This window comes from Stenotrophomonas sp. STEN083 (assembly GCF_056759195.1).
This window is the reverse complement of record NZ_JBRRCU010000026.1, coordinates 1-51,187: the sequence shown is the minus strand read 5'-3', so window position 1 is coordinate 51,187 and position 51,187 is coordinate 1. Positions and strand designations below refer to the sequence as shown.

Sequence of the window (51,187 nt, the reverse complement as noted above, 5' to 3'; positions counted from 1 at the left end):
ATGCTCGGCAGAGGCTTTACCGGGAACTCTCCTGCCGAGCATGGCTCGGCACTACGGGAGACCCCTGCCGAGCATGGCTCGGCACTACAGGTGAAGCCGCCTGTTCAGGGAACCTGCCTGGGGAACTGCAGCTCGCCGCGTGCGCTGCCCATGCGGAACGGAATCGAGCGCAGCGCCAGTCCGCTATTGGTCTGAACCACGAAATGCAGGTGCGGTCCGCTGCTGTGGCCGGTATTGCCGGACAGGGCGATCGTCTGCCCGGCAGCCACGCTCTGCCCGGGGCGGACATTGGCACTGCCAGCCTGCAGGTGCGCGTACAGGGCCATGCTGCCGTCGCTGTGCAGGATGCGCAGCAGGCTGCCCTGTTCGCGGCTGTCGACCACCTGCATCACTCGGCCGGAACGCGCGGCCAGCACCGGGGTGGCTTCGGGCACCGGGAAATCCACCGCGTACAGGTTCTGCGCATCGGTGTGGCTGTAGTGGCCGGCGAAGGCTTGGCTGACCCGAACGGCCGCATTACGCAGCGGTAATAAATAGAGGTGATCCTCGGGTTGAGCTGCCGGGTCGCCAGGAAACGCGTCCAGGGCCAAGCGCAGTGGATTGCCATCATCTGCCAGCCATAACAGGCTGCGCTTCTCTCCTGCGGCCAGTACGGTGGCGGCCGCTACCCGACTGTCGCCGTGCAGGCGGACCTGTACCGGACCTGCGGTCAGGTTGCGGGCGACGGCGTTGCGTCCACCTGCACGGACCTGCAGCTGCAGGCTGGCGAAGGCGTCCGAGCTGGACGCCGCAACGGCAGGCGTCGACGCAGTGGGGAGCCCCCAGGCTTCGCGCCAGCGGCTGCTTGGATTGGTTTCGGCATCGCTGGCGCCTAGCAGCGTCAGTGAAAGCAGTACAGGAATAGTGCGGGGCACAGTGGGTGTCCTCGGGGCAGGGCCTGATTGTGCATGCTTGGTTGCCTTGGAAACTTATCTATCTCTTTATGCGAATAAAGCGATTGACAGTCGGGGAAGGGGCTGGCAATGTAGCGTCACCATCGAGACCGGCAGAGGGACAGGCCCTTTGAAGCCGGGGCAACCAGCGGACGCGCAAGCATCTGCGTTTGGTGCCAAATCCTGCGGAGGCCTCCGTGTCTGCCGAAAAGATGGTTCGTTCCGTACCGCGTGTACGGCGAACACGAGCTTCGCGAAAGCTCGATGGCCGCTCCTTATCGGATACCGCCATGAGTTTCGCCACCGCAACCGCAGTCCAGCTTGCCCCCATCGCTCTCATCGACCGTGCCGACAGCAGCAGTGCCACTGTGCGTGGCGAGATCGAGGTGCAGCTGCGCATGCGTCACGCAGGTCAGCGTGCGCTGCGCCTGCGTTATGAGCTGGTCGGCGCGGCGGGTGCGCCGGTGGTGCTGGTGGCCGGTGGTATTTCCGCGCACCGGCATCTCGCTGCAAATGCGGGCTACGCCGAAAAGGGCTGGGCCGAAGGTCTGGTCGGCGCTGGCCGCGCGCTGGATCCGGCGTGTCGTCGCTTGCTTGGATTTGATTTCATCGGCGCCGATGGTGAGCTGGATGCGCCCATCGATACCGCCGATCAGGCCGATGCCATCGCTGCCTTGCTCGATGCACTGCATATTGAGCAGTTGCACGGCTTCGTCGGCTACTCCTATGGCGCCTTGGTCGGTCTGCAGCTTTCCATCCGCCATCCGCGCCGCCTGCACAAGCTGATCGCGGTCAGCGGCGCGCATCGCCCGCATCCGTACGCATCGGCCTGGCGTGCACTGCAGCGTCGTGCGGTTGCACTGGGGCAACTGCAGTGTGCGGAGAGCCACGGTCTGGCGCTGGCGCGTCAGTTCGCCATGCTCAGCTATCGCACCCCGGAAGAATTTGGTGAGCGCTTCGATGCGCCACCGGAAGTCGTCAATGGCCGCGTGCGTGTCGCCGCCGAGGATTACCTCGACGCCGCCGGCGCGCAGTACGTGGCCCGCACCCGCGTCAACGCCTACCTGCGCCTGTCCGAATCCATCGATCTGCACCGGGTTGATCCGGCTGCCGTCAGCGTGCCGACCCTGGTGGTCGCGGTTGAAGGCGACCGGCTGGTGCCGCTGTCGGACCTGGTTGCGCTGGTCGAAGGTCTGGGTCAGCGCGGCAGCCTGCGTGTGCTGCGCTCGCCCTACGGCCACGACGCCTTCCTCAAAGAAACCGATCGCATTGACGCGATCCTCGCCACTGCCCTACGCCTGCCCGGAGAAACCGCATGAGCCTGTCCCACACTTCCGATATCTCCTGCAGCCGGGCCACCGCCGCTGTGCGTGCGGGCATCGACCGCGATACCGCCTACGGTGCGGTGACGCCGCCAATCGTGCTGTCGTCGAATTTCAGCTTCGATGGCTTCGGCAACAAGCGCCAGTACGACTACACCCGCAGCGGCAATCCGACCCGTGACCTGCTTGGCGAAGCATTGGCCGAGTTGGAAGGTGGCGCTGGCGGGGTGATCACCGCCACCGGCATGGGCGCGATCAACCTGGTGTTGAATGCCTTGCTGGAGCCGGGCGATCATCTGGTGGTGCCGCATGATGCCTACGGCGGCAGCTGGCGCCTGTTCAACGCATTGGCCAAGAAGGGTCACTTCGAGCTGATCACCGCCGACTTGACCGATCCGCGCTCGCTGGCCGATGCGCTGGCGCAGTCGCCGAAGCTGGTGCTGATCGAAACCCCGTCCAACCCGCTGCTGCGCATCACCGACCTGCGCTTCGTCATCGAGGCCGCGCACAAGGCCGGTGCCAAGGTTGTCGTCGACAACACCTTCCTGTCGCCGGCTTTGCAAACGCCGATCGCCTTCGGTGCCGACGTGGTGCTGCATTCGACCACCAAGTACGTCAACGGTCACAGTGACGTGGTCGGTGGTGCGGTGATCGCGCGTGATGCCGAAGTGCACCAGCAGTTGGTGTGGTGGGCCAATGCGTTGGGCCTGACCGGTTCGCCATTCGATGCTTTCCTGACATTGCGCGGCCTGCGCACCTTGGATGCACGTCTGCGCGTGCACCAGGAAAACACCAGCGCCGTGGTTGAACTGCTGGCTGCCAGCGATGCGGTGTCCAATGTGTACTACCCGGGTTTGGAATCGCACCCGGGCCACGCGGTGGCGGCTCGCCAACAGAAGGGTTTCGGCGCGATGCTGTCATTCGAACTGGCGGCCTGCGAGGGTGAAGATCCGTATGCAGCGGTACGCGCTTTCCTGGATGGCTTGCATTACTTCACCCTGGCCGAGTCGCTGGGCGGCGTGGAAAGTCTGGTCGCGCATCCGGCGACCATGACCCACGCTGCAATGAGCGCCGATGCGCGTGCAGCGGCCGGCATCAGTGAGTGCCTGCTGCGCCTGTCGGTGGGTATCGAGTCCAGCGAGGACCTGGTCGCCGACCTGCAGGCCGGTCTTGAGCGTGCTGCCAAGGTGATTGCCGAAGCGCAGCTGAGCGCTGGCACCTGTAAAAAAACGGTGGATGCATGAGCGCGGTCCTGCGTCCGCTGGAACAGCCGCAGGCGCGGCTGGTGTTGTTGGGAACCGGTACGGTCGGCTCGGCCTTTGTTGCGCGCTACCAGGCCTTGCAGCAACGCCAGTTGAGCCTGCCAACGCTGCATGTGGTGGCCAACTCGCGTATTGCCTTGGCCTGTGATGATGCGCCGGAAGCAGCGCTGTCGCGTGCGCGTGATGCGCAGCGGCAAGGTGATGAGCCGGTGCATCGCGAGGAAGCAGGGCGCCTGCGTGTTGGGGATATCGTGGTTGATGCCACGGCCAGTGAGGCCGTCGCCGCCGACCATGCGCTGTGGTTGGCGCAAGGCATCCATGTAGTGACGGCCAACAAGCTTGGTAATGGGACGGGCCTGGCCCGCGCGCAACAGATTGGTGCGTTGGTTGCGGACGGCAACGCCTGCTATGGCGATGCGGCAACGGTGGGTGCGGGCTTGCCGCTGTTGCGCAGCATCCGCGCACTGGTTGCAGGTGGTGACCACGTGCATGCCATTGAAGGCGTGCTGTCCGGGTCGCTGGCTTGGTTGTTTGATCGTTACGACGGCAGCCAGCCGTTCTCGGCCTGCGTGCGCGAAGCCGCGGCTGTTGGTTATACCGAGCCGGACCCGCGCATCGATCTGTCCGGCGAGGATGTGCGTCGCAAGCTGCTGATACTTGCACGTGCTGCGGGTGTGCCGTTGGAAGCTGATCAGATCAAGGTTGATTCGTTGGTGCCGGCGGCATTGGCTGCGCTGTCCGCCGAGGAGGTGGACGGAGCACTTTCGCTGTTGGACGCGCCGCTGGCTGAACAGTTGCAGCAGGCACGTGCACAAGGTTTGAAGCTGTGCTTCATTGGCCGTCTGGATGCGCAGGGGGCACACGTTGGCCTGCGTGCGTTGCCGCAAGGCCATGCCCTGGCCGGTGGCAGCGGCACCGATAACCGCGTGGCGATCCACAGTGACCGCTACAGCAGCCAGCCGCTGTTGATCCAGGGGCCGGGCGCGGGTGCCGAGGTCACTGCGGCAGCGTTGCTGGATGACGTGCTGAACATCGTCAATCGCTGAGTGCCGATGCAGCACCAATGGTGTGCTGCATCGCGGGTTCATTGCCGATCCAAGCTGGGAGCTGCGGGGCCCGGTATTGGCGCGCACTCGCGGAGATACCGAGCGGACGGGATGCCTGCCATCCGGTGGTAGTGGTGCAACTTTCTGGCTTTATGATATCCGGGTGCTGGCGTCATAAAGCCTGCGTTGCCATTGCGCGAAGGTCACACGCAGCTGCTTTCTTTCTCTGACAGGTGTGCTGTGTCCAAAGGTATTCTGGTTTCGCTCGCAGCCTCCCTGCTGTTCGGCTTGATGTATTACGCCAGCCCGCAACTGGCGCCGTTGCAAGGCACCGAGATCTTTGGCTGGCGGGTGTTGTTCGCGGTGCCGCTGATTGCGCTGATGCTGCATGTGAGCGGTGAGAAGACCCTCATCGCCGATACCTTGCGACGCGTGCGGGTTGAGCGCCGGTTGTGGTGGGCGTTGCCGTTGTGCGCGGGCATGGTCGGAGTGCAGTTGTGGCTGTTCCTGTGGGCGCCACTGCATGGCCGCGCACTACAGGTGTCGATGGGTTACTTCCTGCTGCCTTTGGTGATGGTGCTGCTGGGCCGCGTGGTCTACGGCGAACGCCTGTCCGCCCTGCAGAAGCTGGCCGTGGCCAGTGCCGCGTTCGGCGTGGGTTGGGCCTTGATGGGTAATCACGGCCTGTCGTGGGAAATGCTGCTGGTAGCGCTGGGCTATCCGGCCTATTTCCTGCTGCGCAGGCACCTGCGCATCGGCCATCTTGGCGGCTTCTGGGTCGAGCTGGTGCTGTTGCTGCCGGTAGCTTTCTGGGCGGCGATTGGTGACGGCCAGCAGCTGCTGGCAGCGTTGGCGCAGAAGCCGGCCTTGTACGCGTTGATTCCACTGCTCGGGGCGATCAGCGCGGTGGCACTGATGTGCTACATGCTGGCCTCTAAGATGCTGTCATTCAGCCTGTTTGGCCTGCTCACCTATGTGGAACCGGTGCTACTGATGCTGGCGGCCTTGCTGCTCGGTGAGAGCGTCGGCCACGGGCAGTGGCCGACCTATATGGCGATCTGGCTGGCGGTGGCGTTGTTGGCCCTGGAGGGCGTACTGAAGCTGGGCAGGCGCGGCGGCTGAGTGCTCAGCCGCGCTTTGCTCTGGCGGCGAGATGCTGCAGGACTGCTTCACGGCTCATGCGCGCGCCGTTGCTGTCGACGGCGCTGAAGTCCACCCCGTTTTCCCAGAGCTGCGGGGCGAGCAGCACCGCCATGTCTTCGGAGGCGGTCTGTGTCTGCAGGTTCAACAAACGCTGGTTGAAGCCTGCCGCGCGCAGCCAGGCGTTGTAGCTGGAGTTGTGCTCGGTAGCGAACTGGACCTGGTAGTGGCACTCCTTGCGCTCGGCCTCTTCCGGGCGTGCATCACACTGCGGATTCCATTGGTGCAGGCCGATCACCGCGTCCGCTTCCATCTGCCGATGGCCGGCGGCGGCCCAAAGTGCCACGCACATGCTGGCGCAGTGCGAGCGAACCCGCACGGTTAGGTTGTTGCGGTTGATCAGGCGTGCTGCTTCCAGGCCCGGATTGGCGTAGCCACCGCCGCTGGTGATATCGATGCGACGCACGCTTGGATGGGCATCGAGCTGTGCCTTCAAGTCAGTGGCGAAGTTCCTGCCGACGCTGCCTTCGATGCGCAATACGCTGCCGCCCTCCTGCACCGACATCTGCGCCTCCGCGATGTTCGCCATCGTCGTGGACTTCTCGCCCCGGATGACCATTGCATCAGCGCCAGAGCCGGGTGCTGTAGCGGCGGGCGCTGTGACATCTGATGCTGTTGCGGCGGTGTCGGCAGCTGGCGGTGCAGGCTTTCGATTGCCAAAGTAGTACGCCAGCAACAGCAGTACCACTGCGGCAAGTACCAGCTTGATCAGGGTTGCCATGCCGTTGCCGGGTGCTGCGGTGCGTGCGGCCGTGCGCGGACGTCGTACCGGTGCCTGCCCGCCAGATTCCTTTTCGCCGTGCATCCGCTCCCCCTGAAGCTGCGTTGTGATGGGCGATTCTGGTGTAACGGGCAGAGGCATTGCAATACGCGTGTGCTGCGGGTCGAAAGTGCTCGTTTTGAACTTGGCTGTGCCTGCTTGCGGCTAGTGAGGACGGCTGCGTTGGCGCGACAGCGCGTGGACCAGTAGCGCCAGCAACAGGACGATGCCCAAGGGCAGGACCAGCAGCATGTTGAGCAGCCCAGTTCACCAGGCCAGATCAAGCTGCCAGCTGTTCCATGCCTTGCCATTGGCAGCTCTGATTGCCAAGGCCATATCCATGCCGGTGGTTGCTGGCGGTGGTGCGATCAGCTGGCCTGTCAGCCGGTAGCGCCCGGGTGGGACTGAGGGCAGGGGCTGAGCGCAGCTGACGGTGTGGCTCGACCAGCTGTCGACGCGATGGAAAAGACTGGTGGCGGCGACAAGCTGTTGCCCGTCGTTCGCCAGTAATCGCCACTGCAGCGTGACTGCACCTGTGTCTGGCGTTGCTTGTTTCCACGGAGCGGTGCGGCGCGCGAATTCCTCCTCGCTCAAGCTGCCTGGATGGAAATCCAGATTCAACGCCCAGTGTTCCCGCAGGCGGATGCTGATGGGAATGTCAAAGCTGCCATCGGTGGCGATGGCGCCTTGTCCGGGTGCGGCGCTCCAATAACTGCTCCACAGCCAGCTTGCGCCCAGCCAGAACAACAGGAAAATCAGCAGGCGCCAGCCCCAACGGGGCCAGCGCCGGTTCACTCGCGGATCAGCACTCGATGACGTTGACGGCAAGGCCGCCACGGCTGGTTTCCTTGTACTTGTCCTGCATGTCGCGGCCGGTGTCGCGCATGGTCTTGATCACCTTGTCCAGCGATACCTTGTGCTTGCCGTCGCCGCGCATGGCCATGCGGCTGGCGTTGATCGCCTTCACCGAGCCCATCGCGTTGCGCTCGATGCAGGGGATCTGTACCAGCCCGCCGATCGGGTCGCAGGTCAGGCCCAGGTTGTGTTCCATGCCGATTTCGGCAGCGTTCTCGATCTGCCCCGGGTTGCCGCCCAGTGCCGCCATCAAGCCACCGGCCGCCATCGAACAGGCCACGCCCACTTCGCCCTGGCAGCCGACCTCGGCGCCGCTGATCGAAGCGTTTTCCTTGTACAGGATGCCGATGGCGGCAGCGGTGAGCAGGAAGTTGAACACGCCCTGTTCGTTGCTGCCCGGGCAGAAGCGGTCGTAGTAGTGCAGCACCGAGGGGATGATGCCGGCCGCGCCATTGGTAGGCGCGGTGACCACGCGACCGCCGGCGGCGTTCTCTTCATTGACTGCCAATGCGTACAGATTGACCCAGTCCAGAGTGGTCAATGGATCACGCATTGCGGCTTCGGGGCGCGAGGATAGCTCGCGGTACAGTGCAGGTGCACGACGGCTGACATTGAGTCCACCGGGCAGGGTGCCTTCAGAGCGGATGCCGCGGGTCACGCAGGACTGCATCGCGTCCCAGATCTCTCGCAGTCCGGCGCGGATATCTTCCTCGCTGCGCCAGCACTTTTCGTTCTCGTACATCATCTGGGCGATGCTCAGGCCGCTGCGTGCAGCCTGTGCCAGCAACTCGTCACCACTTTTGAACGGGTAGGGGATCGGTGTCTGGTCGGGCACGATGCGGTCATCGGCCGCGTCATCTTCATTGACCACGAAGCCGCCGCCGACCGAGTAGTAATCGCGGGTGGCGATGATCTGGTCGTCGGCGTCGTAGGCGGTGAAGCGCATGCCATTGGTGTGGTACGGCAGCTTCTGGCGTTTGTTCATGGCCAGGTCGCGCTTCTCGTCGAAGGCGATCTCGCGCTGGCCCATCAGGTTGATGCGCTTGCTGCTGCGGATGCGCTCCAGCGTGGCCGGGATGATGTCCGGGTCGATTTCGTTGGGGCGGTGGCCTTCCAGGCCCAGCAGCACTGCCTTGTCGGTGCCATGGCCGCGCCCGGTCAGGGCCAGCGAGCCGAATACCTCGGCGCGGATGCGTACCGTGTTGTGCAATTGGCCCGGGTCCAGCAGCCAGCGGTGGACGAAGCGCTCGGCCGCGCGCATCGGGCCGACGGTGTGTGACGAACTCGGGCCGATGCCGATCTTGAACAGGTCGAACGTACTGACGGACATGCTGATTCTGCGTACTGCGTTGAGATGGTCGCTATTCTACGGGTTCATTGCTGCAGGCCATGTCTGCAGCGCAGCATTCCTTGCATGGGCGCGGAAATGGGATTGACCCTGTATCAACGTGATGATTGCCATCTGTGCGACCTGGCGCTTGCGGTGCTGGCGCAGGCACGGGTGCCGGAATTCGAGAGTGTGTTCATCGATGACGATGCGGCGCTGGAGGCGGCGTATGGCGTGCGCGTGCCGGTGTTGCGGGATGCGGCAGGCAGGGAGCTGGAATGGCCGTTCGATGCGGCGGTGTTGACCGGCTGGTTGCCGCTACACCTGTAGTGCCAAGCCATGCTCGGCTGGGGCGCTACCGGTAAAGCTTCTGCCGAGCATGGCTCGGCACTACATTCCCCTCTCCCGCGTGCGAGAGAGGGGTTGGGGTGAGGGCAGCTTTTTACTTGGCGTTTAGCTTGACGATGGTGCTGATCGCGGTTTCGTTGGGGATGGTCTTGGTGTCGGCCCAGTCGCCGCCGCCCACGCCGAAGTCCAGACGCTTGACCGTGGCCTTGCCAGTCAGCACCGGCTGCGCGCCGGCTGCCCAGGTGAAGGTCAGCGTGACCGGCTTGCTGACACCGCGCAGCTCCAGCGTGCCATCGGCAGCAAACTGGTTGTTGCCCAATGCGCGGAAGCCGTTGGCGGTGTAACGGGCCTGGGCGAACTGGGCGACGTTGAAGAAATCCGCGCCCTGCAGGGTAGAGTCGCGGTCGGTATTGCCGCTCTTGGCGCCGACCAGGGGGATGGTCACGTCCAGCTTGCCCGCAGCCGGATTGGCCGGGTCAAAGCTGACCTGGGTCTGGAAGCCGGGGAAGCTGCCGGTGAACACTTCACCGTCATACTTGGTGGCAAACACCAGGATGGAGCCGGGGCCGGGTGCCTGCTGGTAGTCGGCGGCCATTGCCGGGGCGACGGCGAGCATGCCGGCCAGGGCGGCGGCAACAGCGGCGGGGGAGCTGAGCTTGATGTTCATGCGGAATCCTTTTGCGGAAGGTTGAGCCAGCCTTGCGGCAGCATGCGTGCCAGCGTGGCATCGCGTAGATGAATGTGGTGATAGAGCGCCGCGCCGGCATGCGCAAGCACCAGCAGGATCAACGCCCAGAAGCCCCACTCGTGAATGGCGTGGGAGAGCTGGCTGGCCTGCTCGCTGGGGGCAACCAGCTTTGGCATCTCCACCAGCCCGAACAGCTTGAACGGACGCAGGCCACTGGCCGAGTCGTACAGCCAGCCCGACAGCGGGATGGCGAACATCAGCACGTACAGCAGCCAATGCGTGGCCGAGGCAATCCGTTCCTGCCAGCTCGGGGTGCCGGGCACCGGCTCCGGCGCGCCGGCATACAGGCGCCACACCAGACGCACCACCACCAGCACCAGTACGGTGATGCCGATCGACTTGTGCATCGTGTAGATCCAGAAGTATTTGGGCGTCTTCGGGAACTCGCCCATGACCAGGCCGACGATGCCCAGGGCCAGAATCAGCAGGGCGATCAGCCAGTGCAGGCTTTTGCTGAGGCTGCCCCAGCGTTGCGCGGTGTTTTTCAGGCTCATGGGTGTTTTTCCGTTTCTGTTGCTGATTTCAGGGCCGCATCGGCGGCGTCTTCGAGACTGGTGGCAGGCTCGGGTGTCGGTTCGGTGCTGGCAGGCGGTGCTTCGGCACCGGCATCACGCACGGCTTCGGCCTCGATGCGCAGCTCGACCTTGTCACCGATCACCGACGGCCAGGCGCTGATGCCAAAGTCGGCGCGACTGAGCGTGGTGGTCGCCGAGAACCCGGCGGTACGCCGGAACGGCGGCAGCGGGTGGCGTTTGAGTGCGTTGAGGGTGACCTCCAGTGCGACTTCGCGGCTGACCCCGCGCAGGGTCAATACGCCGAAGACGCGGGCGTGGCTGGGATCAATCGGCTCGATGCGGTTGGAAACAAAGCGTGCCTGCGGGAAGCGCTCGCCATCGAGCAGGTTGCGCGCCAGCGTGGCCTGATTCCATTTGTCATCACCCAAGTCCAGCCGGGTGATGGGCACCGCCACCTCCAGCCGTGCCGTAGCCCAGTCTTCTGGATCGAAATCCAGCACGCCTTCGCTGCCGGATACCGTACCCAGTGCATGCGAGAAGCCGGCATGCTCGATGGCGAACAGCACCCGGGTATGCACCGGGTCGAGCCGGTAGCGTTCGTTGGCAGCATTGGCGGCAAAGGACAGCAGGCCGCAGAGCAGCAGTAGCAGGCGTGGCAGCAAGGTCCGGCTCCGGGTCGGGATAGGGGATTCTAGGCGGATGCAGGTGATGGTTTGTGCGCATATTGCGCAACGGTTTGTTACGTAGTCGGTTCGGGTGGCTTTGCCCGGGACCGGACGCGGCGCTAAAGTCGCGACGGTTGGCGGTTGATGCAAGTGGGTTGCGACGGGGAGTTTGGGGCGTTGATGAAAGGGATTTTTCGAGAGGTACAGCTGGCCATGCTGGCGCTGCTGCTGTTGTGGCCGTGCTGGGCGGCAGCGCTGGATCTGGCCGAGACACCGCGCATGCGGCGGCTGGGTGTGGCCGAAGGATTGCCGTCGCGGACCGTGCTTGCGCTAGGGCAGGATCGCCACGGTTACGTCTGGGCTGCCACCGATGACGGCCTTGCGCGCTACGACGGCACCCAACTGCGGGTATGGCGGCACGACCCGCAGGTCTCCGGCTCGTTGCCGGGCAACACCTTGGAAACCCTGCTGATCGATGCGCAGGACAGGGTATGGGTCGGTGCCAACGGCGCCGGACTGGCGATGTTGGATGCCAATCGCCAGCGTTTCACCCGCTTCGCCGAGCTGGAGGCAATCTGCAAGCATCAGGTCTGGGCGCTGGCCATGCAGGGCAGTGACCTGTGGGTGGGAACCAGCGGCAGTGGCATCTGCCTGTTGCACGGCGACGGCCGGATCAGCCGGTACCACAATCAGCCTGACGACCCGCGCAGCCTGCCGGACGACACCATCTACGCCATGCTGCCTGGCAAGGACGGCAGCATGTGGGTGGGCACAACCAGTGGCCTTGTGCGCTGGCGGCCTGGGTCCGGCTTTACGGCCGTGCGTTCGCCACTGCTCGAAGACAAGGATGTAATCCGCCTCAGCGGCGACCGCGATGGTGGCATCTGGGCAGGCACCGATACCGGTCTGTACCGGGTACTCGATGATGGAACTGTGTCGGCTGCGCCATGGCCGCAGGCGGCGCAGGCGCGCGCGGCGATGGTCCTGCACGACCGCGATGGGCGTTATTGGATGGGCAGCTCCGCCGGCCTGTATCGCGGCGATGCGCACAGTCTGCAGTTGCTGGACGGTGATGGCGGCAGCGGCTTCCTGACCGCCAGCAGCGGTGTGCTGGATCTGTTGCAGGATCACGAAGGCGGCATCTGGACCGCCATGCTGACCCAGGGCATGGCCTATCTGCGTCCGGACTGGTCGCGGTTCTCCAGCCACTATCAGCTCGACGGAAAATCGCTGGAGAGCCTGTACCTGATCAACTCCGCCGCCGACGGCAACGGCTTTCTGGTGGTCGGTGGCCATGGCCTGTACCAATTGGATGCAGCCGGCAAGCTGTCACAGCTGGCCAACGACACCCGCCTGGGCCAGGGCAGCATCTGGTCGGTGCAGCGCGGCAGTGATGGGGTGATCTGGCTGGGCCGTGCTGGCGGGATCACGCTCTATCGGCCCTCGGATGGACAGGTGCGGCGGATTGATCTTGGGATCGGCGACGACCCCACCAATCGCGCGGATCTGATGCGGCTGGCGGCCGATGGCAGCATGTGGCTGTCCATCATCAATTACGGTTTGCAGCACCGTGCGGCCGATGGACGCCTGTTGGCAGCCTACCCGCAGGGCACGGCTTCCGGCTTGCCGGACAAGCTGGTGGAGCAGCTGCGGCAGGGCACCGATGGCAGCCTATGGCTGGTTGGCGGCGCCGGCGTGCAGCGCTTCGACGGCCAGCGTTTCGTCAGCGTGCCAGGTGTATCGGCAGGGATGGTCTATGACCTGGTGTTCCTTGCCGATGGCAGTGCCTGGTTGGCGCGTGATGGCGCGCTGGAACACTACGGTCATGACGCGAATGGATTTTCCCTGCTGCAGCGGCTGAGCGCCGATGAAGGGGTGCCGGCGGTAGCGATGGGCGGGCTGGTAGTTGGCTGCAGTGGCCAGCTATGGGCAACCACGACGCGTGGACTGCTGTGGTGGCAACCGGGTACGACACGCGTGCGGGTGTTGGAAGAAGGCGATGGCCTGAGTGATACCGAGTTCACCGCCCGGCCGCCATCGCATGCTGGCTGCGGTCGCGCGTTGGCGGTGTCTGCCACCGGCCTGCTCAGTTTCAATCCCGATGCCAAGATCGCCGCCCCGGTAGGCTCGCAGCTGGTGATCGAGTCGATAGGCGTACGTCGCGACGATGCTGCACGCGAGCAGCGGTTGAAAGGGGCGTTGATTCACCTGGGTCCACAGGATCGCGATCTGCGGGTGACTGGACGTCTGCTGTCCTATGTCGATCCTGCGCGGCATCGTTTCCGTGTCCAGATCGAAGGTTACGACCAGAACTGGGTGGATCTGGGCAGCGATGGTGAACGCTTGGTATCGCGTCTACCCGCCGGTAGCTATCGCATGCAGGTACAGGGTGCAGCGGCTGATGGTCCATGGACTGCACCGCAGACATTGCAGATCGAAGTTGCACCACCGTGGTGGCGCAGCAACTGGGCACTGGCGGCATGGGCGCTGTTGCTCGGGTTGCTTGCAGCGGCAGCGGTGCTTGCTTACCAGCGGCGTGAGCGGCGCCGCAACGAATGGCAGTTGGCGCTGCACAAGCAGGAATTGGCCGAACAGGCCTCACAGGCAAAAACCCGCTTCCTGGCAACCTTGGGTCACGAAGTCCGCACGCCGCTGACCGGTGTCTTGGGCATGAGCGAGTTGTTGCTGAGCACCGATCTTGATGAGCGGCAACAGCGATTTGCAGGCGCGATCCAGCAGGCTGGTACGCATCTGCTGGCCCTGGTCAATGACGCACTGGACCTGGCGCGTATCGAGGCCGGCAAGCTGGAGCTCGATAACCGCCCGTTCGACCTCGGGCGCCTGCTGCAGGAAGTCAGTGTCTTGATGGCACCGATGGCCGAGCGGCGCGGGCTGGTGTTCGAGGCTCCCGCGCCATTTGCAACGCCGGTGATGGTGGTGGGTGATGCCATGCGTCTGCGGCAGATACTGATGAACCTGTTGGGCAATGCGATCAAGTTCACCGAGCGCGGCAAGGTCGCGATAAGCGCGCAGCTGCTGCCGGGGCATGGCGGTATCTGCCTGAGCGTCAGCGATACCGGACCGGGCATCAGTGCCGAGCAGCAGAGTCGTTTGTTCCAGCGTTTTGAGCAGGCTGACGGTAACCGTACTGCATCGCGCTACGGCGGTAGTGGTCTGGGCCTGGCGATCTGCCAGGAACTGGCAATTGCAATGGGCGGCAGCATCCGCGTCGAGAGTCGCCTGGGTGAAGGCGCGCGCTTCGTGCTCGAAGTGCCGTTGCCATGGGAGCATTCGATCAGCACCGGGGCTGCGGCTGCAGAGCCAGCGATGGCACTGCGGCCACTGAAAATACTGCTGGTTGAAGATGATCCGACGGTGGCCCAGGTGATCAGCGGCCTGCTGGCGGCGCGCGGACACCAAGTGGTGCATGCCGCGCACGGCCTGGCCGCATTGGCCGAGGTGGGCGAGCAGATTTTCGATGTGGGTCTGCTCGACCTGGATCTGCCAGCGTTGGATGGCATTGCGCTGGCCAATCAGCTGCGTGGCTCCGGTCACCGCTTCCCGTTGATCGCGGTTACCGCACGTGCCGACGTGCAGGCTGAACAGCTGGCGAGCGCGGCCGGCATGGTTGGCTTCCTGCGTAAGCCAGTGACCGGACAGATGCTGGTCGATGCGATCGCTGATGCGCTGGCACAGGGACAGGCACAATAGGCGCCATCACAAATGCGCCGGGCGGCGTGGCAGGAGGCTGGGTTTGATGAAATGGCTCGCAGGGATGTTGCTGAGCGCACTGCTGCTGGTGTCACCGCTGGCGCTGGCCGAAGTGCCTGCAACGCCGCAACCACGGCAGTTGACCGTGGCCGATGGCCTGCCTTCCAGCAACATCAATGCCTTTGCCGAAGACCTCACCGGTTACCTGTGGCTGGCCAGCCGTGATGGTCTTGCCCGCTACGACGGCCGCACTTATCGCATCTGGCGTGCGGAGAATGGGTTGCGCGACAACGTGGTGTGGAGCCTGCACGCGGATAAGAGCAATCGGCTGTGGATCGGCACGCAGAACGCCGGGCTGGTGATGCTGTCGCCAGACCGGCTCAAGTTCAAATTCTTTGATCAGCAGACCTATCCGCAGATTGGCAGCAATACGATCTGGGCCATCGCCTCCACGCCCGATGGCAGCGTCTGGTTTGGTACCGCCACCGGTGGCCTGCACCGGCTGGACCCGGACGGCAATATCCGCCGCTTCATGCCGATAGATGGTGACGAACACAGCTTGCCGGCGGCGGCGGTGACCTACATGACCGTCACACCGGATGGCAGCCTGTGGGTCGGCACCAAGGGCGGGCTTGCGCGCTGGAATGGCGCAGGCTTCGACCGGGTCAGCAATGCGCTGTTGCCTTCACCACGTATCAATGGTTTGAAGGTGGATAAACAGGGCCGGCTATGGGTGGCCACCAACGAAGGCGTGGTCCAGCGCCATACCGACGGCCGCTTCGAGGCAGCCACCTGGGCAGGTGCCGCACCCGGTGACGTGTTCAATATGCTGCAGTATTCGGCCGATGGCAGCTATTGGCTGGATACCCGTTCAGGGCTGGGTCGCATCCGCAGCAGCGTGGTGCGCAATGTGCCCTTGTACAGCTCACAGGAGCGCGGGATCGTAAAACCAAATTGGTCCAGCGCCTATGAAGACCGCGAAGGCGGGCTGTGGTTCGCCAGCACCAATGCCGGGCTATGGCATCTGCCGCCAAGCTGGCGGCAGTTTTCGGTGTTGTCGCGGCATCTGGATGATCCATCGTCGCTGCGCAATCCATATGCGTTGGCCTTGGCGCCATCGGCGTCCGGTGGCATCTGGGTGGTGGGTACGCGCGGTGCCTTGGACCGGCTTGACCCCGGCACCGGTGAAGTGCAACACCATCTGGAGGCGATAGACGGCAAGAACTGGCCGCAGTCGCTGGTTGAGGACGCGCACGGCAAGGTCTGGATCGGCAGCCTGGATGCCCTGGTACGCTACGACCCAAGCGACCGCAGCGTGCAACGTTGGCATAGCGAGGATGGCAGGGACGCAGCGATGCTCGGTGATGCCGACATCGTGCGCAGTTGCGATGGTGGCCGGATCTGGATCTATTCCGAAGATGGTGGCATGCAGCAGCGTGATGCCGATGGTCATGTGCTGTTGCAGATGAAGCCGGGCCAGGCGGGTGTACCGGAAGCATTGATCGAAGACATGCAGTGCGGGCCGGGTGATCAGCTGTGGTTGGCGACCGGCACCGGCCTGCATGCCTGGCAGTCGCAGCAGGGGCGCTTCTCACCGGTGCCGGGCGGGCCGACCGGGCGCGTCTCCACCTTCCATGTCAGCGATACCGGTGTGGCTTGGGTTGCCGGCCTCGGGCGCATGGATCGCTACCTCTGGGATGGGCAGCGCATGGCCTTGCTTGATCGCGTTGGTGTCGAGCAGGGCTTCCCGATGCTGGCTGCGACCGGCTTGCTGGTGGACGCTGAAGGCGTGGCTTGGGCGATCAGTGCGCGCGGTCTGATCCGCATTGATCCGGCCAATCGTTCGGTGCGCATGTATGGGGTGCACGATGGTCTGCCGGGGCAGGAGTTCCGCCGCCGCTCGCTCGTGCAGGCGCGCACCGGTCAGCTGGCTGGTGGCACGCCCGATGGTGTGGTGTTGTTCGATCCCGCCCGGGTGAAACCCTCGACCCGGCGACCACCGCTGATCATCGAGCGGGTCAGCGTGCGTCGTGGCGACAAGGAGCGTGACATCACGCTGGAGTCGCCCTTGCAGATTCTCGACGGCGACCGTGACCTGCGCATCGCTGCACGGCTGCTGTCCTTCGCCGACTCGGCGACCAATACCTACCGCTTCCGCCTGGCCGGCTATGATCCGGACTGGGTGGACGTGGGCGCGTCTGGCGATCGCGTGTTCTCGCGGCTGCCACCGGGGCGCTATCAATTGGAAATACAGGCCGCCACCTCGGACAACGTCTGGTCGCCGGTGCAGACCCTGGCCTTCCGCGTGCAGCCGCCGTGGGCACGCAGCCCGGCTGGGGTGATGACCTTCATCGTGCTAACAGTTGCGCTGATCCTGGGCGGCGCGTGGTTGTACCAGCGGCGTCTGCGCCGCCGTAACGAATGGCAGCTGGCGCGCCACAAGCAGGAGTTGGCCGAACAGGCGTCTCTGGCAAAGACCCGTTTCCTGGCCACGTTGGGCCACGAAGTTCGCACGCCGATGACCGGTGTATTGGGCATGAGTGAATTGTTGCTGGCGACACCGCTTGATGAGCGCCAGCGTGGCTATACGCAATCGATCCGCCGGGCTGGCGAACACCTGTTGCGACTGGTCAACGATGCGCTGGACCTGGCCCGCATCGAAGCCGGGCGGCTGGAATTGCAGAACCAGCCCTTGGAACTGCGGCAGTTGCTTGAAGACGTGCGTGGTCTGATGGAACCGCTGGCGCAACGGCGTGGGCTGAAATTCGAATTCGACAACCCTGCCGCGCCGCGCACGCGTTTGACCGGCGATGTGATGCGTCTGCGGCAGATCCTGCTCAACCTGCTTGGCAATGCAATCAAGTTCACCAGCCATGGCTCGGTGAGCCTGCGCGTGCGCCTGCAGGAAGGCGGCAAGGGTGTGCGCTTCGAGGTCAGCGACACCGGCCCAGGTATCAGTGCCGAGCAGCAGCAACGCCTGTTCCGCCGCTTTGAACAGGCCGATGGCGCGCGTACCGCCGCGCGCTACGGCGGCAGCGGCCTGGGCTTGGCCATCTGCAACGAGTTGAGCGTGGCGATGGGCGGCAGCATCGATGTGGAAAGCAGCTTGGGCGAGGGCACCTGTTTCATCGTAGAGCTGCCATTGTCCTGGGAAGTGCCACCGACCTCGCTGGATGATGATGCCGCCATCGGCGCGTGGATGAATCTGCCAGCGCAGCGGGTGTTGCTGGTCGAGGACGACCCGACCATTGCTGCGGTGATCGGTGGCCTGCTGGAAGTACACGGGCATAGCGCGGTGCATGCCGCGCATGGGCTGGCGGCACTGGCGGAGCTGTCCAGCCATGAGTTCGATGTGGCCTTGCTGGATCTGGATCTGCCCGGCATCGATGGTTTCGGGCTCGCGCGGCAATTGAAGGCAATGGGCTACGAAATGCCGTTGATCGCGGTGACCGCACGCTCCGATGCCGAGGCTGAACCGCTGGCGCGTGATGCCGGCTTTGCCGACTTCCTGCGCAAGCCGGTGACCGCGCAGATGCTGCTGGAGGCTATCGCCGCTGTATTGGAGGCGCAGCGCCGGCAGCAGCCGCAGGCGGCGCCTGACTGAAGGGCGCGTTTACTCGGCAACTTCTTCCACCGCCCGCGGATGCGGGCGGTTGTCGGGCAGTTGCCAGAACACCAATGTCGAGCTGAGGGTGATTGCACCGACGCAGATGAAGGTAGCGTGCAGCGCAGCCGTTGCGCCGTGGCCGCTCAAGTGGTCGCCGAAGGCCGCCAGCAGGCTGCCGGCGGTGGCGGCGCCAAAACCGGTGGCGAGCATCATCACCATCGACAGCAGGCTGTTGCCACTGCTGGCCTGATGCATGTCCAGGTCGCGCAGGGTGACGGTATTCATGACGGTGAACTGCATTGAATTGACCGCGCCGAAGATCGCCAGCTGGGTCAGCTGCAGCCACAACGGCTGATCTGCATTGATCAGGGCGAAACTGGCCATCGCAACACCCACGCAGACCGTGTTGATCATCAGGATGCGGCGGTAGCCAAAGCGCTCTACCAGGCTGACTGCCGCACGCTTGGCGGCCATGCCCGACAGCGCCACCGGAATCATCATCATGCCGGCGGTCATCGGGCTCAGGCCCATGCCGACCTGCAAGAGCAGTGGAATCAACAGCGGCATCGCACCGCTGCCGATGCGCGAGAACAGATTGCCAAGGATGCCGATGCGGAAGCTGATCACCTTGAACAGGCTCAGCGGGAACAGCGCATTGCTGGTGCTGGCCGCATGCAGCCAATAGCCGGCCAGCGCAGCGATGCCGACCACCGCCAGCAGCAGTACCAATGCATGTGCCGAATTGAGCGCCGAGACGCCATCCAGCGCCAGCGACAAGGCGATCATGCCGAACGCCAGCATCAGGTACCCGGCCAGATCGAAGCGCTGTTTCCGCTGGCCGTAGTGGTCGGGCATGATCTTCAGCGCGGCGACGAAACCGATGATGCCGATCGGCAGGTTGATAAGGAAAATCCAGTGCCAGGAGGAAACTTCCACCAGCCAGCCGCCCAAGGTCGGGCCGAGTAGCGGACCGATCAGCGCGGGAATGGCGATGAAGCTCATCGCCGAGAGGAATTGCTCGCGTGGCACCGAGCGCATCACCGCCAGACGACCCACCGGTAACAGCATCGCGCCGCCTATGCCTTGCAGCACGCGCGAGGCCACCAGCCATTGCAGCGTGGGCGACAGCGCGCAGGCCAACGAGCCCAAGGTGAACAGCACGATCGCGGCAAGGAAAGTGCGGCGCGTGCCGAAACGGTCAGCTATCCAGCCCGATGCGGGAATGAACGTCGCCACTGCCAGTGCATAACTGAAAACCACCGACTGCATCTGCAACGGGCTTTCGCCCAGGCTGCGTGCCATCGCCGGCAAGGCCGTGTTGACGATGGTCGAGTCCAGCATCTGCATGAAGATGGCCAGCGACACCAGCCATAGCAGCGGTTTCTGGGCGGAGCTGGCGGGCCGCGGGATCGGGGGAGCTGGGGGCATCAAGACGACTCGCGCTGGAGCAGGCGCTTATTGTCCTCCCATGCGTGTGCAGATGTTGCGTAGATCAGTCGCCGCCGCCAATGGTGTACAGGGTTGACCCGGAATCATCAGGGTTCCGGCTCAGCATGATGGTGGAATTGAGTTCACCGATGGTGATGCTCCAGCTGTCCTCGTCGATGCGTTCCATCTTGCAGTTGGTTGGGATGCCGGGGTTGTTGCGTGCCACGGGCGCACAGTTGCGCTCGCTGATCGGACGTATTTTCTCCAATGCCTTCCGCAGCGGAACCGCAAGCACCAGCGTGCGGTTGCCGTACATTTCGGCCAGCGTTTCGCGCGTCTCGGTCACCGGCAATCCGTACAGGGTCACCAGTCCGGGCCTGATCTGGGCGCTGGCATCGTACGAGGTGTCCTGCATGGCATCGGTGCCGACGGATTCGGTGCTGCAGCGGTCGAGCGAAAGGCGGGTGATGTACGGCCGCCAGCGCGGCGCGATTTCTTCCAGTCGTGCAATGCGGATCTGTTTGCAGCTGGTGGGGAAGTCCAGCGGTGCGGTGCTGAAGATGGTCAGCTGTGCGACCTCAGGAAACGCGGTCAGCGTCGGGAAGTCATCCTCGTCCAACTGCAGTGGCGGCGGTGCAGCACTTGCTGCAACCGGCGCAGCGATTGCCAATGCCAACAGCAGTGACTTGCAACGTTTGGACATGGGACGCGGGCCTGATGAGGGGCGCCCAGCCTCCGGGCCCGGAAGATTGAAGTCAAGCTTCCGGGCCTTCGGTCCTCAGCGGCGGCTGAGGCGGTGCACCGCATCCACCAGCACCGCGACGTGCTCGGGGTTCATGTCCGGCGACATGCCGTGGCCAAGGTTGAACACATGGCCTTCGCGCGAGCCGCCGTTGCCGACGACATAGCTTTCCAGCACCTTGCCGACTTCGCGGGTAATTGCGTCGGGCGAGCCGTACAGCGTGGTCGGGTCCAGGTTGCCCTGCAGCGCGACCTTGCCGCCGGCTGCGCGGGCGGCGTCTTCCAGCGAGATGGTCCAATCCACGCCGACGCCTTCAGCGCCGCTGGCGGCCAGCTCGGCCACGTACTGGCCGGTGCCCTTGCCGAACAGGATCAGCGGGGTACGCTCGGCGCCGTCGCCGCGCTTGAGCTCGCTGGCGATGCGGTTGAGGTAGCGCAGCGAGAACTCGCGGTACATCGCCGGGCCAAGCACGCCGCCCCAGGTGTCGAACACCTGCAATGCCTGCGCGCCGGCCGCGCGCTGTGCCGACAGATAGGCGATGACCGCATCGGTCACCACTTCCAGCAACTGGTGCAGGGCCTTGGGTTCGTTCAGCGCCATCGCCTTGATGCGGGCGAAATCCTTGCTGCCGCCGCCTTCGATCATGTAGCAGGCCAGCGTCCAAGGGCTGCCGGAGAAGCCGATCAATGGCACCTTGCCGTCCAGTTCGCGGCGGATCAGGCGCACTGCGTCCATCACGTAGCGCAGCTCGGTTTCCATGTCCGGCACTGCCAGTTTGGCGACCGCAGCGACATCACGCACCGGATGCTTGAACTTGGGGCCTTCGCCATCGACGAAGTACAGCTCCAGGCCCATCGCGTCGGGCACGGTGAGGATGTCCGAGAACAGGATGGCGGCATCCAGGTCGAAGCGCTCCAGCGGCTGCAGGGTCACTTCGCAGGCGACTTCCGGGTTCTTGGCCATGCCCAGAAAGCTGCCGGCGCGGGCGCGGGTGGCGCGGTACTCGGGCAGGTAGCGGCCGGCCTGGCGCATCAGCCAGACGGGGGTGTAGTCCACGGGCTCGCGGCGCAGGGCGCGCAGGAAGCGGTCATTGCGAAGTGGGCTGGTCACATGGAACTCCTGGAGGTAAGAACCGCAGGCGCGCTGCGGCGCACCTGCAGGGAATGCGGGATTCAGGGCGCGGGCTGGCCGGCGGTGAACATCACCTGGAAGCCTTTCTTGATCTGGCCATCGCGGGCCTTTTCGAAGGCATGGATGGCGTCGTCGTGCTGCAGGAACAGCTCGCGGCGCAACTGGATGCGGCCACCGGTTTGGCCGCTCTCACGCAGCAGCTCCCAGCCGCCGAGCAGGTCGGGTACCAGGGAAAGCTGTACGTAGCGGGGGGCTTCTTTGCCGCTGGGCGGTTGTTGCAGTAGGACGCGCATGGCGGCGATTGTAGCCGGTGTGCGGGTTTCGGGCTGGTTTTGGGTTTGCTGCGAAGTGCTACCCCTCCCCAACCCACCCCTGCTACGCAAGGGAGGGGGAAGAGCAGGCATGGTCGTGATCTGACAGATCGCAGTGGATGGCCCCCTCCCTTGCGTAGCAGGGGTGGGTTGGGGGGGAAGCCTTTGACTTGCCGCTCAGCCCAGCCGCAGCACGTCCAACACCGCAGCCTCATCTACATCCGGCACCACCTCGGCCTTGCCGATGCCGCGCCACAGCACCAAGCGCAGGCGTCCGGCGATGTTCTTCTTGTCCAGCCGCATATGCCCAAGCAGGGCTTCAGCATCCAGGCCAGCAGGGATCGCCGTCGGCAGGCCATAGGCCTCCAGCAGTTCACGCAGTACCTCGGTATCAGCTGCGTCAGCCATGCCCAACGCAGCCGACAGCTTGGCCGCGAGCACCATGCCAACCGCGACCGCCTCACCATGGTTGAGGTTGTCGTTACCCGGCGCGCCGTAACCCTGTGCGGTCTCGATTGCATGGCCGAAGGTATGGCCGAGGTTGAGCAGGGCGCGTTCACCCTTCTCCAGCGGGTCACGTTCGACGATCTCGGCCTTGTGCTCGCAGCTGCGGGCGATGGCCTGGGCCAGCGCAGTGTCATCGCCGGCCAGCAGGGCCTGGCGCTCGGCCTGCAGCCATTGGAAGAACAGCGGATCGCGGATGGCTCCGTACTTGATCACTTCGGCCAGGCCGGCACGCAGCTCGCGCGCCGGCAGGGTGCGCAGAGCAGCGGTATCAGCGACTACCGCGCGCGGCGGATGGAAGGCGCCGACCAGATTCTTGCCCTGCGGGATATCCACCGCGGTCTTGCCGCCGACCGAGGAGTCCACCATCGACAGCAAGGTGGTGGGCAACTGCACGCAGTCCACGCCTCGCATCCAGCAGGCCGCGGCAAAGCCGGCCAGGTCACCGACCACGCCGCCGCCCAGGGCGAGCACGCAGGCATCGCGGGTGGCGCCCAGGCTTGCCAGCGCATTAATCGCGCCGCCGAAATTGTCCAGGGTCTTGGAGGCTTCGCCGGCTGGAATGATGTGCTGGCCGATCTTCAGGTCAGGGCGGGTGGTCAACAGCGCGGTCTGTACCTGGGCCAGATACAGCGGCGCGACGGTGTCGTCGCTGACCAGCAGCACGTGGCGACCACGGATGGCAGCGACCAGCGTTTGTGCTTGCGACAGCAGGCTCGGGCCGATATGGATCTGGTAGGGGTGTTCGCCGCCGACGGCGACGGTGCGGGTGGGGGCGGTCATACGGGGCGGTTCCAGAATCTTCCATTGCGCGGCAAGCCGGGTCACGGTGTTCGCGGTGGCGTCGGCGGGGGTGTAAAGGTCGGTATCGATGATCAGGTCGGCCACCTCGCGGTACAGCGGGTCGCGGAGCTCGGCCATGGCGTGCAGCACCTGTTCACGGTCCTCACGCTGCAGCAGCGGCCGGGTCTTGTCGCGGTGCAGGCGGGCCAGCTGTGAGGCCACGCTGACACGCAGGTAGACCACGAAACCCCGAGCGCGGATGCGCTCACGGTTCTCAGGGTCGAGCACGCAGCCGCCGCCGGTCGAGATTAGCTGGCCGCTGCCGTCCAGCAGAAGGGACAGGACCCGTCTTTCGTGGGCACGGAAGCCGGCCTCGCCGACGTTTTCGAAAATGGCCGGGATGCTGGAGCCGACGTCGTCGACGATGGCTTGGTCGGCATCCACGAAGAGCAGCCCGAAACGCTCGGCCAGGCGACGGCCGATGCTGGTTTTGCCGGCGCCCATGGGGCCGACCAGGATGAGATTGGGGGCGGGATTCATTGCTGGAAGATGCTAGCACCTCGTGTCAGTGCCTTAACACGGTAGCAGCCAAGCTCGGCAGTTCCACGAATGGTTCGTGGTGCAACCAAGGAGTTGGACATGTCAGTGGCGAAAATCATTGAAGTCAATGCGTCCTCCAAGACCAGCATCGAGGATGCAGTGCGTAGTGGCATCAAGAAAGTGGCAGAGACGGTCAAAGGCATCCAGGGCGCGTGGATCAACGAGACCAAGGTTGTCACCGACGGCGACGGCAACGTCACCGAGTGGCGGGTCAACCTGCGGATCACGTTCCTGGTGCAGTAATGCTTTTGCAGTGATCGCGCGGTGGGTACCCGCTGGCCAGGCTGGGCACGCATCTGCAAGGGCTCGGCGGCGGTAGCGCCGTCGAGTCGTTCATGCCAGGCAGTTGTGGTGCTGTTTGCCGGACGGCCTCAGCCCTGTGGGTCGGCCAGTGGCTGCCGTTGCGCATCCAGCGCAATCACTCGGTCAGCGATGCCGGGCAGGGTGCGTAATGCCTGCCGGCTGATGCGTTCGTAGAACTGCACAAAGCGCTCCAGTTGCGGCCGGGTCATGCTGCTGCGGCCTGGCGATGCCTGTTGCAGCGCCTGCTCCTGCTGCCAGCGCCAGTGCGGCACCACCGCGAAGCTGGGCGGTTGCAGCATCCATAGCCGGTCAAAGCGTTGCCACAAGCCGGGATAGTGCTCGGCCAGCGACTGGTTGCACCAGCGCCGCCAACGGCCGTCGGCGTCGGCCTCACGTTCCAGTGCGTTCAAGGGCACCTGTAGCGCATCGTCGGCTTCAGCCGGTGTGCCCAAGAACCAGCCTTCGAACACCAGCAGGTCCAGCGGCTGCTCGATCTTCTTCCACTGTGCTTCCGGCACCCGTTCATCGGCGAGTTTGTCAAAGCGCGGCAAGGGGAATGCCTGCCCGGCCTTGGCCGCATCCAGCGTGGCCATCGCCAATGCCAGGTCATGCGTGCCCGGCGGCCCGCGCGTGGCAAGCAAGGGATGCACGCGATCAGCAAGCCGCTGCCGTTGCGCACGGGTTAGGTAGGTGTCATCGATGGACACTGCCGCCGCGCACAGGCCGCGCGTGCGTGCCAGATCCACGATCTGCGCGGCCAGCGTGGACTTGCCGCTGCCTTGCACGCCGCTGATTGCCAGTACCGGCGTGCCGTTGGTACTGGCCAGCGCATCGTCCAACGCCTGTGCAACCAGTGTCGGCGCAAAGCGGCGTTGGGAAAAACTGTGCGGAACGGGGGACATGCCGCCACAATAGCCCAAACACGTGCCCTACGAAGCAGGACCATGACCAATCTTTACGCAGAAGCGCTTTCGACTTTCGCCGCATTGTTTGAAGAGGCCAAGGCTGGCAAGGAGATCGATGCCACCGCGATGACGGTTGCCACCGCCGACATCGACGGCCGCCCATCGGCACGCACTGTGCTGCTGAAGGCCTTCGACGAACGCGGCTTCGTGTTCTACACCCATCTGGACAGTCGCAAGGGCCGCGAGCTGCACGACAACCGCGCTACGGCGTTGTTGTTCCTGTGGCGCAGCCTGCGCGAGGCTGGCATCCAGGTGCGGATTGAAGGTGATGCGCAGTTGGTGTCCGCCACCGAAGCCGATGCCTACTTCGCCAGCCGCCCGCGTATGAGTCAGATTGGCGCCTGGGCCTCGGTGCAGTCACAACCACTGGCCTCGCGCGAAGAATTCGAACAGCGTCTGGCCAATTTCGAGGAGCGATTCGAAGGCCGCGATGTGCCGCGCCCCGACGGTTGGGGCGGGGTGCGTGTCGTGCCGCGGCGCATCGAGTTCTGGTACGGCGCTGACTTCCGTCTGCACGAGCGTTGGTGCTATGAGGCGGATGCGGCGGGCGAGTGGAGCAAGCGGATGCTGTTCCCGTAATGGCAAGGGGAGCACTGGCATGACTGGTCCACGCCGCATTGTCTGTCTAACCGAAGAGCCTACTGAAACCCTGTACGCGTTGGGCGAGCAAGACCGCATTGTCGGCATCAGTGGCTTTACCGTACGGCCACCTGAAGCGCGTCGCGACAAGCCCAAGGTCAGCGCCTTCACCAGCGCCAAGGTCGGCGAGATCCTCAAGCTCAAGCCGGACTTGGCGATCGGTTTCTCCGACATCCAGGCGGAAATTGCCGCTGAGCTGATCCGCAACGGCGTGGAGGTGTGGATCGCCAACCATCGTAGTGTGGCTGGGATCATCGACTACATCCGTCGGTTGGGCGGGCTGGTGGGCGTGGCAGCACGCGCCAACGCCTACGCGAATGAGCTGCAACGGGGCTTGGATGCGATAGCCGAGCAGGCGGCGAAATTGCCGCAGCGCCCCCGTGTCTATGTCGAGGAATGGGATGAGCCCATCATCACTGGCATCCAATGGGGTGCCGAGCTGGTGGAGATTGCTGGCGGCATCGATGTGTTTCCGGAGTTGTCGCGCGAGCCGCTGGCCAAGGCGCGCATCCTCGCCAATGGTGACCCGGTAATCGCACGCAACCCGGACATCATCATCGGCTCATGGTGTGGCAAGAAGTTCCGCCCGGAGCGGGTGGCGGCGCGTCCCGGTTGGGAGGCAATCAATGCCGTGCGCGATGGCGAACTGCACGAGATCAAGTCGCCGCTGATCCTGCAGCCTGGGCCGGCGGCCTTGACCGATGGTGTGCAGGCGATAGCGCAGATCATCCAGCAATGGTCAAAGCGGGCAGGGGCCTTGTAGGAGCGGCGTAAGCCGCGAAGCTCACAACAGCCCAGCCGCCGATCAATCTGCAATCACGGCACATCTACCGGGTGTGGGAGCGGCATAAGCCGCGAAGCTGGTGATGCTGGAAAGGCCGCACAAGCTCACCCCTCCCCAACCCTCCCCTTTGCTGCGCAAAAGGGAGGGGGCAAGAACTCATCCCCTTGGTGCTAATCCGGTGTAGCGCGCACGCGGTCGTATCAAGGTGCCCAAAGCCTGCTGTTCCAACGCATGCGCCAACCAACCGGTAAGTCGTGCAGTCGCGAACATCACCAATGCATGCGCCCCCGGTAGTTCGTGCACATAGCAGATGGCGCCCAGCATGCCGTCGATATTCGGCCGCTGGCCGCTGACTTCCTCGGTTGCCGCCAGCACCGCTTCCACGTGGCGCATGCGCGGTGAGTCGCCACAGCGTTCGCGCAGCTGGCGCAACACCTCCGCACCGCGTGGGTCGCCATCGGGATATAGCAGGTGATTGAAGCCCGGCAACTCGTCGCCGCGCCGCCAGCGCTCGGCGATGAAGGCGGCGGGCGAACCGCTGGCTTCGGCATCCACCAGCAAGGCATGCGCTCGCGCGGTGGCACCGCCGTGGCGCGGACCGGACAGGGCCGCCAATCCGGCACTTACCGTGGCATGTAGATGCGCGCCGGTAGAGGCAACCACGCGCGCTGCAAACGCGGAAACATTGAGTTCGTGATCGGCGCACAACACCAGCGCCGCGCGCACCAGCTCAGCGAAGGCTGCATCGCCAGGCATCCATGCATCGGCGAGCAGGCGATGAACCGGTCGCGCATCGGGCTCGGTGCCAACCAGCAGGGCAGCGTTCTGGCGCAACAGCATCGCAGCGACCTCGCGGCGTACCGAGGCGGCGGCGTTGAGCGATTGGCGCTGCTCCAAGGCAAGTAGCGGGATGCAGGCCATCGCACGTTCGACCGGTGGCAGGCTGGTATCCAATGCCAGGCTGGCGATGCGCGGTGGCCACGAGGGCAGGGCGGTCGCCGCGAACGGATCCTGCTCCTCGCATTCCCATAGCAGGCGCGCGATGTTCTCCAGCGTGGCGCCTGCCTGCGCGGCGGCAACGGCGGAGCGGCCACGGTAATAGGGCGCATCCGGGCGGATCAGCGAGATGCGGGTTTCCAGTACCGGCAAGCCGCGATCCAGACTCTGCGCCGCGCCACGCTCGGCGCCGCGCCCGGCCTGCTTGCGCTGTGCCAGGCGTTCGACTTCCGCCCGTAGGTAGACCCTGCTGCGGGCGGATGTGCCCGGGCGCGAGCTGAGTTGGCCGCGGCTGACATAGGCGTATAGCGTGGCGGCGCTGATGCCGAGCAGGGCACAGGCTTCACTGGCGGGTATCAGTTCGGGATCGAGAGCGTCTGGCATGGCGTATTCAATAGGTTGATTTATTGAATCAAGATTGATCAATGCATCTGATGGTGACAGATTAACCGTCACAGCGGAATGGCATGCTCGCCACCGCCCAGCCACAAGCCAGGAGCCATCCCATGAGTCGTTCTTCCGCCGGCGCTGCATTCCGCGCCGCACTGGCCGCCGAATCCCCCTTGCAGGTGGTGGGCGCGATCAACGCCAACCACGCCCTGCTGGCCAAGCGCGCCGGTTACCGTGCCATCTACCTGTCCGGTGGCGGCGTTGCCGCTGGCTCGCTGGGCCTGCCTGACCTGGGCATCAACACCATGGAAGATGTGTTGATCGACGTGCGCCGCATCAGCGATGTCTGCGATCTGCCGCTGATGGTCGATATCGACACCGGTTTCGGCCCGAGCGCGTTCAATATCGCGCGCACGGTGAAGTCGCTGATCAAGGCCGGCGCCGCCGCTTGTCATATCGAAGACCAGGTTGGCGCCAAGCGTTGTGGTCACCGCCCGGGCAAGGAAATCGTCTCGCAGGGTGAAATGGTCGACCGTGTGAAGGCTGCCGCCGATGCCAAGACCGATCCGGATTTCTTCCTGATTGCGCGTACCGACGCCATCCAGATGGAAGGCGTGGACGCCGCCATCGAGCGCGCGCTGGCCTGCGTGGAAGCAGGCGCCGACGGCATCTTTGCCGAGGCCGCTTACGACCTGGAGACCTATAAGCGCTTCGCCGACGCAGTGAAGGTGCCGTTGTTGGCCAACATCACTGAATTCGGCGCCACCCCGCTGTTCAGTCGTGATGAACTGGCCTCGGCCGGTGTGGCGATGCAGCTGTTCCCGCTGTCGGCGTTCCGTGCTGCCAACAAGGCGGCCGAGAACGTGTACGAAGCCATCCGTCGTGACGGCCACCAGCGTAATGTGGTGGACAGCATGCAGACCCGCGAGGAGCTGTACGACCGCATCGGCTACCACGAATTCGAGCGCAGCCTGGACAAGACGTTTGCTGCGAAGAAGTGATTGATTGGGCTGCAGCAGGCGGCCCTCACCCCCAGCCCCTTTCCCGCAAGCGGGAGAGGGGAGCGAAAATCCCGCATCTGATCGAGGTTCACACCATGTCTGAATCCACCACCGCACCCGCGTTCAAGCCGAAGAAGTCCGTCGCCCTGTCCGGTACCGCTGCCGGCAACACCGCCCTGTGTACCGTTGGCCGCAGCGGCAACGATCTGCACTACCGTGGCTACGACATCCTGGACCTGGCCAACACCAGCGAGTTTGAGGAAATCGCCCACCTGCTGGTACACGGCAAGCTGCCGAACAAGGCCGAGCTGCGTGCCTACAAGGCCAAGCTGAAGGCGCTGCGTGGCATCCCGGCATCGGTGAAGGCCGCGCTCGAAGAACTGCCGCCGTCGGCGCACCCGATGGACGTGATGCGCACCGGCGTTTCCGTGCTGGGCTGCGTGTCGCCGGAGAAGGACGACCACAACCACCCGGGCGCCCGCGACATCGCCGACAAGCTGATGGCCTCGCTGGGTTCGATGCTGTTGTATTGGTACCACTGGAGCCACAACGGCAAGGTCATCGACGTGGAGACCGACGATGATTCGATCGGCGGCCACTTCCTGCACCTGCTGCACGGCGAGCAGCCGCGCGAGTCCTGGGTCAAGGCCATGCACACCAGCCTGATCCTGTACGCGGAGCATGAATTCAACGCCTCGACATTTGCCTGCCGCGTCATCGCCGGCACCGGCAGCGACATGTACAGCGCCATCACCGGCGGTATCGGCGCACTGCGCGGACCGAAGCACGGCGGTGCCAACGAAGTCGCCTTCGAAGTGCAGAAGCGTTATGAAACCCCGGACGAAGCCGAGGCCGACATCAAAGCCCGCGTCGAGCGCAAGGAAGTGGTGATCGGTTTTGGTCACCCGGTCTATACCGTCTCCGATCCGCGCAACAAGGTGATCAAGGACGTCTCGCGCGAGCTGTCGGCCGAGCAGGAAAACATGAAGATGTACGACATCGCCGAGCGTCTGGAGTCGGTGATGTGGGACATCAAGAAGATGTTCCCGAACCTGGATTGGTTCAGTGCCGTCAGCTATCACATGATGGGCGTGCCGACCGCTATGTTCACTCCCCTGTTCGTGATTGCACGTACCGCAGGTTGGAGCGCGCACATCATCGAGCAGCGCATCGACGGCAAGATCATCCGCCCGAGCGCGAATTACACCGGACCGGAAGACCAGACCTTCGTGCCGTTGGACAAGCGCGCGTAAAACTCGCGGAAAACCTCCCGCAAGCGAGATAAAGCCCCTCTCCCGCTTGCGGGAGAGGGGTTGGGGTGAGGGGAAGCTTCTAGCGCGTGGAGCAAGCTTTTCGCCGTTGGAGAAAAAGCAAAGGCACCAGCAGAAGACCAAGAGCGAACGCACAAGCACAAGCTCCCCCCATCCGCCCTTCGGGCACCTTCCCCCGCAAGCGGGAGAAGGGAAATGCCAGATTCCATGTGCTGCTATGGGTTTGCTGCAATCTCAAGCATTCGCGCGTAACCCAAAGCACACCAGCAAGCCCAGACCCTCACAGGCCAGCCATGAATACCGATCACCGCAAACACCTCGCAGGCAGCACGCTCGACTACTTCGATGCACGCGCCGCAGTCGATGCCATCCAGCCCGGCGCCTACGCCACGCTGCCCTATACCTCGCGCGTGCTGGCCGAAAACCTGGTGCGCCGCTGCAACCCGGCCACGCTCACCGATTCGCTCAAGCAGCTGATCGAGCGCAAGCGCGACCTTGATTTCCCCTGGTTCCCGGCACGCGTGGTCTGCCACGACATCCTCGGCCAGACCGCATTGGTCGACCTGGCGGGTCTGCGTGACGCCATCGCTGACAAGGGTGGTGATCCGGCCAAGGTCAACCCGGTGGTGCCGGTGCAGCTGATCGTCGATCACTCACTGGCCGTTGAATGCGGTGGCTATGATCCGGACGCGTTCAACAAGAACCGCGCCATCGAAGACCGCCGCAACGAAGACCGCTTCCACTTCATCGACTGGACCAAGCTGGCCTTTGAGAACGTCGATGTGATTCCGCCGGGCAACGGCATCATGCACCAGATCAATCTGGAGAAGATGTCGCCGGTGATCTACCATCAGGGCGGGGTGGCCTTCCCGGATACCTGCGTTGGCACCGACAGCCATACACCGCACGTGGATGCGTTGGGCGTCATCGCCATTGGTGTTGGCGGCCTGGAAGCCGAGAACGTGATGCTGGGCCGCGCCTCGTGGATGCGCCTGCCCGACATCATCGGCGTCAAGCTGACCGGCAAGCCGCAGCCGAACATCACCGCCACCGACGTGGTGCTGGCGATCACCGAGTTCCTGCGCAAGGAGCGCGTGGTTGGCGCTTACCTGGAGTTCTTCGGCGAAGGCGCCGCCGCACTGACCATTGGTGACCGCGCCACCATCTCCAATATGTGCCCCGAATACGGCGCAACCGCGGCGATGTTCTACATCGACCAGCAGACCATCGATTACCTGCGCCTGACCGGCCGCGAGGAAGCGCAGATCGCTCTGGTCGAGAACTACGCCAGGACCACTGGTCTGTGGGCGGACGCACTGGAAACCGCGCAGTACGAGCGCGTTGTTGAGTTCGACCTGTCCAGCGTGGTGCGCAACATGGCCGGCCCCAGCAATCCGCACAAGCGCCTGCCGGTGTCGGACCTGGCCGAGCGCGGCATCGCCGACGAAGCCAAGCTGCTCAGCGGCAAGGGCGAGGAGGCCGAAGGCCTGATGCCGGATGGCGCGGTGATCATCGCTGCCATCACCAGCTGCACCAATACTTCAAATCCGCGCAATGTGATTGCCGCCGCGCTGCTGGCGCGCAACGCCAATGCGCGCGGCTTGACCCGCAAGCCGTGGGTGAAGTCGTCGCTGGCGCCGGGCTCCAAGGCCGTGCAGCTCTATCTGGAAGAAGCCGGACTGTTGCCGGACCTGGAGAAGCTGGGCTTCGGCATCGTCGCCTTCGCCTGCACCACCTGTAATGGCATGAGCGGCGCGCTCGACCCGAAGATCCAGCAGGAGATCATCGATCGCGACCTGTACGCGACCGCAGTGCTGTCGGGCAACCGCAACTTCGACGGCCGCATCCACCCGTATGCCAAGCAGGCCTTCCTGGCCTCGCCGCCGCTGGTGATCGCCTATGCCATTGCCGGCACCGTGCGCTTCGACATCGAGAAGGACGTGCTGGGCGTGGATGGGCAGGGCAACGAAGTGCGCCTGAAGGACATCTGGCCGAGCGATGCCGAGATCGATGCAGTAGTGAAGGCGGCAGTGAAACCGGAGCAGTTCCGCAAGGTCTACAACCCAATGTTCAACGTGCGCGTTGAGCATGGCGAGAAGGTCAGCCCGTTGTACAACTGGCGCCCGCAGAGTACCTATATCCGCCGCCCGCCGTATTGGGAGGGTGCATTGGCCGGTGAGCGCACGCTGCGCGGCATGCTGCCGCTGGCGGTGTTGCCGGACAACATCACCACCGATCACCTGTCGCCTTCCAACGCCATCCTGCTGTCCAGTGCCGCGGGTGAGTACCTGGCCAAGATGGGCCTGCCCGAAGAGGACTTCAATTCCTACGCCACCCACCGCGGCGACCACCTCACCGCGCAGCGCGCCACGTTCGCCAATCCCAAGCTGTTCAACGAGATGGTGCGCAACGAGGACGGCAGCGTGAAGCAGGGCTCGCTGGCGCGGGTGGAGCCGGAAGGCAAGGTCATGCGCATGTGGGAAGCGATTGAAACCTACATGGAGCGCAAGCAGCCGCTGATCATCATTGCCGGTGCCGATTACGGCCAGGGCAGCTCGCGTGACTGGGCCGCCAAGGGTGTGCGCTTGGCCGGTGTTGAAGCGATTGCCGCCGAAGGTTTCGAGCGGATTCACCGCACCAACCTGATCGGCATGGGCGTGCTGCCGCTGGAGTTCAAGCCGGGCACCAACCGCAACACGCTGGGTATCGATGGCACCGAGAGCTACGACGTGATCGGTCTGCGCACCCCGCGTACCGATCTGACCCTGGTCATCACCCGTCGCAACGGTGAAGTGGTCAGGGTGCCGATGACCTGTCGCCTGGATTCGGATGAAGAAGTGGCGATCTACGAGGCCGGCGGCGTGCTGCAGCGTTTCGCGCAGGACTTCCTGGAATCGGCAAACGCATGACGCCAAAGCCCCTCTCCCGCGCGCGGGGTGAGGGGGCCTGTAAGCGAACCCCTGGTTCGCGGCCCCACGAACGCCCTTGCGCCAGCGCAAGGGCCGGGGCGCGGAGCGGGGGTTTGGGTGAGGGCAGGGGCGGTGCGTGTTGCGTCCGAACCTCCATTTCAAGATCGAAGCAAGGAAGGAAACCCGCACCATGTCCCACATCCCCCAGATCAAGATTCCGGCAACCTACATGCGCGGTGGCACCTCCAAGGGCGTGTTCTTCCGCCTGGAAGACCTGCCGGCCAGCGCACAACAGCCGGGCTCAGCACGTGATCACTTGCTGCAACGGGTGATTGGTTCGCCAGATCCCTATGCCAAGCACACCGACGGCATGGGCGGGGCAACCTCGAGCACCAGCAAGTGCGTGATCATCTCGCCCAGCAGTAAACCCGATCACGATGTGGACTATCTGTACGGACAGGTGTCGATCGACACCGACTTCGTTGACTGGTCCGGTAACTGCGGCAACCTGTCCACCGGTGCTGGCGCGTTCGCGCTGCATGCGGGTTATGTCGATCCCGCACGCGTGCCTGCGAACGGCATCTGTGTTGTGCGTATCTGGCAGGCAAACATCAACAAGACCATCATCGCCCACGTTCCTGTCAGCAATGGTCAGGTGCAGGAAACCGGTGATTTTGAAACCGATGGCGTGACGTTCCCGGCCGCAGAGATCGTGCTGGAGTTCATCGACCCGGCCGATGAGGGCGAAGGCGAGGGCGGCGGCGCGATGTTTCCCACCGGCAACCTGATCGACGAGCTCGATGTGCCGGGTGTTGGCAAGCTGCAGGCGACGATGATCACCGCGGGTATTCCCACGGTCTTCATCAATGCGGCGGACATCGGCTACACCGGAGCCGAGCTGCAGCCCGCCATCAATGAGGACAAGACAGCACTGGCAAAGCTTGAAGCGATCCGCGTCGCCGGTGCATTGCGTATGGGTTTGATCAAGACACCGGAAGAAGCGCTCAAGCGTCAGCACACGCCCAAGGTTGCCTTTGTGGCGCCGCCGCAGGATTACCTGTCCAGCGGCAACAAGCAGATCCAAGCCGCCGACATCGACCTCAATGCCCGTGCCATGTCGATGGGCAAACTGCACCACGCGATGATGGGCACCGCCTCGGTGGCCATCGCCACGGCAGCGGCAGTGCCGGGCACGCTGGTCAACCTGGCCGCCGGTGGTGGTCAGCGTGATGCGGTGCGCTTCGGCCATCCCTCCGGCACGCTGCGCGTTGGTGCCGCGGTCGCGCTGGTGGATGGCCAGTGGACGGTTACCAAAGCGGTGATGAGCCGTAGCGCACGTATCCTGATGGAAGGCTGGGTACGTGTGCCGGGTGACGCGTTCTGAGTTTTCTCGTCTTACCGGTACAAACGGTAAAAACTGTGAGGGCCGCTGAAATCAGCGGCTCTTTTCTTTTCGCGATATTGGAAACTCGAAGGGAGCAGGTAGCGCACAGCGGACCACCTTCCAGACAAATCGTCTGCAAAAGGGCGCATCGCTACACAAGCCCTTACACACCAGCTGGTTATACTCCGGCGATCTGCGGGAGGACGCCATGGGTAACAGGATGTTGAAGCGTATTCGTTGGGCTGCGGCCGCCTTGGTGGCGCTGGCCTTGGTTGCAGGATGCAGCAGGAACGAAACCGGGCAGCTGCCCGGGGCTAGCGGTGAGGCGATCCAGACCAAGCAGGAAGAGGTCAAGGGTTTTGCCATGCTGCGCGCCTACCCGGACCAGAAAAGTGGTGACGGCCTTGCGCTGGCGGTGGAATTCTCGCGCCCGCTGGTCGGTACCCAGGATTTCGACAAGCTGCTGCGCTTCGAAGAGAAGGTCGGCAACGAGGACAGCAGCTGGTCGCTGTCCGATGACGGCAAGACCCTGCGCTATCCCTATGTGGAGGCGGCCAAGGAATACACGCTGATCATCTCTGCCGACCTGCTGGCCGCTGATGGCAACCGGCTGGGCACGGAAGTGAAGCAGAAGGTGTTCACCGGTGAGCTGGATCCTGCGGTTGGGTTTGCCTCGCAGGGCAGCGTACTGCCAGCCCGCGAGAGTCGCGGCCTGCCGGTGGTATCGGTGAACGTGGCCGAGGTGGATGTCGAGTTCCTGCGCGTGCGCGAAAAGGACCTGCCCAACTTCTTCAGCCAGTACCAGCGCGGCGGCCGCCGTGGCAGCTGGGAGCTGGATAGCGAATACAGCGACAGGACCCCACTCAACCAGCTGGCCGAGCCGGTCTACGTCAACCGCTTCATCCTTGGCGGCAAGCAGAACGAGCGGGTGCTGACGTACCTGCCGATCCAGGACGTGAAGGAGCTGCAACAGCCCGGCCTGTACTTCGCGGTGATGAAGCGCACCGGCAGTTTTGACAGCGAGTTCGATACCTCGTTCTTCACCGTCAGTGATATCGGCCTGCATACCCGCGCCTACAAGGACAACCTGTTCGTCCATACCGCTTCATTGGCCGACGGCGCGCCGGCCAAGAAGGTCGAGCTGAAGGTCATCGACGCCAAGGGTGAGGTCATCCTCAAAGGCCAGACCGACGGCAACGGCAATGCGCTGCTCAACTACACGTTGGATGCCGCCCACGTGCTGGTCGCCAGCAGCGGCAGCGATACCACCATGCTGCCGTTCAACCAGCCGGCGCTGGACCTGAGCGAGTTCGCTGTGGCCGGGCGCCAGAACGCCAACTTCGATGTGTTCGCCTGGTCAGGACGTGACCTGTACCGACCTGGCGAGACCGTTCGTATCTCCGCGCTGCTGCGCGACAACGACGGCAAGACCCTGGCCGGGCCGGCCACCGGCGGCCAGCCGGTGTTCCTGCGGCTCAAGCAGCCGGACGGCAAGACTTTCCGTGAAACCCGCCTGCAGCCGGGCGAGCAGGGCTATTTCGCGTTCGAGCAGATCATCCCGGTGGAAGCACCAACCGGGCGCTGGACCGTCGAGTTCCGCACCGATCCGGCCAGCAAGGAGGCGGTGCAGGGCATGACCCTGCGCATCGAGGAATTCCTGCCCGAGCGGATGAAGCTGGACCTGGCCAGCGCACAGAAGACGCTGAAGCCGGGCGAGGCGCTGAAGCTGCAGGCCGATGCGGCCTATCTGTATGGCGCACCGGCCGACGGCAACCGCTTCACCGCGCGTCTGGCGGTGGCGGTGGAACAGCACCCGGTCGAGTCGATGCCGGGCTGGTTCTTCGGCGACCCGACCGTGCAGCTGCCGCGCGAAGCCAATGACGTGATCGATACCACCCTGCCCAAGGACGGCAAGCTGCGCGAAGACGTTGCGCTGCCGGCCGAGGCGGGCAAGGCCACCACCGTGGCAGCGCTGCTGTCCGGCAGTGTCTATGAAACCGGTGGCCGCACCGTTACCCGTACCTTGAAGCGAGTGATGTGGCCGGCACCTGCGCTGGTCGCCCTGCGCCCGCTGTTCAACGACACCGACGGCGCGGATGCCAACGCCAATGCCCGCTTCGAGCTGATGCGGGTGGATGCCGACGGCAAGCCGCAGCCGGCCAAGGGTCTGAAGGTCACCTTGGTGCGCGAACTGCGCGACTACCACTGGACCTATACCGACAACCGTTGGGACTACGACTTCACCCGCCGCTTCGAGAACAAGGAAACCCGCACCGTCGATGCAGGTGCCACCTCGGCCCGCTTCGATTTCCCGGTGGAGTGGGGCGAGTACCGGGTGGACGTGTTCGATCCGGCCACCGGCCTGACCATGCGCTATCCGTTCCGTGCTGGTTGGAGCTGGGACGATCAGAACCGTGGGCTGGATGCACGGCCTGACAAGGTCAAGCTGTCGTTGGACAAGACCGTTTATCGTGCCGGCGACACCGTCAAGGTCACGCTGACTCCGCCGCATGCCGGCCGTGGCGTGCTGATGGTCGAAAGCGATCGCATGCTGTACGTGCAGGACATCGATGCCAAGCCGGGCAGCACCTTTGAAATCCCGGTGACCAAGGACTGGGAGCGGCACGATGTCTACATCACCGCACTGGTGTTCCGTGGTGGCAGTGCGCCCAGCAAGATCACCCCGGCGCGTGCTGTCGGCGTGGCGCATGTGCCGATGGACCGCCGCGACCGGCGGGTCGCGGTCGGTTTGATCGCGCCCAAGCAGATGCGTCCGGAGCAGCCGATGACGGTCACCGTCAGCGCGCCCGAACTGGCCGGCAAGCCGGCGCACGTCACTGTCTCGGCGGTCGACGTGGGCATCCTCAACATCACCCGCTTCCCGGTACCGGATGCGCCCGGGCACTTCTTCGCGCAGCGTCGGCTGGGCGTGGATGCCTATGACATCTACGGCCGCGTGATCGAGAGTTTCGAGGGCAATAGCGGCAAGCTGAAATTCGGCGGCGACATGGCCTTGGCGGCACTGCCGCAGGCCAAGCGGCCGACCGCACGCGTGCAGACCGTGGACCTGTTCTCCGGCCCGGTGGCGCTGGATGCCAAGGGCAATGCGCGGGTGCAACTGCAGGTGCCGGATTTCAACGGCACCTTGCGCGTGTCGACGATGGTTTATTCGGCCGACCGTTACGGCAACCGTGATGTGGAAACGCTGGTGCGTGCGCCGATCCTGGCCGAAGCCAGCATGCCGCGGGTGATGGCGCCGGGCGACCGCAGTACGGTCACCCTCGACGTGCAGAACTTCACTGGCAAGCCTGGTGAGTTCAATGTGCGTGTGGACGGCGAAGGCCCGCTCGGCATTGGCGAACCGACCCGCACGGTGCAACTGGCGGCGGATGCCAAGAGCACGCTGAGCTTCCCGCTGACCGCGCAGGAAGGCTATAGCGTGGCCAAGGTGCGGGTGCGTGTTGATGGCAATGGCTTCAAGGTGGATCGCCGCTACGACCTGCCAGTCCGAGCAGCGTGGCCGTCGGTGCTGCGCTCGCAGACCCGCACATTGGATCCGCTGGCGCCGATCAACTTGGACAGCAGCTTCGCCAATGGTTTGATGAGCGGCTCGGTCAATGCGCGCATGCTGGTCAGCGCTTTGCCGCCGATACCGTTTGCCTCGGCCCTGCAGGGTGCGTTGAACTACCCCTACGGCTGCGCCGAGCAGACCACCAGCAAGGGCTATGCAGCGCTGATGCTGGATGAGGCCACATCGGCGATGCTAGGGGCCGATGGTCTGGACGCCAAGGTCCGCCGCGAGCGCATGGAAGGCGCGTTCGGCCGACTGGCTTCGATGCAGGTGTCCAACGGAAACTTCTCGATGTGGGGCGATGACGACTACATCAATCCGGCACTGACGCCGTATGTGGCCGAGTTCCTGCTCGACGCCAAGGATGCAGGCTTCGCGGTGCCGGAGAACGTGCTGCAGAAGGCATTGAACCGGATCAGCGAAGACCTGCTCAGCGGCGGCAACCAGTTCTATGGCAGTGATCGCCGCGACGGTTTGAAGTTCGCCAACCAGGCCTATTCCGGCTATGTGCTGGCACGGGTCAATCGCGCACCGCTGGGTACGCTGCGCACGCTGTGGGACAACGAACGGAGCAAGGCGGTGACCGGCTTGTCGCTGGTGCATCTGGGTGCGGCCCTGGCGATCCAGGGTGACAGCAAGCGTGGTCAGGCGGCGATTGCAGCGGGCTTCGCCAAATCCAGTACGGACCGCCCCGAATACTTCGGCGACTACGGCAGCCGTCTGCGCGATGAAGCCTTGATGATCGCGTTGCTGCACGAGCGCGGCCTGTCCAAGCCGGAGTACGACGCACGTGTGATCGATCTGGGACGTACTCTGGATGTGCGCCGCGGCAATGGCTTGATGTGGTTGAGCACGCAGGAGCAGGTGGCGCTGGCGCGGCTGGGCAAGGCCTTGATGGCCAACCAGAAAAAGCTGGTGTCCGGTGAGCTGGCGGTGGGCGACAAGGTCGAGAGCATCAGTGCACGCAAGGCCTTTGGTCGCGTGTTTGACACGGTGCAGCTGGCACAGGGCGTGCGTTTCTCGCCGCAGGGCGAGGCGCCGATGTTCGCCAGCCTCGACGTTGCTGGCATTCCGCGTCAGCCTCCGGCACCGGACAACAGCGTGATCGGCATCGAGCGTTCCTGGTTCGGCACCGACGGCAAGCCGTGGACGCCGCGTCCGTTGAAGGAAGGCGAGGCCTTGATCGTGCGCCTCAGTGTCACCGCCAACTCGAACATGCCCGATGCGCTGCTGACCGACCTGCTACCGGCCGGCCTGGAGATCGAGAACTTCAACCTCGGCGATGCCAAGCAATGGGCCGACGTGGTGGTGGGCGAGGTCAAGGTGAGTGACCGCTCCAGCGCTGCCGACGTCAAGCACGAGGAGTTCCGCGACGACCGCTATGTGGCTGCATTGAAGCTGTCGCGTGGCAGCACCGCGCACGTGTTCTATCTGGTGCGTGCGGTCACTCCTGGCACGTACATGGTGCCGCCGCCGCTGGCCGAGGACATGTACCGCCCCGACATGCGCGGCGTGGGCCGTTCCAGTCCGAGCACCATCACGGTGGTGCAGCCGTAACCGGCTCCTGCTCCCTCCCTTTGCCAACGGCAAGGGGAGGGCTGGGGAGGGGTAAGCTCTTACGCGGCCAAGCCGTTCCGCCCCAGCTCCACAGGCAATGTCTGAAGAATCATCCCCATTGAAAACGCGCGCCTCCCGGCTGAAACACGTCGGCACCCGCGTGCGCACCATCTTCACGCTCCGCAACCTGCGCTGGGCGCTCGCCGCCCTGCTGACATTGCTGCTGGTGCTGGACCTGGCATTCCCGCTACCACTACCGAGATCACGCGATACCAGCACCTTGGTGGTCGCGCGTGACGGCACGCCGCTGCGCGCCTTCGCCGATGCCGAAGGCGTGTGGCGTTACCCGGCAGACGCGAAGACCATTTCGCCGCTGTACCTGCAGGCCTTGTTGACCTACGAAGATCGCTGGTTCTGGCGCCACCCCGGCATCAACCCGTGGGCGCTTGCACGCGCCGGCAAGCAGATGCTGCTGGAACGGCGCATCGTCTCCGGCGGTTCCACGCTGACCATGCAGGTCGCGCGCATCCTCGATCCGCATACGCGTACGCCCTGGGGCAAGGTCAAACAGCTGCTGCGCGCGTTGCAGCTGGAACTGCATCTGAGCAAGGCGCAGATCCTCGATCTGTACCTGGAGCGCGCACCCTACGGCGGCACCATCGAAGGCGTGGAAGCGGCCAGCTGGGCCTATCTGGGCAAGTCGGCCACGCATCTGTCGCAGGCCGAGGCCGCATTGCTGGCGGTGCTGCCACAATCCCCGAGCCGGCTGCGCCCGGATCGCCATCCCGAGGCCGCGCAGCGCGCCCGCGACAAGGTGCTGGAACGCATGGCTGAACTCAAGGTGTGGTCGGCCGATGATGTGGCCGACGCGCGTATCGAGCCGGTGGTCGCGCGTTCGCTGCAGCAGCCCCTGCATGCCGCCTTGCTCGCGCAACGCATGCGTAGCAGCTATCCGCGTGTGCCGCAGATCGAAACCAGCATCGACAGCGGCCTGCAACGCACGCTGGAAGAACGTGTCTCTTCCTACTTCTCACAGCTGCCCGAACGCACCTCTGCCGCACTGCTGGTGATGGACAACACTACGCTGGAGGCGCGCGCCTATGTCGGCTCGGTCACTTTCGCCGACAAGGCGCGGCTCGGCCATGTGGACATGGTGCAGGCCTGGCGTTCGCCCGGCTCAACGCTCAAGCCGTTCCTGTATGGCATGGCGCTGGACGACGGCCTGATCCATTCGGAGAGCCTGATCGTCGATGCGCCGCAGAGCTTTGGCGGCTACCGGCCCGGGAACTTCGATGCGGCATTCAACGGTCCGGTTGGTGCGGCCACCGCATTGCGGCTGTCTTTGAACGTGCCGTCGGTGGATCTGCTGGATCGGGTTGGTCCCTCGCGTTTTGCCGCTCGGCTGGGCAATGCAGGAATCAATCTGCGCTTTCCGCATGGCACCCAGCCGAGCCTTGCGCTGATCCTTGGCGGCACCGGCGCGCGCCTGGAAGATCTGGTCGGTGCCTTCTCCGCACTGAACCGCGAAGGTATAGCCGGTCGCGTGCGCTACACGCCGAAAGATCCGCGCATCGAGCGGCGGCTGGTTTCACCGGGCGCGGCTTGGATCGTGCGTGATGTACTCGAATCCAATCCTCGTCCCGGCTATGGCGTCGGCACGTTCGATACTGGTAATCGCCCACGCGTGGCCTGGAAGACCGGCACCAGCTACGGCTACCGCGACGCCTGGGCGATCGGCAGCACCCGCTCCTACACCGTCGGCGTCTGGGTTGGCCGTCCGGATGGCACGCCGTTGCCTGGCCAGTACGGTGCGGTGACGGCCTTGCCGCTGATGTTCGAGGTCATTGACAGCTTGCCGCGACAGGCCGGTGACAACGCGGTACGTGCTCGGCCGGACAGTGTCAGTGAAGTCGAGATATGTTGGCCGCTGGGTATTGCCGCCGAGCAGACCCCGCCTGCGATGTGCCAGCGCCGCTTCCCTGCGTGGGTGCTGGATGGTGTGGTGCCGCCAAGCTTCCCTGAGCGCGAGGCAAGGTTCTGGCAATCCGGGCGCATGCGCTTCCAGGTGGATGCAAAGAGCGGCCAACGGTTGTCGCCCGGTTGCGAAGGCCATTCGCAAATCGAGGATCGCGAGGTCGCGCGTTGGCCGGCGATGGCTTCGCCTTGGCTGACCGTGGCGCAACGGCAGGCGCAGAGCCTGCCGCCACTAGCATCGGACTGCGCCGATGATGGTCGGCAATCCGATGGTGTACTGCACATCGAAGGCTTGAATGATCTGGCCACGCTGGCGCGCCCGCCGGGTGCACAGCACGGCCCGCGCCTGCAGCTGCGCGCGCTAGGCAGTGAAGCAACGATCGAGTGGCTGTTGGATGGCCGTTGGATTGCGCAGACCCAGGGCAACCGCACCTTTACTCGTGACTTCAATGATGCCGGCGAACACACGTTGACCGCATTGGCATCCGACGGCACATGGACGCGCGTACGCTTCCGCGTAGTGAACTAACAGCCATGTAGTGCCGAGCCATGCTCGGCAGGGGCTTTCCAAGCAATCATCAACATTGTGGGGGCGGCGTAAGCCGCGAAGCAACAAATGAATCAGGTTGCAGAGATCCCTGCAATTTCATCGGTGTCAGCTTCGCGGCTTGCGCCGCTCCTACAACGTTCGGACTGCTGGCAAAGCCCCAGCCGAGCATGGCTCGGCTCTACCCAGCCTCCGGCTTACTCGCCGATCCAGCCTTCCAGTAGATCGGCGAACTCGTCAGCATGCTCCTCCTCCTGCGCCAAGATTTGCTCAAGGATGCGCTTGGTGGTGGTGTCCTTGTCGCCGATGAAATTGATCATCTCGCGGTAGCTATCGATGGCGATGCGCTCGGCGATCAGGTTCTCGCGCACCATGTCGCGCAGGTTGCCGCCTTCCTTGTACTCGGCATGGGCGCGGGCGGTGAGGGTGTCCGGATTGAGGTCGGGCTCGCCGCCCAGCTGCACGATGCGTTCGGACAGCAGGGCGGCGTGTGCCTGCTCCTGCTGCGCGTGCTCCAGGAACTCGGCCTTGACCGAGTCGGCCAGCATGCCTTTGGCCATGTAGTAGTGCCGGTAGTAGCGCAGCACGCACACCCATTCGGTGGCCAGCGCGTCATTGAGCAGTTTGATCACCGCTGTGCGGTTGGCACTGTAGGTCGGCGTTACCGCGCCGTCCTCGATGCTCTTGCGCGCGTTGGCGCGCAGGGTTTTCCGATCAGTGATTCCTGCCAACTGCGTGGTGGACTTGGCGGCGGGCTGCTTGCTCATGGCTGGCCTTTCCTTCTGTTGAACCCCTAGGTGGGGAGATGGGCGAGCACGTGCTCGGCCCCGGATACCTCGAATTGTCCAGGCTGTTCGATGTAGGTGGCGCGGACCACGCCGTTCTCGATGTACAGCGCAAAGCGACGCGAACGAATGCCCATGCCGGACGCGCTGGCATCCATTTCCAGACCGAGCGCACGGGTGAAATCGCCATTGCCGTCGGACAGCATCTGCAGCCCATCCGGCACCGACTGGCTCTTTGCCCAGGCCTGCATCACGAATGGATCGTTGACCGCCATGCAGAACACTTCGATGCCGCGGTTGCGGAAGTCCTCGAAGTGCTCGACGTACCCCGGCAGGTGGCGGGCCGAGCAGGTTGGAGTGAACGCCCCAGGTACTGCGAACAGCACGGCCTTGCGGCCATCGAACAATGCGTGGGTGTCGATCGTTTCCAAGCCTTCGCGCAGGCGCTTGAGGGTCACTTCAGGGATGCGATCGCCAACGTTGATGGACATGCAGGACTCCTAGACTGAATTTAAGTTTAAAGAGACGGTGGAAGCACCGCGTCAACAGCTTGAAAAGGCGGTCTTCACACAATACGTCCTTGGCATGGGAAAGGCAGTGCCATTCCGGCAAGCCAGTCCCCCACATCTTGCAGGAGGACATCATGAGCATCGTACGTTACCGCCAGTGGCCGACCCAGTCCGAGATTCACCAGTTGTTGTCGCCATTGCTTGAAACCGTCACCGGCAGCGCCGCCTCCGCATGGGTGCCGGCAGTCGATATCCGCGAGGAAGCCAACCGCTTCGTCGTATCGGCCGACCTGCCCGGCGTTGACCCCGCAAACATCGAAGTGCAGATGGAAAAGGGTGTGTTGACCATCAGCGGCCAGCGCAGCGCGCCGGAACTGGCCGAAGGCCAGCGACTGACCCGCAGCGAACGCGGCCAGGGCGCCTTCAACCGTCGTTTCGTGCTGCCCGACAGCGCCGATGCCGAAGGTATCGTCGCCCACAGCCACAATGGCGTGCTGGAAGTGCGCATTCCCAAGCGCAGTGAGGCGGCACCGCGCCGCATCCAGGTGGTGCAGGGCCAGCCCAACGCCTGATGGCGTGAGCGAACTTCCACCTGCGCAGGCACCGTGGCCCGGTAGAATGGGGCCACGGCGCCTGCCGATTGCACGATGGCCCGTTGCCGCAAGGTGTCGGGCCAGCTTTTTTTTAGAGGTGTGAGGATGGAATTCAAGGATTACTACGCCACGCTTGGGGTTGAAGCCAGCGCCGGTGATGCCGAAATCAAGACGGCCTACCGTCGGCTGGCGCGCAAGTACCACCCGGACGTAAGCAAGGAAGCCGGCGCCGAGGAGAAATTCAAGGCAGTCAACGAGGCCTATGAGGCGTTGCGCGACCCGGCCAAGCGCAAGGCCTACGACCAGCTGCGTGCGCAGGGCTATCGCCCGGGCGAGGAATTCAATGCCCCGCCGGGGTTTGGCGGCGGGCAGGGCTTTGATTTCGAGGAAGTGTTCGGTGGCGGCAATGCCAACGGTGGTTTCAGCGATTTCTTCGAGAGCCTGTTTGCCCGCCAGCGCGGTGGCGCAGGTGCGGGTGGACGGCGTCCAGGGCCGGGTTTCGGTGGTGCCGGCCCGCAGCCGATGCGCGATACCCGCGCAAAGCTGTCGGTGCCGCTGGAGGCTGCCTACAACGGCGATAGCCTGCGCATCACCGTGGACGGTCGCCAGCTCGACGTGCGTGTGCCCAAGGGCATTCGTCCGGGCCAGGTGATCCGTCTGAGCGGGCAGGGCAGCGGCGGCGGTAATTTGATGCTGGAAGTCGAATACGCCTCGCACCCGCAGTTCGAGGTGGATGGCCGCAATATTCTGTACACCTTGCAGGTGACGCCGTGGCAGGCCGCCCTGGGAACCAGCATCAGCGTGCCGACGCTTGGTGGTTCGGTGGAGCTGAAGGTGCCTGCCGATTCGGACAGCGGCCGCAAGCTGCGCCTGCGTGGCCGTGGTTTGCCGGGCAAGCCCGATGGCGACCAGATCGTGGAGTTGGAAGTGATTGCGCCGGTGGCTACCAATGAAGAGCAGCGCAAGGCCTATCAGGATCTGGCCAAGGCGTTTGGCGAGGGCTGAGTGCGGTTTGGTTTGCGTTGTTGCTGTTGAAGAGAAGCGGGCTTTGCCCGCTTTTCTTTTTCCTTTGGTTTACATCTTTAGCTAGAAGCCTCCCCTCACCCCAACCCCTCTCCCGTAAACGGGAGAGGGGCTAGTGCACTAGCAGCCGACGTGATCGGAGCCCCTCTCCCGCTTACGGGAGAGGGGTTGGGGTGAGGGGAAGCTTCTAGCAAGCAAACCCAAAGCAAACCCAAAGCAAACCCCAACCGCCAAAAACAAGAAAGGCGGGCAAAGCCCGCCTTTCCAAACAGCTTTCCCCAAGAAAGCAGCATCACCCAACCGGCGGCGCCTCGGCACTGAACACCTGAGCGATCACTGCCGACAGATCGTCTTCGGTAAACGGTTTGGTGATGTAAGCCTTCGCGCCCTGGCGCATGCCCCACAAACGATCCGTGTCCTGATCCTTGGTAGTCACCAGGATCACCGGAATGTGCTGCGTGGTCGCCTCGCGGCGCAGTGTACGGGTGGCCTGGAAACCATTGAGGTTCGGCATCACCACGTCCATCAACACCAGGTCCGGCAGCACCTGCTTGGCAACCTCCACCCCAGCGGCGCCATCAGTTGCGGTGAAAATCTCATGCCCCAGCTTTTCCACAATGCGCTGGATGCCCATCAACTGCGATGGTGAATCGTCGACGATCAGGATACGCGCCATGTTTTTCCCCAAGTAGTGGCGGCAGTGTAGTGCTGGCGCGCCGCCGGCGTGAAGTGACGCGCCTCACGCCGGGGCGACTTGTGGCCGATATCAGTCGATTCTTACGACGGTGCGGCCGAAGGATTTGCCGTCCAGCATCGTCGCGAACACCTCGGGCAGGCCGTCCAGGCCGACTTCGCGGGTACAGATGCGATCCAGGTGGCGCGGCTTCCAGTCACTGCCCAGACGCTGCCAAACCTGCTCGCGGATGTCGCGGGCGGTGCCGGCCGAGGCCACGCCGAGCAACGAGACGCCGCGGATGATGAAGGGCATCACCGTCATGTCCAGCTCGCCGGAGGCGGCCAGGCCGGCCGAAGCCACGTTGCCATAGGGGCTGGTCTGCGCCAGCAGGCTGGTCAGCATGCTGCCGCCGACGTTGTCCAAGCCGCCGCCGAAGCGCGCCGATTCCATTGGTCGGGTGGTGGCGAGGGCGTCGCGGCCGAGGATCTGGCTGGCACCGATGGCGCTCAGGTACTCCGCTGCCTCGGCCTTGCCGCTGATCGCATGCACCTCGTAGCCGGCCTGGCTGAAGATATCCACCGCCAGTGAGCCGACCCCGCCGGTGGCGCCAGTAACGGCCAGCGGGCCGTGGGCTGGCGTCTGCCGGTTGTCGCTCATGCGCAGCAATGCCAGCGCGGCGGTGAAGCCGGCCGTGCCCAGCACCATTGCCTCGCGCAGGCTGAGCTGGGCCGGCAGCGGGATCACCCACTTGGATTCCAGGCGCACGTACTGGCTGTAGCCGCCGTCGCGGGTCTCGCTCAGGCCGCAACCGGTGGTCAGGACCTGGTCGCCTTCACGGAAGGCCGGGTCGCTGGAGGCGACAACCTCGCCTGCCACGTCGATACCGCCTACCAGCGGGAAGCGGCGCAGGATCTTGCCCTTGCCGGTACCGGCAAGCGCGTCCTTGTAGTTCACCGACGACCAGCGGGCGCGGATCACCACCTCGCCCGGGCTCAGCTGGTCCAGGCCCACTTGTTCAGGGCCGCTGCGGTAGCCCGCGTCGTCGTTGTGGATGCGGAAGGCGGTAAACGGGGCGGTAGCGGACATCGGTAGGCCTGCGTCGGAACGGGGGAGTGCAACCATAACTGTTGTGAAATGGCTGGTCTGCCCTTATTCCTATTCAGAGCAGGCGCCGATCGGGGCCTGCACGGATACCGCGGGACCGGTCATGGCTGGGATCCGCACTGCAGGATCAAACACTTGGCTTGCTGATCGGCGGGCAAAACTTTCTGTTCAGGTAGCCCCGAACCTGTTCAGAGTCTGCCTTGTTAGAATCGGGATTCGATAGATGGTCAGGTCCTTGGCGGGAACCCCCGCTGCCTGGCCCTTACAGATGGAGCATGCATGGCCTGGAATACACCCGGCGGCAACAGCGGTGGTGGTGCGGACAACAACCGCGCGCCGCGTACGCCACGTGGCGGCAATGGCGGAGGTTGGGGTGGTGGACTGCCCGGGCCGCTGCGCGACCTGTTTGATGGTGGTATCTGGCGCTGGGTGCTGGTCGCATTGGGTCTGCTGTTGTTGTTCTCCAGTTTCCAACTGATCGGCGAACAGCAGCGCGGCGTGGTCCTGCGCTTCGGCGAGTACTCGCGCATTCTGCAGCCTGGCCCCAACTTCAAGCTGCCGTGGCCGCTGGAATCGGTGGTCAAGGTCAACGCAACGCAGATCAAGACCTTCAGCAGCAACGTGCCGGTGCTGACCCGCGACGAAAATATCGTCAACGTGTCGGTCAACGTGCAGTACCGCGTGGACGACCCGCGCGAGTATCTGTTCGGTACCGTCGATGCTGACCAGATGCTGGAACAGTCCGCACAGAGCGCTGTGCGTGAGCAGGTCGGCCGCGCCGATCTGAACACCGTTTTGAACAACCGTGGGCCGCTGGCGGTGGTTGCCGAGCAGCGTCTGCAGGCTTCGCTCAAGGCTTATAAGACCGGCCTCAGCGTGACCGGCTTGACCCTGCCTGACGCGCGTCCGCCGGAAGAAGTGAAGCCGGCGTTCGACGAGGTCAACGGTGCACAGCAGGTCAAGGAACGTCTGATCAACGAAGCCCAGGCTTACGCCGCCAAGGTTGTACCGGAAGCGCGCGGCCAGGCCTCGCGTGCCCGTACCACCGCCGAAGGTTACAAGCAGGCCATCGTCGCTCGCGCCGAGGGTGACGCACGCCGTTTCACCCTGCTGCAGGGTGAGTACAAGAATGCGCCGGACGTCACCCGCAAGCGTCTGTGGCTGGAAACTGTGGAACAGGTGCTGGCCGAGAACCGCAAGGTCATCGGTGGTGACGGTCGTCAGCTGATCTACGTGCCGATGCCGGCTGATGCGGGCAAGAGCTCGGCTGCGCCGCAGCTGACCCCGGAAATGGTGGCACCGGCATTGCCGGCGGCAACCGACAGCATTCGCAACGCGGACCGTTCGGTCTCGCGCTCGGCATCGCGTGAGGAGGCCGGCCGATGAAAAATTCAGTCGTTATCGGCGTAGTCGTCGCAGTGTTGCTGGGCCTGCTGGGCTCGGTCTATGTGGTGCGTGAAGACCAGACCGCGATGGTGCTCAACCTGGGCAAGGTGGTGCGTGCCGACATCAAGCCGGGCCTGCACTTCAAGGTGCCGCTGGTTGAAACCGTGCGCGTGTTCGATCGCCGCTTCCAGGTGTTGGATACCGCCCCGGCGCGTTACTTCACTGCCGAGCAGAAGGACGTCAGCGTCGACTTCTTCGCCATTGGCAAGATCTCCGACGTGCGCGCCTATTACCGCGCCACCGGCGGCGACAGCAAGATCGTCAACGCCCGCCTTGCGCCGATCATCACCGACTCACTGCGTAACCAGATCAACTCGCGCACTTTGCAGGCGCTGGTATCCGGTGATCGTGGTGAGCTGATTGCCGGCCAGCTGAAGTCTATCAACGAGGCAATTGCGGCCTTGGGCATGGAGATCATCGACCTGCGCATCAAGCAGATCGATCTGCCGACCGACAGCCAGGTGATCGCCGACGTCTACGAGCGTATGCGCGCCCAGCGTAAGCAGGAGGCCGCCAAGTTGCGCGCCGAGGGCGAAGAGCAGTCGTTGACCATCCGCGCCCAGGCCGACCGCGAAAGTACCGTGATCGTGGCTGAAGCCGAGCGTGATGCGCAGCAGCTGCGCGGTGAAGGCGATGCCTCGGCCGCCTCCATCTACGGCAAGGCTGGCTCGGCCGATCCGTCGTTCTACGCCTTCTACCGCAGCCTCGAGGCGTATCGCTCGTCGATGACCGACGGCAACGGCGTGATCGTGCTCGACAAGAACGACCCGTTCCTGCAGTACATGAAGAGCGATCGCTGATCGCCTTGCTCTAGCCCTTGCTTTAGCCCTCTCCCGCCTGCGGGAGAGGGGTTGGGGTGAGGGCAGCTTGCGAGCTGAGGGTAAGGGGCGAGACGTCCCTGATTCCTTTTTTTATTCGATGGGCTTCGCCCGCACCCTCATCCGCCCTACGGGCACCTTCTCCCGCGGGGAGAAGGCAATGGCGATAGCGCATGCAAGACCTCTTTTCCGCCCTCTGCCTCGTGGCCATCATCGAAGGCCTGTTCCTGTTCATCGCGCCGCTGGCGTGGAAGCGGATGGCCGCGCAGATGCTGGATCAACCTGCTGCCTCCCTGCGCGGAATGGGCGCTGCGGCACTGTTCATCGGCCTGGCAGTCCTTTGGTGGGTCCGCCACTGAACCAAACCCTGACGCCCATACCAACCTGCAGCCTCGGGGGTGGTAGCTGTCAGTCAAAACCCGGATAATCCACAAAAGCCGGTCGGGCTTGCTCCTCTTGGAGTGCCCCGTTCGGCTTTTTCCGTGTATGGCCCTGGCGTTTGCCGGATGCTCCCCGATGGGGTGTCCATGATGGCGGACTGCAGCGCAGCGCACGGCCCCGTCCGCGGCCCCGATGGCCGCAGCAAATTCAGGAGTTACCCGTCATGGGTCAATCAGTTGTTGTTCTCGGCGCCCAGTGGGGCGATGAAGGCAAGGGCAAGATCGTCGATCTGCTGACCGAAGAAATCGGCGCAGTTGTTCGTTTCCAGGGTGGTCACAACGCTGGCCATACCTTGGTCATCAACGGCAAGAAGACCGTCCTGCACCTGATCCCGTCTGGCATCCTGCGCGATGACGCGCTGTGCCTGATCGGCAATGGCGTGGTGATTTCCCCGGCCGCCCTGCGCAAGGAAATCGAAGAGCTGGAAACGGCTGGCGTTGAAGTGCGTTCGCGCCTGAAGATCTCGCCGGCAGCGCCGCTGATCATGCCGTACCACATCGCCCTGGATCAGGCGCGTGAGAAGGCTGCTGGTGGCAAGGCCATCGGCACCACCGGTCGCGGCATCGGCCCGGCCTATGAAGACAAGGTTGCACGTCGCGGCATCCGTATCGCTGACCTGCATTACCCGGAACAGCTGGCTGAAAAGCTGCGTACCGCGCTGGATTACCACAACTTCGTGCTGACCAAGTACCTGGGCGTGGAGCCGGTCGATTTCGACACCGTGTACCAGGAAGCACTGGCCTTCGGCGAATACGTCGAGCCGATGAAGTCCGACGTTGCCGGCATCTGCCATGACCTGCGCAAGCAGGGCAAGCGCGTGCTGTTCGAAGGCGCCCAGGGCGCACTGCTCGATATCGACCACGGCACCTACCCGTACGTCACCAGCTCCAACACCACCGTTGGTGGTGCACTGGCCGGCGCCGGCGTTGGCGCCGATGCCATCGACTACGTGCTGGGTATCGCCAAGGCCTACGCTACCCGCGTTGGCGGCGGTCCGTTCCCGACCGAGCTGGACGATGAAATCGGCCAGGGCATCCGTGACCGTGGCGCCGAGTACGGCGCTTCGACCGGCCGTCCGCGTCGCTGCGGTTGGATGGACATCGTCGCGCTGAAGCGCGCTGTGGCCATCAACGGTATTTCCGGCCTGTGCATCACCAAGCTCGACGTGCTCGACGGCATGGAAAAGCTGAAGGTCTGCATTGCCTATGAATACCGTGGCAAGCGTTCGGAATACGCCCCGCTGGACGCACAGGGCTGGGAAGAATGCACCCCCGTGTACCTGGAGTTCCCGGGCTGGACCGAAAATACCCATGGCGTGACCGAATGGGACAAGCTGCCGCCGGCCGCACGTGCCTACCTGCGCGCGCTGGAAGAACTGGCTGGCTGCCCGGTGTCGATCGTCTCGACCGGCCCGGACCGCGACCACACCATGGTTCTGCAGGATCCGTGGGGCTGATAGCGCCGCGGTGATGTAACAGACAACGCCTCGCGAAAGCGGGGCGTTGTCGTTTCGGGGCATTACCGACAAGGCCCAACCCGTAGTGCCGACCCATGGTCGGCAGAGGGCGTTACCGATAAAGCCCAGCCTGTAGTGGGGGGGGGGCGGGGGGGGGGGGGGGGTATGGCTTTCGCGGCCGCGCGCACCGACTCAGGGACCCCGACCGCCCGAGAGCGCAGACAGAGCAGGGCAGTGGGCCCCCCAGC

General features: G+C 64.3%; 40 protein-coding genes, 1 pseudogene and 1 riboswitch. Of the genes and pseudogenes, 22 read left to right on the top strand and 19 right to left on the bottom strand.

All coding sequences use genetic code 11. The annotated features are described in order from the left end of the window. Positions 1-104 precede the first annotated feature (104 nt). Complete coding sequence (locus tag ACVOK8_RS09990) at positions 105-914, bottom strand: M23 family metallopeptidase (RefSeq protein ID WP_481566664.1); 810 nt, start codon at positions 912-914, stop codon at positions 105-107. A gap of 116 nt (positions 915-1,030) precedes the next feature. Then, a riboswitch (SAM riboswitch) is annotated at positions 1,031-1,151 on the top strand. On the opposite strand from ACVOK8_RS09990, the gene metX reads away from it, so the two are divergent. The 4 genes from metX to rarD all read left to right on the top strand — a co-directional run bounded on the left by metX (position 1,145) and on the right by rarD (position 5,684). Then, positions 1,145-2,251 (top strand): homoserine O-succinyltransferase MetX, encoded by a 1,107-nt coding sequence (gene metX / locus ACVOK8_RS09985; protein ID WP_481566669.1) that lies wholly within the window; start codon positions 1,145-1,147, stop codon positions 2,249-2,251. It overlaps the preceding riboswitch by 7 nt. Continuing rightward, the gene (locus tag ACVOK8_RS09980) at positions 2,248-3,498 is read left to right on the top strand and encodes an O-succinylhomoserine (thiol)-lyase (RefSeq protein ID WP_481566663.1); all 1,251 of its coding nucleotides are present in this window, start codon (positions 2,248-2,250) and stop codon (positions 3,496-3,498) included. The genes metX and ACVOK8_RS09980 overlap by 4 nt, the downstream gene beginning before the upstream one ends. Next, a complete protein-coding gene (locus ACVOK8_RS09975) occupies positions 3,495-4,562 on the top strand; it encodes a homoserine dehydrogenase family protein (RefSeq protein WP_481566662.1) in 1,068 nt (355 codons plus the stop codon). The genes ACVOK8_RS09980 and ACVOK8_RS09975 overlap by 4 nt, the downstream gene beginning before the upstream one ends. Positions 4,563-4,802: 240 nt before the next feature. Then, positions 4,803-5,684: an EamA family transporter RarD gene (gene rarD, locus ACVOK8_RS09970; protein ID WP_481566661.1), complete on the top strand. Its 882-nt coding sequence runs from the start codon at positions 4,803-4,805 to the stop codon at positions 5,682-5,684. A gap of 4 nt (positions 5,685-5,688) precedes the next feature. Here rarD and ACVOK8_RS09965 read toward each other — a convergent pair whose 3' ends face one another. From ACVOK8_RS09965 to ACVOK8_RS09955, 3 genes are all read right to left on the bottom strand, one after another. Beyond that, complete coding sequence (locus ACVOK8_RS09965) at positions 5,689-6,567, bottom strand: hypothetical protein (RefSeq protein WP_481566660.1); 879 nt, start codon at positions 6,565-6,567, stop codon at positions 5,689-5,691. Between the two features lie 222 nt (positions 6,568-6,789). Further along, on the bottom strand, positions 6,790-7,317 hold the full coding sequence (locus ACVOK8_RS09960; RefSeq protein WP_481566659.1) for a hypothetical protein: 528 nt from the start codon (positions 7,315-7,317) through the stop codon (positions 6,790-6,792). A 7-nt stretch (positions 7,318-7,324) separates the two neighbouring features. Further along, positions 7,325-8,707, bottom strand: a complete 1,383-nt coding sequence (locus ACVOK8_RS09955; RefSeq protein ID WP_481566658.1) for an L-serine ammonia-lyase — start codon at positions 8,705-8,707, stop codon at positions 7,325-7,327. Between the two features lie 96 nt (positions 8,708-8,803). On the opposite strand from ACVOK8_RS09955, the gene ACVOK8_RS09950 reads away from it, so the two are divergent. Then, a complete protein-coding gene (locus ACVOK8_RS09950) occupies positions 8,804-9,034 on the top strand; it encodes a glutaredoxin family protein (RefSeq protein ID WP_481566668.1) in 231 nt (76 codons plus the stop codon). A 112-nt stretch (positions 9,035-9,146) separates the two neighbouring features. On the opposite strand, the gene ACVOK8_RS09945 is transcribed toward ACVOK8_RS09950, so the two are convergent. The 3 genes from ACVOK8_RS09945 to ACVOK8_RS09935 are packed head-to-tail and all read right to left on the bottom strand — an operon-like array spanning position 9,147 to position 10,977. Continuing rightward, positions 9,147-9,719, bottom strand: a complete 573-nt coding sequence (locus ACVOK8_RS09945; protein WP_481536799.1) for a YceI family protein — start codon at positions 9,717-9,719, stop codon at positions 9,147-9,149. After that, on the bottom strand, positions 9,716-10,294 hold the full coding sequence (locus ACVOK8_RS09940) for a cytochrome b (protein WP_481566657.1): 579 nt from the start codon (positions 10,292-10,294) through the stop codon (positions 9,716-9,718). Before ACVOK8_RS09940 ends, ACVOK8_RS09945 begins: the two co-directional genes overlap by 4 nt. Further along, positions 10,291-10,977, bottom strand: coding sequence for a YceI family protein (locus ACVOK8_RS09935; RefSeq protein ID WP_481566656.1), 687 nt, complete (start codon positions 10,975-10,977; stop codon positions 10,291-10,293). Before ACVOK8_RS09935 ends, ACVOK8_RS09940 begins: the two co-directional genes overlap by 4 nt. 183 nt (positions 10,978-11,160) lie before the next feature. On the opposite strand from ACVOK8_RS09935, the gene ACVOK8_RS09930 reads away from it, so the two are divergent. Together ACVOK8_RS09930 and ACVOK8_RS09925 are read left to right on the top strand one after the other, a co-directional pair. Further along, complete coding sequence (locus ACVOK8_RS09930) at positions 11,161-14,691, top strand: hybrid sensor histidine kinase/response regulator (protein WP_481566655.1); 3,531 nt, start codon at positions 11,161-11,163, stop codon at positions 14,689-14,691. A gap of 46 nt (positions 14,692-14,737) precedes the next feature. Further along, the gene (locus tag ACVOK8_RS09925; protein ID WP_481566654.1) at positions 14,738-18,295 is read left to right on the top strand and encodes a sensor histidine kinase; all 3,558 of its coding nucleotides are present in this window, start codon (positions 14,738-14,740) and stop codon (positions 18,293-18,295) included. Between the two features lie 9 nt (positions 18,296-18,304). Here the strand turns inward: ACVOK8_RS09925 and mdtD are convergent, their stop codons facing one another. From mdtD to ACVOK8_RS09895, 6 genes and pseudogenes are all read right to left on the bottom strand, one after another. Further along, entirely contained in the window at positions 18,305-19,726 is a 1,422-nt protein-coding gene (gene mdtD, locus ACVOK8_RS09920) for a multidrug transporter subunit MdtD (RefSeq protein WP_481566653.1), read from the bottom strand. A gap of 64 nt (positions 19,727-19,790) precedes the next feature. Further along, complete coding sequence (locus ACVOK8_RS09915) at positions 19,791-20,429, bottom strand: hypothetical protein (RefSeq protein WP_481566652.1); 639 nt, start codon at positions 20,427-20,429, stop codon at positions 19,791-19,793. A 75-nt stretch (positions 20,430-20,504) separates the two neighbouring features. Continuing rightward, positions 20,505-21,578 carry a uroporphyrinogen decarboxylase gene (hemE, locus tag ACVOK8_RS09910; RefSeq protein WP_481566651.1) on the bottom strand — a complete coding sequence of 358 codons (1,074 nt, stop codon included), beginning with the start codon at positions 21,576-21,578 and terminating at the stop codon, positions 20,505-20,507. 62 nt (positions 21,579-21,640) lie between these two features. Next, positions 21,641-21,892, bottom strand: a complete 252-nt coding sequence (locus ACVOK8_RS09905; protein ID WP_282265842.1) for a WGR domain-containing protein — start codon at positions 21,890-21,892, stop codon at positions 21,641-21,643. 195 nt (positions 21,893-22,087) lie between these two features. Continuing rightward, positions 22,088-23,197, bottom strand: a complete 1,110-nt coding sequence (gene aroB / locus ACVOK8_RS09900) for a 3-dehydroquinate synthase (RefSeq protein WP_481566667.1) — start codon at positions 23,195-23,197, stop codon at positions 22,088-22,090. A gap of 3 nt (positions 23,198-23,200) precedes the next feature. Next, positions 23,201-23,737, bottom strand: a pseudogene (locus tag ACVOK8_RS09895) (shikimate kinase); the annotation flags it as partial. Between the two features lie 99 nt (positions 23,738-23,836). Here ACVOK8_RS09895 and ACVOK8_RS09890 point away from each other — a divergent pair. Then, on the top strand, positions 23,837-24,040 hold the full coding sequence (locus tag ACVOK8_RS09890; RefSeq protein ID WP_282265844.1) for a dodecin family protein: 204 nt from the start codon (positions 23,837-23,839) through the stop codon (positions 24,038-24,040). 128 nt (positions 24,041-24,168) lie between these two features. On the opposite strand, the gene ACVOK8_RS09885 is transcribed toward ACVOK8_RS09890, so the two are convergent. Continuing rightward, positions 24,169-25,002, bottom strand: a complete 834-nt coding sequence (locus ACVOK8_RS09885) for a kinase (protein WP_481566650.1) — start codon at positions 25,000-25,002, stop codon at positions 24,169-24,171. 9 nt (positions 25,003-25,011) lie between these two features. On the opposite strand from ACVOK8_RS09885, the gene pdxH reads away from it, so the two are divergent. Together pdxH and ACVOK8_RS09875 are read left to right on the top strand one after the other, a co-directional pair. Further along, a complete protein-coding gene (gene pdxH / locus ACVOK8_RS09880) occupies positions 25,012-25,644 on the top strand; it encodes a pyridoxamine 5'-phosphate oxidase (protein WP_481566666.1) in 633 nt (210 codons plus the stop codon). Positions 25,645-25,663: 19 nt separating this feature from the next. Further along, positions 25,664-26,467: a cobalamin-binding protein gene (locus ACVOK8_RS09875; RefSeq protein ID WP_481566649.1), complete on the top strand. Its 804-nt coding sequence runs from the start codon at positions 25,664-25,666 to the stop codon at positions 26,465-26,467. A 177-nt stretch (positions 26,468-26,644) separates the two neighbouring features. On the opposite strand, the gene ACVOK8_RS09870 is transcribed toward ACVOK8_RS09875, so the two are convergent. Next, entirely contained in the window at positions 26,645-27,868 is a 1,224-nt protein-coding gene (locus ACVOK8_RS09870) for a citrate/2-methylcitrate synthase (protein ID WP_481566648.1), read from the bottom strand. A 122-nt stretch (positions 27,869-27,990) separates the two neighbouring features. Between ACVOK8_RS09870 and prpB the strand changes: the two genes are divergently transcribed. The 6 genes from prpB (at position 27,991) to pbpC (ending at position 42,070) form a co-directional block, all read left to right on the top strand. Then, complete coding sequence (gene prpB, locus ACVOK8_RS09865; protein ID WP_282265849.1) at positions 27,991-28,875, top strand: methylisocitrate lyase; 885 nt, start codon at positions 27,991-27,993, stop codon at positions 28,873-28,875. A 95-nt stretch (positions 28,876-28,970) separates the two neighbouring features. Next, positions 28,971-30,128: a bifunctional 2-methylcitrate synthase/citrate synthase gene (gene prpC / locus ACVOK8_RS09860; RefSeq protein WP_481566647.1), complete on the top strand. Its 1,158-nt coding sequence runs from the start codon at positions 28,971-28,973 to the stop codon at positions 30,126-30,128. 311 nt (positions 30,129-30,439) lie between these two features. Further along, positions 30,440-33,055, top strand: coding sequence for a Fe/S-dependent 2-methylisocitrate dehydratase AcnD (gene acnD / locus ACVOK8_RS09855; protein ID WP_481566646.1), 2,616 nt, complete (start codon positions 30,440-30,442; stop codon positions 33,053-33,055). 190 nt (positions 33,056-33,245) lie between these two features. Further along, positions 33,246-34,439, top strand: a complete 1,194-nt coding sequence (prpF, locus tag ACVOK8_RS09850) for a 2-methylaconitate cis-trans isomerase PrpF (RefSeq protein ID WP_481566645.1) — start codon at positions 33,246-33,248, stop codon at positions 34,437-34,439. Positions 34,440-34,647: 208 nt separating this feature from the next. Then, positions 34,648-39,567: an alpha-2-macroglobulin family protein gene (locus ACVOK8_RS09845; RefSeq protein ID WP_481566644.1), complete on the top strand. Its 4,920-nt coding sequence runs from the start codon at positions 34,648-34,650 to the stop codon at positions 39,565-39,567. 160 nt (positions 39,568-39,727) lie between these two features. Beyond that, complete coding sequence (pbpC, locus tag ACVOK8_RS09840) at positions 39,728-42,070, top strand: penicillin-binding protein 1C (protein WP_481566665.1); 2,343 nt, start codon at positions 39,728-39,730, stop codon at positions 42,068-42,070. 215 nt (positions 42,071-42,285) lie between these two features. Here pbpC and ACVOK8_RS09835 read toward each other — a convergent pair whose 3' ends face one another. Then, positions 42,286-42,855 carry a ferritin-like domain-containing protein gene (locus tag ACVOK8_RS09835; RefSeq protein ID WP_481566643.1) on the bottom strand — a complete coding sequence of 190 codons (570 nt, stop codon included), beginning with the start codon at positions 42,853-42,855 and terminating at the stop codon, positions 42,286-42,288. Positions 42,856-42,881: 26 nt separating this feature from the next. Further along, on the bottom strand, positions 42,882-43,364 hold the full coding sequence (locus tag ACVOK8_RS09830; RefSeq protein ID WP_481534261.1) for a redoxin family protein: 483 nt from the start codon (positions 43,362-43,364) through the stop codon (positions 42,882-42,884). A gap of 152 nt (positions 43,365-43,516) precedes the next feature. Between ACVOK8_RS09830 and ACVOK8_RS09825 the strand changes: the two genes are divergently transcribed. Continuing rightward, complete coding sequence (locus ACVOK8_RS09825; RefSeq protein ID WP_481566642.1) at positions 43,517-43,954, top strand: Hsp20/alpha crystallin family protein; 438 nt, start codon at positions 43,517-43,519, stop codon at positions 43,952-43,954. 126 nt (positions 43,955-44,080) lie between these two features. Further along, a complete protein-coding gene (locus tag ACVOK8_RS09820; protein ID WP_481566641.1) occupies positions 44,081-44,980 on the top strand; it encodes a DnaJ C-terminal domain-containing protein in 900 nt (299 codons plus the stop codon). Positions 44,981-45,290: 310 nt separating this feature from the next. Here ACVOK8_RS09820 and pilH read toward each other — a convergent pair whose 3' ends face one another. Together pilH and ACVOK8_RS09810 are read right to left on the bottom strand one after the other, a co-directional pair. After that, the gene (gene pilH, locus ACVOK8_RS09815) at positions 45,291-45,674 is read right to left on the bottom strand and encodes a twitching motility response regulator PilH (RefSeq protein WP_481566640.1); all 384 of its coding nucleotides are present in this window, start codon (positions 45,672-45,674) and stop codon (positions 45,291-45,293) included. A gap of 90 nt (positions 45,675-45,764) precedes the next feature. Then, positions 45,765-46,760 carry a YhdH/YhfP family quinone oxidoreductase gene (locus ACVOK8_RS09810; RefSeq protein ID WP_481566639.1) on the bottom strand — a complete coding sequence of 332 codons (996 nt, stop codon included), beginning with the start codon at positions 46,758-46,760 and terminating at the stop codon, positions 45,765-45,767. A 297-nt stretch (positions 46,761-47,057) separates the two neighbouring features. Here ACVOK8_RS09810 and hflK point away from each other — a divergent pair, with 297 nt between their 5' ends. The 4 genes from hflK (at position 47,058) to ACVOK8_RS09790 (ending at position 50,939) form a co-directional block, all read left to right on the top strand. After that, complete coding sequence (gene hflK / locus ACVOK8_RS09805; protein ID WP_481536487.1) at positions 47,058-48,164, top strand: FtsH protease activity modulator HflK; 1,107 nt, start codon at positions 47,058-47,060, stop codon at positions 48,162-48,164. Beyond that, positions 48,161-49,024 carry a protease modulator HflC gene (hflC, locus tag ACVOK8_RS09800; protein WP_481517068.1) on the top strand — a complete coding sequence of 288 codons (864 nt, stop codon included), beginning with the start codon at positions 48,161-48,163 and terminating at the stop codon, positions 49,022-49,024. Before hflK ends, hflC begins: the two co-directional genes overlap by 4 nt. A gap of 191 nt (positions 49,025-49,215) precedes the next feature. Next, a complete protein-coding gene (locus ACVOK8_RS09795) occupies positions 49,216-49,401 on the top strand; it encodes a DUF2065 domain-containing protein (protein ID WP_303747084.1) in 186 nt (61 codons plus the stop codon). Positions 49,402-49,646: 245 nt separating this feature from the next. Then, positions 49,647-50,939, top strand: coding sequence for an adenylosuccinate synthase (locus ACVOK8_RS09790; RefSeq protein WP_481511078.1), 1,293 nt, complete (start codon positions 49,647-49,649; stop codon positions 50,937-50,939). Positions 50,940-51,187: the final 248 nt, after the last annotated feature.

What these genes read in the sequence shown, in the direction of transcription:
- metX (WP_481566669.1), top strand. Translation starts at nt 1,145, where the DNA reads ATGGTTCGTTCCGTACCGCGTGTACGGCGAACACGAGCTTCGCGAAAG.
- ACVOK8_RS09980 (WP_481566663.1), top strand. Translation starts at nt 2,248, where the DNA reads ATGAGCCTGTCCCACACTTCCGATATCTCCTGCAGCCGGGCCACCGCC.
- ACVOK8_RS09975 (WP_481566662.1), top strand. Translation starts at nt 3,495, where the DNA reads ATGAGCGCGGTCCTGCGTCCGCTGGAACAGCCGCAGGCGCGGCTGGTG.
- ACVOK8_RS09965 (WP_481566660.1), bottom strand. Translation starts at nt 6,567, where the DNA reads ATGCACGGCGAAAAGGAATCTGGCGGGCAGGCACCGGTACGACGTCCG.
- ACVOK8_RS09955 (WP_481566658.1), bottom strand. Translation starts at nt 8,707, where the DNA reads ATGTCCGTCAGTACGTTCGACCTGTTCAAGATCGGCATCGGCCCGAGT.
- ACVOK8_RS09950 (WP_481566668.1), top strand. Translation starts at nt 8,804, where the DNA reads ATGGGATTGACCCTGTATCAACGTGATGATTGCCATCTGTGCGACCTG.
- ACVOK8_RS09945 (WP_481536799.1), bottom strand. Translation starts at nt 9,719, where the DNA reads ATGAACATCAAGCTCAGCTCCCCCGCCGCTGTTGCCGCCGCCCTGGCC.
- ACVOK8_RS09940 (WP_481566657.1), bottom strand. Translation starts at nt 10,294, where the DNA reads ATGAGCCTGAAAAACACCGCGCAACGCTGGGGCAGCCTCAGCAAAAGC.
- ACVOK8_RS09930 (WP_481566655.1), top strand. Translation starts at nt 11,161, where the DNA reads ATGAAAGGGATTTTTCGAGAGGTACAGCTGGCCATGCTGGCGCTGCTG.
- ACVOK8_RS09925 (WP_481566654.1), top strand. Translation starts at nt 14,738, where the DNA reads ATGAAATGGCTCGCAGGGATGTTGCTGAGCGCACTGCTGCTGGTGTCA.
- mdtD (WP_481566653.1), bottom strand. Translation starts at nt 19,726, where the DNA reads ATGCCCCCAGCTCCCCCGATCCCGCGGCCCGCCAGCTCCGCCCAGAAA.
- ACVOK8_RS09915 (WP_481566652.1), bottom strand. Translation starts at nt 20,429, where the DNA reads ATGTCCAAACGTTGCAAGTCACTGCTGTTGGCATTGGCAATCGCTGCG.
- ACVOK8_RS09905 (WP_282265842.1), bottom strand. Translation starts at nt 21,892, where the DNA reads ATGCGCGTCCTACTGCAACAACCGCCCAGCGGCAAAGAAGCCCCCCGC.
- aroB (WP_481566667.1), bottom strand. Translation starts at nt 23,197, where the DNA reads ATGACCGCCCCCACCCGCACCGTCGCCGTCGGCGGCGAACACCCCTAC.
- ACVOK8_RS09890 (WP_282265844.1), top strand. Translation starts at nt 23,837, where the DNA reads ATGTCAGTGGCGAAAATCATTGAAGTCAATGCGTCCTCCAAGACCAGC.
- ACVOK8_RS09885 (WP_481566650.1), bottom strand. Translation starts at nt 25,002, where the DNA reads ATGTCCCCCGTTCCGCACAGTTTTTCCCAACGCCGCTTTGCGCCGACA.
- ACVOK8_RS09875 (WP_481566649.1), top strand. Translation starts at nt 25,664, where the DNA reads ATGACTGGTCCACGCCGCATTGTCTGTCTAACCGAAGAGCCTACTGAA.
- ACVOK8_RS09870 (WP_481566648.1), bottom strand. Translation starts at nt 27,868, where the DNA reads ATGCCAGACGCTCTCGATCCCGAACTGATACCCGCCAGTGAAGCCTGT.
- prpB (WP_282265849.1), top strand. Translation starts at nt 27,991, where the DNA reads ATGAGTCGTTCTTCCGCCGGCGCTGCATTCCGCGCCGCACTGGCCGCC.
- prpC (WP_481566647.1), top strand. Translation starts at nt 28,971, where the DNA reads ATGTCTGAATCCACCACCGCACCCGCGTTCAAGCCGAAGAAGTCCGTC.
- acnD (WP_481566646.1), top strand. Translation starts at nt 30,440, where the DNA reads ATGAATACCGATCACCGCAAACACCTCGCAGGCAGCACGCTCGACTAC.
- prpF (WP_481566645.1), top strand. Translation starts at nt 33,246, where the DNA reads ATGTCCCACATCCCCCAGATCAAGATTCCGGCAACCTACATGCGCGGT.
- ACVOK8_RS09845 (WP_481566644.1), top strand. Translation starts at nt 34,648, where the DNA reads ATGGGTAACAGGATGTTGAAGCGTATTCGTTGGGCTGCGGCCGCCTTG.
- ACVOK8_RS09835 (WP_481566643.1), bottom strand. Translation starts at nt 42,855, where the DNA reads ATGAGCAAGCAGCCCGCCGCCAAGTCCACCACGCAGTTGGCAGGAATC.
- ACVOK8_RS09830 (WP_481534261.1), bottom strand. Translation starts at nt 43,364, where the DNA reads ATGTCCATCAACGTTGGCGATCGCATCCCTGAAGTGACCCTCAAGCGC.
- ACVOK8_RS09825 (WP_481566642.1), top strand. Translation starts at nt 43,517, where the DNA reads ATGAGCATCGTACGTTACCGCCAGTGGCCGACCCAGTCCGAGATTCAC.
- ACVOK8_RS09820 (WP_481566641.1), top strand. Translation starts at nt 44,081, where the DNA reads ATGGAATTCAAGGATTACTACGCCACGCTTGGGGTTGAAGCCAGCGCC.
- pilH (WP_481566640.1), bottom strand. Translation starts at nt 45,674, where the DNA reads ATGGCGCGTATCCTGATCGTCGACGATTCACCATCGCAGTTGATGGGC.
- ACVOK8_RS09810 (WP_481566639.1), bottom strand. Translation starts at nt 46,760, where the DNA reads ATGTCCGCTACCGCCCCGTTTACCGCCTTCCGCATCCACAACGACGAC.
- hflK (WP_481536487.1), top strand. Translation starts at nt 47,058, where the DNA reads ATGGCCTGGAATACACCCGGCGGCAACAGCGGTGGTGGTGCGGACAAC.
- hflC (WP_481517068.1), top strand. Translation starts at nt 48,161, where the DNA reads ATGAAAAATTCAGTCGTTATCGGCGTAGTCGTCGCAGTGTTGCTGGGC.
- ACVOK8_RS09795 (WP_303747084.1), top strand. Translation starts at nt 49,216, where the DNA reads ATGCAAGACCTCTTTTCCGCCCTCTGCCTCGTGGCCATCATCGAAGGC.
- ACVOK8_RS09790 (WP_481511078.1), top strand. Translation starts at nt 49,647, where the DNA reads ATGGGTCAATCAGTTGTTGTTCTCGGCGCCCAGTGGGGCGATGAAGGC.